Raw genomic sequence first — 57,671 nt, forward strand, 5'->3', positions numbered from 1 at the left:
CCAAGGCGATCGTCGTCACCCCGGAGGTGCGCGAGGCGCTGGGGCTGGATTCCACGGTCACCAAGCTGTCGCCGCCGGAGATGATCCGGGCCATTCTGCTCGCCCCGGTCGATCTGCTGTGGAACGGCGGTATCGGCACCTATATCAAGGCGAGTACCGAGTCCAATGCCGAGGTCGGGGACAAATCCAACGACGCGGTTCGGGTGGATGCGAACCGGTTGCGGGTCAAGGTGGTCGGTGAGGGCGGCAACCTCGGGGTCACCGCGCTCGGCCGGATCGAGTTCTGCCGGGGCGGCGGGCGCATGAACACCGACGCGCTGGACAACTCGGCGGGTGTGGACTGCTCCGACCACGAGGTCAATATCAAGATCCTGCTCGATACGGTTGTCTCCGGCGGAGAGCTCGATATTGCCGACCGCAATCCGCTGTTGGCCGAGATGACCGACGAGGTGGCCGAACTCGTCCTGCGCGACAATATCTCGCAGAACTTCCGGATGGGTCTGTCCCGCGCCGGTGCCACGGCCCAGGCGGGAGTGCACCGCCGGCTGCTCACCGAACTGGAAACTCGACGCGGACTGGACCGTGGGCTCGAGGCCCTGCCCTCGGACGCGGAAATGAAGCGCCGTATCGCGGAGGGTGCCGGGCTCACCTCACCGGAACTGGCGAATCTGCTGGCGCACGTGAAACTGTCGTTGAAGGCCGACCTGCTGGCCGGTGAGCTGCCCGACAGCCCCTCGTTCGCCGCGGTGTTGCCGGAATACTTCCCGAGCCCGCTGCGGGAACGCTTCGCCGCCGCCATCGACAAACACCCGCTGCGGCGCGAAATCGTGGCCACCGTGGTGGTCAACGAGATGGTCGACTACGGCGGTCTCACCTTCGCCTTCCGGCTGGGTGAGGAGATCGGCGCCACCACTGACGATGCCCTGCGCGCCTTCACCGCCGCCGTCGACATCTTCGGACTGCGCCCGATCTGGAAGCGGATCCGCACCGTCGCCATGCCGGCCGCGGCGCGGGACCGGCTGGAGCTGGAGGCCGCACGGACCCTCGAACGGGCCGCGCGCTGGTTGCTGTTGAATCGTCCGCAGCCGATCGCCGTCGGCGCCGATATCGCCCGTTACCGTGACGGTGTCCGCGCGCTCGCCGAGAAGATCACCGAGTGGCTGCCCGAGCACCTGGCCGAAGAGGTGGTCCGGCGCTCGGGTCGCAGTACCGAACTCGGGGCGCCGGCCGAGGTGGCCACCGAGGTATACCGGCTGATCCATCTGTTCCCGTTGCTGGATGTGCTCGATATCGCCGATATCGCCGAGCGCGATGCCGACGAGATCGCCGAACTCTACTTCGCGCTCAACTCGCACTACCGGATCGAGCGCCTGCTCACCGCGGTCGGCGAACTGGAACAGGGACAGCGGTGGCCCAACCTGGCCCGGTTGGCGGTGCGCGACGATCTCTACGAATCGCTGCGGCTGCTGGCCCTGGACGTGGCCGGGGCCAGCGACCCGGAGGACGATATCGCGGAGAAGATCGCCTATTGGGAATCGACCAACCGGTCCCGGCTGGCGCGGGCGAGCGCTTCGCTGGCCGAGATCTTCGCCGGGGGTAGCTATGACCTGGCTACCCTGTCGGTGGCGGCGCGGCAGGTGCGCAGCCTGGTGGGCAGCGCCGATCCCAGCGCCGTCGGTAAGACGGGCAGTGTTTGATTGCGCCGCCGTCGGCGGCGCGGGGTTGCGGCCCTGAGGGGTCTCGCGTTTCAGCGCCCGGACTTGTGCCTTCGGCACATACGCTTCGGGCGCTGAAACGCGAGACGGGCCGCAACCCTTTATGGTTTCGCGGCTCGACAATGAAGGTTGTAGGGCCTGGGTTCGGGGAGAAGTCGGGAACGACCGTCCTGGTTCAGTGTTCGAGCGACCGCTGACCGCAGGAGGCGCAGAACTTCGCCACTGCGAGCAATTCCGTCCCGCAGGCATGACAGTGTTTGGGCCGCGCCGCAAGTGAAGTGCCGCAATGGACGCAGAACCGGGCCCCGGCGGGATTCGAGGTGTGGCAGCTGCCGCAGACCGGCTGCTCGGCACCCGCCGTGAGTGCCGCGGGTTGTGGCGTGGCGGGCACCGTCCGGGCGGGTGTCGGTGTGGGCGGATGTGGGCTCGCTTGTTGGAGGGCGTTGATTCCCAGGGCGGCGCCGAGGAATCCGCCGTCGTGCGTGTGGCCGTGCTGTGCCAGTCCCTGACCGGCGCCCAACGCCATCTCGCCCGCCGCGTATTGGCGGAAATCACCGGCGAGGCGGATATAGGTGACATCCTTGGCGAGCCGTTTGAGCCGCTCGGCGTCCTCGGGTGCGAGGGTGATATCGAAATTGCCCATCCGCGGAATGCGCAGGCCGTACTCGTACAGCGCGGTATTCGTCTGCCGCAGTACCGCCGCCTCGATGGCCGGGATATGCCCGGACAGTCCGAGTAGCGGCCACTCCCGTCCGGAGATGCCCTGGGTGACCGCGACCTTCATGGATTTGAGCAGCAGGTCGGCACACCATGAGCGAATACTTGTCGGATCGCCGATGTCCACGGTGCCGGCCAGCGAGGTGAGTAGTTCGGCCGGGTCCCGCACCGCGAGCGCGAACTCGCCGAAAACGCGCAGCGTGACCACCTGCTCGCTGGCCGGGTCGACGATATCGGCGATCCGGCCGCCGAACTTGAGGCCGGCGAACTCGCGGGTGGACACGAAATACAGTTCGGCCCGGTAGTAGTTGCCGCCGGAGAGCGTGTCCACCAGGGCACCGAGTATCGGCAACTCGTCGGCGTCGATCCGGTGCCGGCCCGGCCCCATGGCCGCGACCACGTGACCCGCCTTGACGAACACCGCGATCTCGTCGGCATTGACGATGGCGCGCGAGTAGCGCCGGATATTGACATCCGGCCACTTGTAGACCAACTGGTTCTTGCCGGTCTCCGGAACGGCTATGAATTCCCGCTCGAACCATGCCATGGGGGCGCTCCATCCGCAGGTGACGTAGTCGAGCGTACCGACACGCAGTGGTGCGATCAATCGATGCCCCGGCCGGAACCCGCCTCCATCAGGCTTCCCAGAGGCTGAAAGTTGGTTACGCTCAGTGAAAATCCAGTGGTGGATACCTATTGAACGTACCGCTATTTGACGGTACATTAACCGCAGATATGGTCGCCGCCACTGGAAAGGCATCACAACTATGACAACAGTTCGACCTCCCGCAGACCAGGGAGCCGTGGGGGCGCAGGAGGCCTCGGCCAACTCCTTGCACGCCGAGGACGCGGGTTACCACAAGTCTCTGCGTCCCCGCCAGCTCCAGATGATCGCCATCGGCGGCGCCATCGGTACCGGTCTCTTCCTCGGTGCCGGTAGCCGCCTGCACGATGCCGGTCCTGGCCTGTTCCTGGTCTATGCCGTCTGCGGCATCTTCGTGTTCTTCATCCTCCGCGCGCTCGGCGAGCTGGTGCTGCATCGCCCCTCCTCGGGCTCGTTCGTCTCCTATGCCCGCGAGTTCTACGGCGAGAAGCTCGCGTTCGGTGTCGGATGGATGTACTTCTTCCACTGGTGCATGACCGGCATCGTGGACATCACCGCGATCGCCACCTACGTGCACTATTGGGGTGCGTTCGAGGTGATACCGCAGTGGGTTATCGCGCTGATCGCGCTGGCCCTGGTCGTATCCATCAATATGGTCTCGGTGAAGTGGTTCGGGGAGCTGGAGTTCTGGGCCGCCCTGGTCAAGGTCGTCGCCCTGGTGACCTTCCTGATCGTCGGTACCGTCTTCCTGGCCGGCCGCTTCGATATCGAGGGTGCGAGCACCGGGCCGAGCCTGATCTCCGGTAACGGCGGCCTGTTCCCGACCGGATTCCTGCCACTGGTCCTCGTCACCACCGGTGTCGTCTTCGCCTACGCCGCCGTGGAACTGGTCGGCACCGCCGCGGGCGAGGCCGAGAACCCCGAGAAGATCATGCCGCGCGCCATCAACTCGGTGATCGCCCGCATCGCGCTGTTCTACGTCGGTTCGCTGGTCCTGCTCGGCCTGCTGCTGCCCTACACCGCCTTCAAGGCCGGGGAGAGCCCGTTCGTGACCTTCTTCTCCAAGATCGGTGTGGACGGCGCCGGGTCGGTCATGAACCTCGTGGTGCTGACCGCGGCGTTCTCCAGCCTGAACGCGGGTCTGTACTCCACCGGCCGCATCCTGCGCTCGATGTCCATGAACGGCAGCGCCCCCACCGTGGCCGGGCGGATGTCCAGCACCGGCGTGCCCTACGTCGGGATTCTCGCCACCGGCACCATCGCGCTGGTGGGCGTCGGCCTCAACGCCGTCGTACCGGAGAAGGCGTTCGAGATCGTCCTGAACGTTTCCGCGCTGGGCACTATCTGCTCGTGGACCGCGATCGTGCTGTGCCAGCTGAAGCTGTATCGCTGGGCACATGAGGGCAAGATGGAGCGTCCCTCGTTCCGGCTGCCCGGCGCCCCGTACACCAGCTACGCCACCCTGGTGTTCCTGGCCGGTGTGGTCCTGCTGATGCTGTTCAGCGACGAGGTGGAACAGCGCGCGGCGGTGATCGCCATGGTGGTGGTCGGGGTTCCCGCGCTGCTGGGTGGATGGTTCCTGGCCCGCAGGCGCGTCAACGAGCTCGCCGCCGCGCGCAGCGGTATCACCGGACAGTTCCCGGTGCTCGCCGAGCGCCCGGGGCTCGAGGCGGAAGAACCGCGGGAAACCGTCCGGGTGTTGGACAAGCCCGACGACGAGTAGTCCTCGACCGTTCCATACCGTGTCGCCCCGGACCCCAGGTCCGGGGCGTTCGCGTTCCCAACGCGGGGAACAGGAACCCGCATGTCCCGATGTGCCTCGGCAGAGAATGGGATTTCGATCTCACAGCGGGTATGAGAGGTACCGATGTCGCAGCAGCCCAATGCATCCGAACCCCCGCAGCCGCCCTGGGCGAACCGGCGTATGCGCGGTGTGGAGGTGCCCGGCCGGCTGTCGCATTCCTGGTCCAGCAGGCGTACCTCGGGCGGCGAGGCGCCCCGCTCGGTCGAGCCACCCGAAACCGTCGATCGGTTGCCCGCCGGCGAGTCCCCGCTCACCCGGGCGGCCGAGGAACTGCTCGCCGAAGCCGAAGCCGGGGTGTCCCTCCCGGCTCTGGTGCCGATCGACGACGCGGCGGGCGGGGATTTCGGGGCCTTCGACCGGGCGATCGCGGCACTGACGGGCGACGACCTCCTCACGGACACCATGGCCGAGGCCGAGCTTCTCGGCAGCGACCGGGAGGCCCGGTCCCGTCCCAGCGTGCGTCGGTTGGGTGCGGGCCTGGTGGCACTGCCGCGGGTGCAATCGGCCGATCCGGTCACCGCGTTGCTGGCGGATCCGGAGGTCCCCGAGCCGAAACGCTTCTGCTGGAAATGCCAGGCGCCGGTGGGCCGAGGCGGACCGAACGGCGCCGGCCTGGTTGTGGGGGAGTGCGAACGCTGCCGGTCGCCGTTCAATTTCCGGCCCGCCCTGGAGCCGGGTGAAGTGGTGGCCGACCAGTACGTGGTGAAGGGCTGTCTGGCCCACGGTGGCCTCGGCTGGATCTATCTGGCGATCGACAGCAATGTCAGCGACCGGTGGGTGGTGCTGAAAGGGCTGCAGAACCCGCAGGACTTCGAGGCGCATGTGGTGGCTCTCGCGGAGCGGCAGTTCCTGTCGGAGGTGACCCATCCCGGCATCGTCAAGATCTACAACTTCGTCAAACACCGGTCGACGCGCGACGTCTCGGACGGCTATATCGTCATGGAGTACGTGGGCGGCCGGTCACTGAAGAAACTCCAGGAGATGGCCGGCACGGACCGGATACCGGTCGCCGAGGTACTCGCCTACATGATGGAGGTCCTGCCGGCGCTGGACTATCTGCATTCGTTCGGGCTGGCCTACAACGACCTCAAACCGGACAACATCATGGTCACCGAGGACGAGGTCAAGCTCATCGATCTCGGCGCGGTCGCCGCCATGGAGTCCTACGGCAGTATCTACGGGACGCCCGGCTATCAGGCGCCGGAGATCATCGAGACCGGGCCGACGGTGGCCTCGGATATCTACACGGCCGGCCGGACTCTGGCCGCGCTGTTCCTCGATCTGCCCAAGGACGACAACGGCAACTATCGGACCGAGGTACCCACACCCGAGAACCATCCGCTGCTGCGGCGCTACCCATTCGTGTACCGGTTGCTGCTGCGTGCCACCCATTCGGATCCGACGCGCCGTTTCCCCTCGACCTATGCCATGTACTGCCAGCTCGCCGGCGTGTTGCGTATGGTGCTGGCCGCCGACACAGGCCGGGAACATCCCCAGGTTTCGGTCGAATTCGGTTCGCTGCGCAGCGATTTCGGCACCGATACGCTGATCGGCCAGACGGACGGGATGGTCGACGGTAGGCACCGCATGCCCTCGGTGGCCGCCGACCAGGTGGTGGCCGCCCTGCCGATCCCGCTGATCGATGCCGACGATCCCAGCGCGGACCTGCTGTCCACCCTGCTGCACGGCGACCCCCGGCACAGTCTGGACGCCCTGCTGCGCGCCCGGGAACGTATAGCCGCCGGCACGATCGATATGCCGGAGACCTTCGAGCTGGAAGGAACACTCGCGGCGGTGCGCGCCCACCTCGACCTGGGCGAGGTGGTGCCGGCCCGCGAGCGGTTGGCGGAACTGCGGCCGCGGTACGAGACGGACTGGCGCCTCGAATGGTATTCCGGGATCGCCGATCTGCTGGATGGACAATACGAGCGTGCCTACCTGCACTTCGACGAGGTGCACACCATGCTCCCCGGGGAGATCGCGCCCGCCCTGGCGTTGGCCGCGACCGCGGAACTGGTGTTGCAGCATCTGGAGTTGCCCGGCGAGGCCAACCGTTGGCATCGTGCGGTCGTCGAGTTCTACCGGCTGGTGTGGCAGACCAACCACGAGGTGGTCAGCGCGGCCTTCGGGCTGGCCCGCAGGCTCGCCGCCGACGGGAAATCACTGGAGGCCGTGGCCGTGCTGGACCAGGTGCCCCCTGCTTCACGGCATTACGGCATCGCCCGGATGACCGGCAGTCTGCTGCTGGTCTCCCGTCCGGTCGGTGAGATCACCGAGGCCGATATCATCGAGGCGGCATCGCGGCTCTCCACGCTACGGCGTGAACCCCGGGCCCTCCAGATGCAGGCGGTGGTGGTCGGCGCCGCGCTGGAATGGCTGCGGGCCCGCCGGCGTCCGGCCGCGCAGGACACCACCATCCTCGGTTTCCCGCTCACCGAATCGGGGCTGCGCGGTGGTCTGGAGACCTGCCTGCGCGCGTTGGCCCGCACCGCGCCCGACCGGTTGCACCGGTACCGGCTGGTCGATCTGGCCAATAGCGTCCGCCCGCATACGCGCTGGTAGGTGCGGTCGTACCCGGTGCTGTCGCGCTTCGGCGGCTACGGGTGGTCGGCGGTGCGCAGGCGTCGGACGATCACCGGGATCAGCGGTGCGCAGGCGAGCACGACGACCAACAGCACCAACCACAGCCAGCCACCGAACACGAGGGCGAGAACGAGGGCCAGCAATGCGGCCAAACCGCCGAGGACGGCGAACGAGAGCGCTGGATTCGCGGGGCGGAGCGGGGCCGACGGGGGTGTGACTCCGGGCAGATCGGCGAATACCTCGGCCAGTTCCGTGGTGGAGGACGCCGCCGCTATCGCGGCGCTGCGCTCGTCGAACTCGGTGACGCTCAGCAGTCCGGCGCTGAGATGCTCCGATAGTTCCAGCAGGGCGCGTTCACGGGCCTGAACGCTCACCCGGGCACCCGGCGTTTCACTCATATTCGCAGCATATGGCGCTGCGGTCCGGTTTCGAGGCGGCCGCATCGCCATGAGTGGGAAGGTGCGCCGCAGGCGTTGTGCCAAGGTGTCGGCGGCTTGTTCCACCAGACGGGTTCAGTCTCTTCCCAAGCCTTGCCAGATATGGGGAGGACCTAGGCTGAGCCGTGAAAACGCACCACGAGGAGTTCTCATCCATGCCCACCGGGATCCAGCGTCACCGCCCGGCCACAGAAGACTGGGATTGGCAGACGCGCGGATCGTGTCGCGGCGTGGAGTCGGCGGTGTTCTTCCATCCAGACGGAGAACGAGGTCGGGCCCGGGCGGACCGGGTGCGGCGGGCCAAGGAGATCTGTGGTACCTGTCCCGTGCTCGCGCAGTGTCGCAGCTATGCGCTGTCGGTGAGTGAGCCCTATGGGGTGTGGGGCGGTATGTCGGAGGACGAGCGGCGTACTTACGGGCGGCGGCACACGTGGCGGCGCTCCGGCGGCTAGCGGTCCGGACCGGTGCTGTGATCTACATGACAGTATTGGCGGCAGATCGCCCAATTCCGATCGAACAGTGCATGTATGCCCCGAATAGCGCGTATGCATCGTGTCCGTGGCGTGTCGGTGCCATTTCGATATGGTTTCCTTGAAGTATGGCTGCTGGTGTGGAGTACACGATCGATGAGCTGGCACGTGCCGCCGGCACGACCGTGCGCAGCCTGCGGGTCTACCATGAGCGGGGCGTTCTGCCTCCGCCGCAGGTGAAGGGGCGGACCGGCTTCTATGGTCAGGATCATCTGAACCGGGTGCGCACCATCAGCAGGCTGCTCGATCGTGGGATAAAACTGAACGGTATCAAAGAGTTGCTCAACGCGTGGGATCGTGGCGACGATCTGGGCGATATCCTCGGCGTGGGCGCGATGGTGCCGGACGAGGTATCAGAGATCGCCGAGGCCGGCGCGGTGTCGGCCGGTACCCCGGAACCCATCGAGACCATCGCCGCCACCGACCTCGAACAGCGGTATGGGTCGGTGCCCAACGGTTTGGCCCGTATCGTGGCCGCGGGGCTCTACGAACCGGTCGACGCCAGTACGTATCGACCGGCCGATCGGCAGTTGATCCGAGCCGCCGAACAACTGGCCGCGGCGGGGGTGCCCGACGACGAGATTCTCACCGAACTGGAACGGCTCCGTGTCGACTGTGACCGTATCGCGCGTCGATTCGTCGATCTCTTCGAGCGCACCGCATGGCAGTCGTATCAGCAGTCGCCGCGCAGTCGGTCCGATCTGGCCGAGCTCACGGCCCGGTTGCATCTGCTCCGCGCGTTGCCGGGGCGTACCAGTGCCGAGTTGGTGAATCGGTTCGTGGACCGGCACATCGAAAGCGAGGGCGATCTGTCCGAGTTGCTGAGCAAGGCCTGAGGCGCGGCCTTCCCGTCCTCGGGAAGTCGGCGGTACTCGATGGATCATCGAACGGCGATACATTGGCCGGCGATATATGTGCGCGGCTCGACAGGTGTTCGAGCCGCGCGCTACTTAGGTGGTTTGTAGTCCCCCTACCGATGCGGTGACCTCCCCGCCACACCAGAATCTGCCTCCTGGTAGTTGAGGCATTGGATTGGTACGGCATGGGACGCGTAACACTGTGGATGCAGATCTCCCTCGATGGTTTCGCCGAAGGGCCGGACGAACAGGTCCACTGGCCAGTGGTGGACGAAGAGCTGTGCGGGGCGCTGCTCGATGAACTGAAGCAGGCCGATCTGCTCCTGTACGGGCGCAGAACCTACGACATCATGTCGGCGTTCTGGCCGACCGCCGATATCGAACCGACCATATCCCCGTTCTACGTCGAGTTCGCCCGGTTCTGGAAGCAGGTGCCCAAATTCGTCTTCTCCCGCACGATGCGGACGGCCGACTGGAACACCACGGTGGTCGGAGACGATCTGGTGTCCCGGATCGCCGGGTTGAAGTGCGATTCCGGATACAACATGGTGATGCTCGGTGGCGCCGAAACCGCGGCGACCTTCCTGGAGCACGGTCTGGTCGACGAGTACCGGCTGTTCGTGCACCCGATGTTGCTGGGTGGCGGGGTACCGCTGTTCCGATCTCCGGTTGATACCGCCGGGCTGCAGCTGGTGGACGTGACGACCTTCGACAGCGCCGTGGTACAGATGCACTACCAGCAAATTTCCCCTGCCTTGTGCTGATCCGTCCTCCCGGTTACGCCGATGATCCGCGCGGGGCCCGGAGTTTACCGCATGGTTGGTCGGTCGTCGGCTGCTCAGGGTGCAATGTCGGTGGTATCCCTTCGCGAGGTGGCGCTGTTCGCGGTGGCCGGTTGGCCCGACAGCGCCATCGCGAAGCGCCGGCGTAGTTCCGTGCGCACGGTGGATGCGCAGGTGGTCGGGATCCGGCAGAAGCCGATGACCTCCTCGCGCCGCGATATCGTCCATCACCTGCCCGACGAGTTGACCGAACAGGTGCGTCGGGAACGCGAGGCCACCGCCCGGCGTCCTCGGACCGGACGGTCGCCTCGCGATACCCCTCGCCCGTAGCGCGTTCGGTAATCGTGCGGGCCGGATTGCACGATCTGTGCGCGGTTCTCAGTGGCAGGCGTGGAAGTACGGCTTGTAGGCGCAGATGTTGTGATTGCTGCCGTGGCTGCTGTAGTTGCCGTCGCGTTCGCCCGGAATGGTGTGCACCTGCCGGCCGCGATTGGTGGGGTTCGCGGGAATGTTGTGGGTGTCGCCGTAGGTGCCGGTACCCGGGTGCCGGTCACCCTGGGTGCTGTGGCCGGGATCCGCGGCCAGCGCGACCTGCGGTACGACAGCGGCCGATCCGATCATCAGCGCCCCGGCCAGGGCGGCGGTCGCGGCGATCTTGCGAACCAATCCGTGGCTGCGCGTGGTGCTCATGATGTCTCCGTTCGTTCAGGGCACTGGAAAACTTATTCATCGGGTCTTTGCTACGTGGCCCGATGCCCTATGTACCGCTATATAACGGCACGATACTCTTCGAAACATGCCTTGGCGAGAGATATTCCCTGTAGCGGGAAGGGTGGCTGGGGTTTCGGACGGTCGGATGTCTCGCCGTGCCCGGTCCCGAAGCGCCCGGGCGGTCTCGGTCGAAGGCGATGCGAGCGCGGTGCGCGCGGGCGAAGTGGTCTAGGGTGCGCCGCATGCAGACATTCGGCAGGACCATCGCCGCCGCCGCCGTGGCGGCCGCCGCTTTCGGCCTCACCGCCTGCGGTTCGAAGGACTCCGAGACCGCCGCGAGTGCCACTACCACCGTCGCGGCGTCGAGCGCGCCCGCGGGCCCCACCGCGACAGAGTCGAAAGGCCGCGAATGCGTGGCCGAGGACATCGGAGTCACCGGTGGCTTCGGGCAGGCACCGACCATCACCATCCCCGACGACTGCGATCCGCCGAGCACGCTGATCACCAAGGACCTGGTGCCCGGTTCCGGGCCCGGTGCCACCGCCGGGAAGCAGCTGACCATGAACTACTCACTGGTGACCTGGTCGGACAAACAGAAGCTGGACAGCTCCTTCGACCGGGGCGAACCCTTCCGGCTGACTCTCGGCGCGGGTATGGTCATTCCGGGCTGGGAGCAGGGGCTCGAGGGCGTCCAACAAGGCGCGCGCCGGCTGCTGATCATCCCGCCCGATCTCGGCTACGGCGCCGGTGGCAACGGCGTGAAGCCGAACGAAACCCTGGTCTTCGTCACCGACGCCGTAGAAGTTCCCCAGGGCTGATCCCGACAGGCAGGCGATCGGGGGACGCGGCCCGCGTATCCGCGAGGTGAGCATCGGCCGGTCGGTAGTCCATTTCGGGTGACCGGCCTACAGTCCGCGCCGCCCGGTCAACTAGGCTGGTCGGGATGCGTATCCCGGGGTGCGCGGGCGGTTCGTGGTCCGGACGCCCCGGCAGGTGCGTCGATGGCGCGCACCGGGTGCCGTCACCCGGCCATCAGTACCCACCCCGAGCACAACCGACAAGAACAAGGAGCACGTCCGTGAAGAGCACCGTCGAGCAGCTGAGCCCGACCCGGGTCCGGATCAATGTCGAGGTGCCCTTCGAGGAGTTGAAGCCGGACTTCGATCGTGCCTACAAGGCCCTGGCGAAGCAGGTGAACATTCCCGGCTTTCGCAAGGGCAAGGCGCCGGCCAAGCTGCTCGAGGCGCGTCTGGGCCGCGGCGCCATTCTGGAGCAGGTCGTCAACGACGCGCTGCCCGGCCGCTACAGCGAGGCCGTCACCACCGCCGATGTGAAGGTCATCGGCCAGCCGGAGATCGAGATCACCAAGATCGAGGACGGCCAGGAACTCGCCTTCTCCGCCGAGGTCGACGTGCGACCGGAGATCGCCCTGCCCGACTACGGCGCCCTCTCGGTGACGGTCGACGCCGTCACTGTCACCGACGACGACATCGATGAGCAGTTGCAGTCGCTGCGTCAGCGCTTCGGCACCCTGACCGGCGTCGACCGGCCGGTACAGAACGGGGATTTCATCTCCATCGATCTGTCGGCGACGGTCGACGGCGAGGAGGTGCCCGAGGCGTCCACCACCGGTCTGTCGCACGAGGTCGGTTCCGGGCAGCTCATCGAGGGGCTGGACGAGGCCGTTGTCGGGCTGTCGGCAGGCGAGTCCAAAGAGTTCACCTCGAAACTGGTCGCCGGTGAGCACGCGGGCAAGGAAGCGGTCGTCACCGTCACCGTCGGTTCGGTCAAGGAACGCGAACTGCCCGAGGCCGACGACGAGTTCGCCCAGCTGGCCAGCGAATTCGACACCCTCGAGGAGCTGAAGGCCGATCTGCGCACCAGGGTGGAGCGCGTCAAGAAGGTACAGCAGGCCGGCGAAATCCGGGACAAGGTGCTGGAGACACTGCTCGAGCAGGTCGAGGTGCCGCTGCCGGAAGCCGTGGTACAGGCCGAGATCGAGGCGGTACAGCACGACGCCGTGCACGGTTTCGACCACGACGAGGACGCGTTCGCCGCGGCACTCGAGGCCCAGGGCTCCAACCGCGAGGAGTTCGACAAGGACACCAAGGAGGCCGCCGAGAAATCGGTGCGGACCCAGCTGCTGCTGGATGCCGTCGCCGAGGCCGAGGGCACCACCGTCGGCCAGGAGGAACTGACCGAGCGCATCCTGTTCCAGGCCCAGCGCTACGGTATGCAGCCGGAGCAGTTCATCCAGCAGGTCCAGCAGGCGGGCCAGCTCGGCGCCGTCTTCGCCGACGTGCGCCGCGGCAAGGCGCTGGCGGGTGTGGTCGGCAAGGTGTCCGTCACCGACTCCGAGGGCAACACCGTCGACACCGCCGAAATGTTCGGCGCCCCCGCGGATTCCGCCGAGGAACAGGCCACCGACACCCAGGACACGGCCGACGAGAAGACCGACGCCGCCTCCGAATGAACCCGGCACCGGGGCAGGCAATACCCACCGCCACGGTTACCGGCCGATCTCGACGGCCGGTAACCGTGGCGTGTTCCGGCCGATCGGAGCGATATCGCGTAGCCGTGTCGTGTAGGACGGAAAGGTCCGGGTCTCGGTGCCCTCACCCCGCCCCGCCGAGTGGTGGCACCGGAAAACAAGGCACGTCCCTATGGCAGGCCGTGTGCCGCCGCGTTCCACGCCGCCCAGGGACTGTGCATCCACACACGGCACCTTCGACGACCACTGCCTACATCGGCGGTCGGTCCACTGTGGGTCTGGACCGACCACCGCGGTGTTACGCCGGCAGCGCCGCGCCGGGAAAGCCCGCTCCGACAGATCACGGCCAACACCTCCGCGGATTCCTCACCCAGGTGGTCGGGGCCCGCCCCGGGTCCGGGCCGACCGGAGTGAATTCGCGCCGGCGGATTCGCGCAGGGAGGGAAGACCCGGGGTCACGAGGGCCCCGACAGCGCCGCTGCCAGGCGGCGCAATCGAACACAGCCCGCACCGAGTCTGGACCGAATGGAGCGAATTCGCGCCGGCGGATTCGCGGAGAGAGGGAAGACCCGGGGCCACCAGGGCCCCGAAGGGTTGCGGCCCGTCTCGCGTTTCAGCACCCGAAGCGCATGTGCCGAAGGCGCGAGTCTCGGGCGCTGAAACACGAGACCCGGCAGGGCCGCAACCCCGCGCCGCCGAAGGCGGCGCAATTGAACACAGCATTGCGCTGTGAGCGAATCATGGCGGTACCGGGAGTTCGATGCCGCCCTCCTTCGTTAATGTTTGTGACAGCAACGAGCAGGCGACAGAAGGCAGGTATCCGTGACAATCAATCAGGCAGGGGTTATGACATCCGCTACCGCTGGTCTCAACCTCAGTGATTCGGTGTACGAGCGCCTGCTGCGTGAGCGCATCATCTTCCTGGGCACCCAGGTGGACGATGACATCGCGAACAAGCTGTGCGCGCAGATTCTGCTGCTCTCGGCGGAAGACCCCACCCGGGACATCTCCCTCTACATCAACTCCCCGGGCGGTTCGGTGAACGCCGGTATGGCGATCTACGACACCATGCAGCTGTCCGAATGCGATATCGCCACCTACGGCATGGGGCTGGCCGCGTCCATGGGACAGTTCCTGCTCACCGCGGGCACCAAGGGCAAGCGCTACGCGCTGCCGCATACGCGGATCATGATGCACCAGCCCTCGGCGGGTATCGGCGGTTCGGCCGCCGATATCGCGATCATGGCCGAGCAGTTCGCGTACACCAAGCGCGAGCTCAACGAGTTGCAGGCGATGCACACCGGTAAATCCGTGGAGCAGATCACCGCCGACGCCGACCGTGACCGCTGGTTCACCCCCGCCCAGGCCCTGGAATACGGCTTCATCGACCGTGTGATCACCCACGCGCGCCAGGCCGGCGGCACCGGTAACTAGTGCCTGTCCCGCGTCGGCGGAGCCCACTCGCGCTCGACGCACCCCGTCCCGCGGACGGCCGGCGTCGGGCCGCGACGCCCGGGGAGAATCTCAACAACACAGACTTGGAGACGAGTATGGCCAACCTGATCGACCCCCGCGCCGGCCTCGGCGGTATCGCGCCGACGAGCCCGCAGTCGCGGTACATCCTGCCGTCGTTCATCGAGCACTCGAGTTTCGGCGTCAAGGAATCCAACCCGTACAACAAGCTGTTCGAGGAACGCATCATCTTCCTCGGCGTACAGGTCGACGACGCCTCGGCCAACGATGTCATGGCCCAGTTGCTGGTACTGGAGTCGCTGGACCCCGACCGCGACATCACCATGTACATCAACTCGCCGGGCGGCTCGTTCACCTCGCTGATGGCCATCTACGACACCATGCAGTACGTGCGCGCCGACGTGGCGACGGTCTGCCTGGGCCAGGCGGCCTCCGCCGCCGCCGTACTGCTGGCCGCGGGTACCCCCGGTAAACGCGCCTGCCTGCCCAACGCGCGGGTGCTGATCCACCAGCCGTCGGTGGAGGGCGGTATCCAAGGCCAGGTGTCGGACCTGGAGATCCAGGCTGCCGAGATCGAGCGCATGCGCCGGCTGATGGAGACCACGCTCGCGCGGCACACCGGGAAGGACCCCGATACCATCCGCAAGGACACCGATCGGGACAAGATCCTCACCGCCGAGGAAGCGGTCGAATACGGCCTCATCGACCAGGTGTTCGACTACCGCAAGCTCAGCGCGCAGCGGAACAAGTGAGGCCTCGCGTGGCCGAGACCCTCGCATGGCGGTGGTCGCGCGAACGGCCCGGTGTTCGGTAAAACGACCGTACACCAGACGGATCCGGTCGCGTCCCGATGACGGGGCACGGCCGGATCGTCGAATATTCGGCGTTGTTCGGGATTCGGATAACGACATGGACACCGACTGCGCCCCTGTCGCGAAACCGGGAAGCTCTCCGCATATCGTGAGACCCGGCACACCAGCGACAACAAACCTGCTCGAGTTGTCGACCTCCGTCGCGCACACCGGGTACGGTCGAACCAGGGACCTTGGCTCCCGGTTGACAGCACCGCGGCGTAGCCGGATTCACAGTTCGGGCGGCGGCCGGCCGGCAGCTGGATGGATGGTTGCACGCGAACAAGGAAGTAGGGACCCACGAGATGGCGCGCATCGGAGATGGCGGCGATCTGCTGAAGTGCTCTTTCTGTGGAAAGAGTCAGAAGCAGGTCAAGAAGCTCATTGCGGGACCGGGGGTGTACATCTGCGACGAGTGCATCGATCTGTGCAACGAGATCATCGAGGAGGAGCTGGCGGAGTCCAGCGAGGTCAAACTCGATGAGCTGCCCAAACCCGCGGAGATCCGGGACTTCCTGGAGAACTATGTGATCGGGCAGGACACGGCCAAGCGCACGCTCGCCGTGGCGGTGTACAACCACTACAAGCGTATCCAGGCGGGTGACAAGGGCCGCGACGGCCGCGGGGAGACCGTCGAGCTGGCCAAGTCCAATATCCTGATGCTCGGCCCCACCGGCTGCGGTAAGACCTACCTGGCGCAGACGCTGGCCAAGATGCTCAACGTCCCGTTCGCGATCGCCGACGCCACGGCCCTCACCGAAGCCGGCTACGTCGGCGAGGACGTGGAAAACATCCTACTCAAACTCATCCAGGCCGCCGACTACGACGTAAAGCGTGCCGAAACCGGCATCATCTACATCGACGAGGTCGACAAGATCGCCCGCAAGAGCGAGAACCCGTCGATCACCCGCGATGTCTCCGGTGAGGGCGTGCAGCAGGCGCTGCTGAAGATCCTGGAGGGTACCCAGGCCAGCGTGCCCCCGCAGGGCGGACGCAAGCACCCGCACCAGGAGTTCATCCAGATCGACACCACCAACGTGCTGTTTATCGTGGCAGGCGCATTCGCCGGTCTGGAGAAGATCATCTCCGACCGCACCGGCCACCGCGGGATCGGTTTCGGTGCCGAGGTGCGGTCGAAGGCCGAAATCGATACCACCGACCACTTCGCCGATGTGATGCCTGAGGACCTGATCAAATATGGCCTCATCCCCGAATTCATCGGTCGGCTTCCGGTGGTGGCATCGGTGACCAATCTGGACAAGGAATCACTCGTCCGAATCCTCTCCGAACCGAAGAACGCGCTGGTCAAACAGTACATTCGGCTGTTCGAGATGGACGGGGTGGATCTCGAGTTCACTCGGGACGCCCTCGAAGCGGTGGCCGATCAGGCGATTCTGCGGGGTACCGGCGCGCGTGGGCTGCGCGCCATCATGGAGGAAGTGCTCCAGCAGGTGATGTTCGATATCCCGAGTCGTGACGATGTCGCCAAAGTGGTCGTGGACGCCGACACCGTCAACGACAATGTGCTGCCCACCATCGTGCCGCGCAAGCGGGAGCGCCCGGAGCGCCGCGAGAAGTCGGCCTGAGCTGTGTCCGATTGCGCCGGCTCCGCCGGCGCGGGGTTGCGGCCCTGGCGGGTCTCGCGTTTCAGCGCCCGAGACTCGTGCCTTCGGCACGTGCGCTTCGGGCGCTGAAACGCGAGACGGGCCGCAACCCTTTGGGGTTTCGTGAGGCCGGGTCTTGCCTTCCCGCGCGAATTCGCTTCGGTCGGTTCAGGCCTGGAGGCGGGCGTCGACCACCTGTGGTGAGGCGTACGCGTACGAGTGGGTGTCGGGCCGGGAAGGGTAGGTAGCGGAGGGGTTGCTCGGAGTGGGCATCGGCTTTTGCAATCGTTCCGATGCCTGACAGGGGCCTGTTCGTGGGGCTTCGACTGTATCGTCTGTTATCGCCCAGCTATCGGGGACGAGGAGCGGGTATGGCGACACGGTGGTCGAGCGGGACGGTTCATCGCCTGTGGGGGCGTGGGCTTCGTACGCATCCGACGGGGCGTGTCCCGGTCGGATGCCGGGGGCCGATGGGGGTATTCACGGTGGCGGTCGTGGCGTTGGTTGTCGCCATGGTGTTCGGGGCGCCGAGTGCGAATGCGGTGGTGACCCGGGTCGGCGTTATGCCGGATACGAACTTCGGCTTCGATACCAACTACGGCACCGGATGCGCCTATACGGTCGAGGCGCTGCTCACCGAGGCGGTGACCCCGGTGACCTTCTACGACAACGGGGTCCCATTCGCGACGGTCCCGCCCGCGGGCGGTGGGGTCGCACTGGTGGCCTGGGTGCCCGGCTATACCGGCCCGCATACCCTGCAGGCGGTGCAGCCGGGCGGGGGCGGTGACCCCTCTGTGCGGGTGCTGGTCGGTGCAGGGGTGCCCGTGGGGTATTCGTGCCTGGTCAGGATTCGCTGAGCGGTTCCGATCGGGCCCACGGCACTCGGCAGGAGTCGGTGCCGAACCCCTGTGCCGTGATCCCGAGCGCGTGGTTGTACCGGGCCCGGGAGTTCTCCAGGGCTATGTGATAGGTCAGCTCGACCAACCCGGCCCGGCCGAAGCGCCGCTCCAGGTCGGCGATCTGCTCGTCGGTGACCGTGGTGGGGGTGGCGGTCATGGCGTCGGCGTAGGCGATGGCGGCACGTTCGTCGTCGCTGTAGTGCGGTGAGGTCGCGTACTCGGCGATATGTTCCAGTCGCTCGAGATCGAGACCTTCGAGGCGCTGCAGCATGGTGCCGAAGTCGACGCACCAGGAACAGCCGATGGTCCACGCGGTCCGGTATACCGCGATCTCCCGGACATTCGCGGGCAGGCGGGTGGACACCTTCTCGACCATCAGTTCGTGCACGCCGTTGGCGACGGTGAGCCCGGTGTGGTGCGCGGATACCGCGATCGGTTCGGGCACCTCGCCGAGCTTGCGGCGGGCGAACCGGTACATCAGGCGGGTCAGCGGTCCGGCCTGGTCGGGGGCGAGGGCGGGAATCCGGGCGGTGCTCATGGTGAGCCTCCTTCGTGCGAGCTACTGGTTCTACTGCTCGGACGAGATACCGGTCCGCGACGTGACGGGGTGCGGGGTGTGCCGCCGGTCACGTGCGGTGGTTGCCGGTGTGGCGCCGGATCGACGGAACGGATCGAGCGGATCAGGCGGGTTCGATCCGCATATCATCCTGTCCCCAGTAGGCCCGCATACCGGTGATCCTGCCCTCTTCGTCGAACTCCATGACATCGATCGGGTTCAGCGTCATCCGCTGTCCGCCCGCGGTGGTGATGAGGGTGAACATGAACGCGGCATGATTGCCGACGATCCGCACGCTCTCGGGGACCAGGCCGGTCTCGCGGTCCAGGTTCGCCAGGATGTCGTAGAACTCGCGAATGGCGTCGTGGCCCTGTCTCGGCGGGGTGCCGATGGGGTCCTCGATTCGGGCGTCCGGCGCGTACAGTTCGACGATTTCCTCGGTCGGACCGGTGCCGACCAGTTTCACGTACCGCTCGACCACATCACGGATCTGTCGGGCCATCGCAACTCCTGCCGAATTGAAACGTGTTCTACTTCGGTAGCCTAGCATTGTCGCCGGCGTGTACGGTCGATTCGGCGTCCGCCGTCGGGTCTGCGATCACTGTTCGGTTGGCAGACGCTGTACCGCACGGGAGCGGAAATGCCTGGTCCTGGCATTGGGACGAGACATGATCCGGGAATCGCCGTTGACCCCTCCGGTTCGCCGTTGAACCTTCGTCACGCGTGATGTGCGTCTGCTGGTGTGTCGCGCGGGGCGGCTCTGGTGTTACGTGTTCATCCACCGGCCGTGGTGCATTCCGGGGCCCTGCGCACGGTAGCGAGCGAGCCCCACGCCGACCGGGGACTTGGTATACGCCGTCGATGGTGATGAACTGGGTAGGCGAGAGTTGTATGGGTGGTCCCTCGCGATCCGGTCCGTCCGTTCTCCGTGGTGCGGGTGTTCACCGGTTTGAACGGGCCGCCCGACCGGAATTTTCATCGGTGCATCCGCCGGTCCGGCCGGTGTGTCGACCGGGCGCTGTCGGTGTGGTGCTGTTGAATCGGTCCGGTCAATCCCAGAAAGTTCGAGCGACGAGTGAAAGCGGAGGAAATATGGCACTGCCAACCATGACCGCAGAACAGCGCAGCGAGGCCCTGGCGAAGGCCGCGGCGGTCCGCAAGGCTCGCTCCGAACTGATCGGCAAGGTGAAATCGGGCAAGGTCTCGGTCGCCGAACTGCTGAACAAGTCCGAGAACGACGAGCTGGTGAAGAAAACCAAGGTCGCTGCCGTGATCAAGGCACTGCCCGGGGTCGGCCCGGTGAAAGCGGCCAAGCTCATGGACCAGGCGGAGATCCCCGAGGACCGCCGGATCGGCGGACTCGGCGCCCGTCAACGGGCTGCGCTGCTGGAAGCTCTCTCCAACTGAGCCCGGCCCGGGGCATCCGGGCCCTGGATGCTTCCGGCCGACTGTCAGGCGAGGACGGACGGCCCTCGGTCGTCCGTCTCGGGACGGGTCGGGAAGCGCCGGCGGAGGCCGTACGGCTTCATGTCCCCGAGGGAGTGCGCGGCCGGCGCCGCATCGCCGACCCGGCCGCTGATATCGATGGCGAGAATCCGGTCGTCGGACGGGCAGGCGTCGCCGCGACCGTCGTATTTCGAGGGAGTGACCCACCGCCGCCCGTCGGGGGAGGACGACGGTGCGTAGACGGCGGGGTGGTCGCCGACGTGAAACCTATCCGGATTCGATCCGCTCGGGGTGGGTGTAGACGTTCATCGTGTCGCCGCGGACGAAACCGGCCAGGGTGAGACCGGAATCGGCGGCGAGATCGACGGCCAGGGAACTGGGCGCGGACACGGCGGCCAAGAGGGGTATTCCGGCGAGGACCGCCTTCTGGACGAGCTCGAAGGAGGCCCGACCGCTGACCATGAGCACCAGATCGCCGGCGGGGACACGGTCGGCCTGCAGCGCCCAGCCGATCACCTTGTCGACCGCGTTGTGGCGGCCGATGTCCTCCCGGACCACCAGCGGGTCGCCGTGGGCGGTGAACAGACCGGCGGCGTGAAGCCCGCCGGTGGTGTGGAAGGCCGACTGCCGATCGCGCAAGGTATCGGGCAGCGCGAGCAGGGTGTCCACGTCGATCAGCGGTGTCGGCGGCGGTAGCGGGAAGCGGGTGCGCCGCCGGACCTCGTCCAGCGCGGTTTTCCCGCAGAGACCGCAGGCGCCGGTGGTGAGGAACGGCCGGGTCGGCAGCGGGACGGGGGTGGCGAAGGTGACGTCCAGGACGTTGTAGGTGTTGCGGCCCTGGTCGTCGGTGCCGGCGCAATAGCGGGCCGCGAGGATATCGGCGGTCGCGGTGATCACCGTTTCGCCGAACAGAAAACCGTGGACCAGATCGATATCGTTGCCCGGAGTGCGCATGGTGACGGTCAGCGATCGGCCGTTCGCCCGGATTTCCAAAGGTTCTTCGACCGCGAGAGTATCGGGACGGTGGATCTCACCGGACGCGGTGATACGCCGCATCTTGCGGCGGGTGGTCACTCGGCTCATAGCGCGTCGTGGTCCACCCGGCCGGTATCGGTGTCCGGCGCGGTCGAGCGGTGCTCCGCCCGCGCCGGGGGGTGCGCGGCCGGATGGGAAGTGCTGCGTTCCAGCCGAATGGGAATCGCCTTCGAAACCGGGGTATTGGATCGGGCCGCGACATGGTCGAGCGGTACCAGCGGGTTGGTCTCGGGATAGTAGGCGGCGGCGTTGCCGCGCGGAGTCGGGTAGGCGACCAGGCGGAAGCCGTCGACACGCCGGGTTACGCCGTCGGTCCATTCGGCGACCAGGTCGACGAGATCGCCGTCGGCGAAACCGAATTCGGTGATATCGGTGGCGTTCACCAGCACGACCCTGCGGCCGTTGTGGATTCCGCGGTAGCGGTCGTCGAGGCCGTAGATGGTGGTGTTGTACTGGTCGTGGCTGCGCATGGTCTGCAGGATCAGGCCACCGCGCGGGACCGGGACCCAGGTGAGGTCGTTCACCGCGAAATTGGCTCTGCCCGTGGTCGTATGGAATTCGCGGGCGTCGCGGGGCGGGTGGGGGAGCACGAAGCCGTTGCGTTGACGGACCCGGGTGTTGTAGTCGGCGCAGCCGGGCACGACCCGGACTATGGCGTCGCGGATCAGGTCGTAATCGGCGCGGAACCTCTCCCACGGCACCGGGTGGTCCGGGCCCAACAGTTCGCGGGCGAGTTCGCAGACGATGGCGACCTCACTGCGCAGGTGCGGGCTCACCGGTTTCAGCCGGCCGGTGGACAGGTGCACCATCGACATCGAATCCTCCACCGAGACCTGCTGCCGCACCCCGTTCTGCAAGTCCAGATCGGTGCGGCCGAGGGTGGGCAGGATGAGGGCCGTTTCGCCGTGCACGATATGGCTGCGGTTGAGTTTCGTCGACACCTGCGCGGTGAGCGCGCAGCCGCGCAGCGCGGCCTCGGTGACCGCGGTATCGGGGGTGGCGGAGACGAAATTGCCGCCCATCCCGAAGAAGATACGGGCTCGTCCGTCGCGCATGGCGCGGATCGCGGCAACGGTGTCGAAACCGTGTTCGCGGGGAGCGCTGATACCGAATTCGCGGTCGAGTGCGGCGAGGAAGGGTTCGGGCATCTTCTCCCAGATGCCCATGGTGCGGTCGCCCTGGACGTTCGAATGGCCGCGCACCGGGCACACCCCGGCGCCCGGTTTGCCGATCATGCCGCGGGCCAGCAGCAGGTTCGTGATCTCTTCGATGGTGGCGACGCCGTGGGTGTGCTGGGTCAGACCCATGGCCCAGCAGACGATGGTGCGCTTCGAGGCCGCGACGAGGCGTGCGGTGCGGCGCAGTTGGTCGAGCGTCAGGCCGGTGGCCTCGACGACGGTGTCGAGGTCGACCGCGCGGATATGCCGCTCGTAGTCGGCGAAACCGGCGGTGTGGGCGTTGATGAAGCCCCGGTCGAGCACCGTGCCCGGTTTCTCGTCCTCGGCCTCGAACAGCAGCTTCGCCAGGCCCTGGAACAGGGCCATATCGCCGCCGATCCGGATTTGCAGGAAATCGTCGGCGATGGGCACACCGGTGACGAGGCCCTTGACCGTCTGCGGATCGCGGAAGCCGATGAGTCCGGTTTCCGGGAGCGGGTTCACCGCGATGACGTGGGCGCCGGCACCCTTGGCGTCGGCGAGGGCGCTGAGCATCCGCGGATGATTGGTGCCCGGATTCTGTCCGGCGACGATGATCAGGTCGGCGGCGGCGAAATCGTCGATGGTCACCGAGCCCTTGCCGATACCGATGGAGCCGGTGAGTGCGGTGCCGGACGACTCGTGGCACATATTGCTGCAGTCGGGGAGATTGTTGGTCCCGAAACTGCGCACCAGCAGCTGATACAGGAAGGCGGTCTCGTTGGCGGTGCGGCCGGAGGTGTAGAACACCGCTTCGTCGGGGGAGCCCAGGGCGCGCAGGTGGTCCGCGATCAGGCGATAGGCGTCGTCCCAGGAGATGGGGCGGTAGTGGGTGTCGCCGGGCCACAGCACCATGGGCTCGGTGAGCCGGCCCTGCCTGCCCAGCCAGTACCCGGATTTCTCGACCAGCTCGGCCACCGAATGGGCCGCGAAGAACTCTGGTCCGACCGTGCGCAGTGTCGCCTCCTCGCCGACCGCCTTGGCCCCGTTCTCGCAGAACTCGGCCGGTCGCCGATGCCCGGTGGGTTCCGGCCACGCGCAGCCGGGACAGTCGAAACCGTGTACCTGGTTGACCCGCGCCAAGGTGCGGGCAGTGCGTACGACGCCCATATCGGAGACGGCGCGGGCCATCGCCACACCGACCGCTTTCATCCCTGCCGCCTGCTGGTGGGGTGGGGTGACGGTCAGCTCTGACTCGTCGATATCGTCGATCGGCCCGTTACGATGCATACGGTCATTGTCCCCCGCGCGTCCCGAGCCCGCCGGTTACCGTTCCGCCGGAGGTTGGTTACCACGCGGGGCCGAATCGGCCGTCTGCGCCGGCGGATCGGTGTGGGCCTCTCGGTTTCGCTCGGGTGTGCTCGCCTTGCTCGGTGATTCGGACGGTGGTGTGGTGTCCGGCGCGAATACCTGCGTGTCCGTACCTCGAGCGCTGCCGGCCTTGGACCACGGTGTGTCGGCGGGCTGTTCTCGGTTACCGGTCTGCCCCGCGGAAACCGCGGTCGCCTTCTGCGAAGAGCGCTTCGCGGCGGCTGCGATCCGGGCCGCCGCGCGACCGGCACGCGACCACGGGGTCTGGGCCGCCTGGCGACGGGATGATTGCCGGGGATTCGATATCGGTGGACGAGCCGGCGACCGGTCGGTACTGCCCTGTGCTTGGCGGGTGGGGCCGGCGGGATGCTGTTCGTTCGAAGCGGTGGCCAACGGTGTCTGCTCGTGTACCCGCGGGGTCGTTTCGACGGGCCTGGACGAGGCCGTGTCCGCGGTTGCGGCGGGCCCCGTGTCCGCGGTTGCGGCGGGCCTGTCGAGCAGGGGTGTGGACTCGGCGTGGCGCGGGCTCTGCGCTGCCCCCTCGGTAGTGGTGGACCCGCTGTCCGCCGAATTCCTACCCGGCTCGTCGAGCGCGGTGCGGCCCGCCGGGTTGTCCGGCGCGGAAAGGGCCCGGCCCGGTTCGGCGGACGTGCCGGACACCGGCGGGGCGGTGGTCGGCGCGGCCGTCCCGGGCGGGTCGATACCGCGGTCCCCACGTTGCCCCTCGGTGGTGGCGGTATTGCTCCCCGGGGCGTTCTCGGGGGGCGTCGCGGTGAGCGGTCGCTGCGTTTCCGACGGTGGGCTCGAGAGCGCCTCCGGCGGTGGGGACGGCTGTGCGAATCTGTCGATCGGTTCGATACCGGTCGGCGGCGACACGGTGGATGAGGCGGGTGCCGGGACCGGTTCGCCGTCCACCGGAAGTTCGAGTCCGGGAGTGGTGAAGTCGAGCCCGGCCACCTTTTCGGCGAATGCTTCGGCATGGGACAGCATCGCGTCGGCGTGATCGTCCAACACCTTGGCGTAGCGCATCACTTCGTCGGGTTCGATGTGCAATACCGGCGCGCCTCCCGGCGGCACCCCGAGCGCATCGCTCGCCGCGCTGTACAGGGTACCGTTGACCATCTGTTCGATCTTGTCCTCGAGCGGTTCGATAGCCTTGCCCAGTACTTCGGCGGCTATGTACCACACCAGCGTCTCCTGCAGGGACGAAAGGAGACGGCGTGCCGCGGCGGCTATGAGCGGACGCAGGACCAGACCGGCCGGGGTGAGCATCATCGCCGCATAGGTCACCGCAAGCGCGGCGAGTTCGGCCAGCACCGCGACCTGCACCACTTCGATGACATCGGCCGCGATATCGAGCGCCTTCGCCACCACACCGCACGCGGCATCCAACTGCGCCATATTTCCGGCGCTCATCCGGCCCCATGCCGCGAGCAATGCCTGATAGGACTCTCCGGAATAGACCGACCCCATGTCCTTGACCACACCGGTCGCCGACTCGTGGGTTTCCCGAACGTCGGTGGCGAAATCACTGACGTGCCGGGAGAGTTCACGTACTTGGTCGGCGTCGACATCCGGATATGGGAGGCCGAGAGCGTTGAGGATGAATACGACCTCGCTCGGTATCTGAATACTCAAGCCTCGAACCTTCTCACGTCGCAAACCCCCGGTGGCGAGAACCACCGAACCGTGCCCATTCTCATGATGGAACGCCGAATCGCCTGTGGATCCGGCCTGGTATCGGTCGGTGACCGCTCGGATCGAATCCGGTCGTGCGGCCACCTCGACGCGGACCACCACCTAAGCAACCTATTGTGCCCTGCCATGGTCTGGAGGTGAACCCCTATGGGGGGAGGTCATGGCCGGTGTCACATCGACCGCTTCCGTTCGCTCGGTCGCGGCATCGGGCGGCCCCGAATCGTGTCGTGCCGATATCACGGACGGAGGCGGCCGATTACGAGATTCTCGGATTGTCGTCCAGGGGTGACATGACACATCCGAACCGGTGGCTCGCTACTCGCCGGGGGAAATGATGGCCGCGGGCGGATACGAGCCGCGGTGACGGACGGCGGTACGCAGGTCGTCGAGCACTGCCCCGTCGGGTGCTGCCCTGTCGCTGTGCGGCCGTATCGGTCCGGGACCGATCTCACGGTGTCGCGGACCATGCGGCCAGCGCCGCCGGGGCGGCGGCCGCGCGGTCGTGGGGAACCAGGCCGATGCGGGTTCGGCGGTCGAGCAGGTCGGCCGGGTCCAAGGCGCCTTCATGAGTCACGGACCAGGCGAATTCGGCGGCGATGACGTCCATACCAGGGGCCACGGGAGCGGCGAGGGCCGGATCGGTCTCGGCGAGAGCGGCGATGGCGGGTGCTTCGCTGCCGTAACGGTCGATCAGGATCGGGGGCGCGCAGATCCGGTCGCGGGCCGGGCCGGCGACCGCACCGACCAGGGGGAGATCCTCGGTGCGGCAGGGTCCGGCCGAGAATCCGGCGTGCCGGACGGCGGCGTCCACCGCGTCCTCGGCCATGGTGCGGTAGGTGGTGAGCTTGCCGCCGACCACGGTGATGACGCCGACGGGTGAGGTCAGGACCGCGTGTTCGCGGGATATATCGGCGGTGCTGTCGACTCCGGTGCGCAGCAGTGGGCGCAGGCCGGCGAAGCCACCCCGGATATCGGCGTGGGTCAGGGGCGCGCGCAGGACGGCGTTGACGGTGTCGAGCAGGAAATCGATCTCCGTGTCGGTGGGGTGGGGTTCGTCGGGGACGGGACCGGGGGCGTCCTCATCGGTGAGGCCCAGGTAGACGCGGCCGTGGGCGGCCGGGAGGGCGAAGACGAAACGGCTGATACTGCCGGGGACCGGGACGGTGAGCGCGGCGGTGAGCCCGCCGAAGGATTCGGCGTCGAACACCAGGTGGGTGCCGCGGCTGGGACGTAGTTCGATACTCGGATCGACCTGGTCGGCCCAGACACCGGTGGCGTTGATCACCGCTCCGGCACGCACGGCGAGGGTTTCTCCGGTGCGGGTATCACGCAGGGACGCCGATTCCCCGGTGACCGCGCCGGCCGCCACCCGGGTGAGCACGGACGCGCCGTAGGAGGCGGCCGTACGGGCCAATGCGACCACCAGACGGGCATCGTCCACCAGTTGACCGTCCCAGGCCTGGATACCGCCGCGCAGCCCGGCGCGGCGGACCGTCGGGGCCAGCCGCAGCACTTCGGCCGTCGACACCCGCCGGGATCGGGGCAACTGCGCGGCCGATGTGCCGGCGGCCCGGCGCAGCAGATCGCCCGCCGCGAAACCCACCCTGGTGAGGGTGCGCTGGGTCCGGGTGATGCCGGGTAGCAGCGGCACCAGCTGCGGAAGCGGGCGCACCAGGTGTGGTGCGGTGCGGGTGAGCAGGATCCCGCGCTCCATCGCGCTCTCGTGGGCGAGCCCGATATGGCCGCCCGCCAGATAGCGCAGCCCTCCGTGTACCAGCTTGGAGCTCCACCGGCTGGTGCCGAAGGCCAGATCCTGCCGTTCCACCAGGACGGTGCGCAGCCCGCGCGCCGCGGCGTCGAGGGCGACACCGGTCCCGGTTACCCCGCCGCCGATAACCAACAGGTCGACGCGGGGCTCGTCGCCCAGCGCGGTCAGTTCGCGCTGCCGCCTGGCCGCGTTCAGGGCGGAATCGGTATGCGGTAGCGACATCGTCTCACCCTTTCTCGGGCCGTCGGCCCGTATTCCCGTATAGGAGCCCCCCGTCGATCTCCATCGCGAGGATGGAAGCTGCCGCGGCCATGTCTTCGAGTCTGCCTCGTCGATATCCGGTGGCGCCGGATCCGGGATGCCGGGTGATGTTCGTCGCACCTTACAGGCACAGCCATGCCCGAAATGTCGTTTTCCCTCGAGGAGCGAACAGACAGCACATCCGTGCCGGAGATCCGGTGGTCCGTCGTACCCGCGCTGGTGGAAGGGGTGGATGCGGTTCGACCGGGCCGGATCGGGGACCTCGGGCGGCATCCGGCCGCCCATAACGTCCACCAGGTGCGAGACTTGGGCTCGTGAACGAGACGTGGCAACCTATCGGCACCGACTCCGCCGCAAACCCCGGCGCGGGTCGTACCGCACCCGATATGGTGTGGGATGCCTGGGGCGTCCCCGAAGGACATGCCCCGCTGCCGGAACGGATCCGCGGCCTGCTGACGCAGGTCTTCGGAATCCCCGGCGAGCCGGCGGCACGTCGCGATGAGGGCGATGTGCCGCTGCGCTCGACGGAGCTGTCCATGGCGCACCGTGCCGGTCTGAGCGCGGTGGTCGGCGCCGACCGGGTATCCACCGAACACCGCGACCGACTACATCACGCGGGCGGTAAGAGCACCCTCGATCTGCTTCGCCGCCGCGCCGACGGCCCGCAGGATGCCCCCGACGCCGTTGTCTTCCCCACCGACCACGACCAGGTCGCGGCGGTGCTCGCCTATTGCGCCGAGCAGGAGATCGCGGTGGTTCCGTTCGGCGGTGGAACCAGCGTGGTGGGCGGCCTCGAGCCGGTACGGGGGCGTTTCGAGACGGTGATCGCCCTGGATCTGCGCGGGCTGGACGGCCTGCTCGCGGTCGACCCGGTGAGCGGGACCGCGACCTTCGGCGCGGGCGTCACCGGACCGCGCGCCGAGGAACTGCTGGCCGCGCACGAGCTGTCATTGGGACATTTCCCGCAGAGTTTCGAATTCGCCAGTATCGGTGGATTCGCCGCCACGCGGTCATCGGGACAGGCCTCGTCCGGATACGGGCGGTTCGACGATATGGTGCAGCGCCTGCGTATCGCGACCCCCACCGGGACGGTGACGGTGGGCCGCGCGCCCGCCTCGGCGGCGGGGCCGGATCTGCGCGAACTGTTCCTCGGTTCCGAGGGCACACTCGGGGTTATCACGGAGGTGACAGCGCGGGTTCATCCGATCCCGGAGGACACCCGGTACGAGGCGTGGACGTTTCCGGATTTCGACACTGGGGCCGCGGCGCTGCGCGCGTTGGTGCGGTCCGGTGCCGCGCCGACCGTGCTGCGCCTGTCCGACGAGGCCGAAACCGCGCTCAACCTGGCCCGCGCCGGCGATATCGGTGGCACGGCGGTCGACGGCTGCCTGGCCGTGACGACCTTCGAAGGCACGCGCGCGCATATCGTGGCCCGGAGCGCAGAGGCCGCGGAGATCCTGCGCGCCGCCGGTGGGACCCCGCTGGGGCCGGAACCCGCCCGGCAGTGGGAACACGGTCGGTTCGCCGCCCCCTACCTGCGCGACGCCCTCCTGGACGTCGGGGTGCTGTGCGAAACCCTGGAGACCGCCGCCTGCTGGAGCGCGCTGCCCGAACTGAAGGCGAAGGTCACCGCCGCGCTGGTGGACCGGCTCACCGTCGGAGGGGCACCCGCGCTGGTGATGTGCCATATCTCACACACCTACCCGACCGGGGCCTCGCTGTACTTCACCGTCGTCGCCGCGATGCGCGACGATCCGATCGCTCGGTGGCAGGTGGCCAAACGAGCCGCGGGCGACGCCATCATGGCCGCCGGGGGAACCATCACCCACCATCACGCCGTCGGCGCCGACCACCGGGACTGGCTGCCCGAGGAAATCGGTGACCTGGGCGTCCGGGTGCTACGCGCGGTGAAACGCGAAATCGACCCTGCGGGCATCCTCAATCCGGGCACACTGTTGCCATGACCGACCCACAGCGGGGTGCGGTGCGCGCCGCCACCATGGTGACGAATCCGGCGTCCGGGCACGGTAGGGGACGCGATACCGCGGCGGCCGTCGCGGCGCGGCTGACCGAACGCGGTATCGAGGTCGGCGAGATCCACGGTTCATCGGCGGCCGAGACCCTGACGCGGCTGCGCGAGAACCTCGCCGGCTCCCGCCCGGACGCCGTGATCTGCGTCGGCGGCGACGGTATGGTCTCGGCCGTCCTGGACGGGCTCGCCCACGGCGGGATTCCGTTGGCGCTGGTGCCCTGCGGTACCGGCAATGATCTGGCACGCGAATTCGATATCCCCGACGACGACCCGGTCGCCGCCGCCGACCTGGTGCTCGACGGTCGGGTGCGCGATATCGATCTGGGACTGATCGAATCCGAGCCCCTCGGCGTGGGGACGGGCGCCGACCGCCCCCACACGGTGAACACCGTGTCCATGTGGTTCGCGACCATCGCCGCGACCGGTTTCGACGCCCGGGTCACCCTGCGCGCCAACCGGATGCGCCATCCGCGCGGCCCGCTGCGGTACAGCATCGCCGCGCTCGCCGAACTCGTCCACGGCACCGCGGTGCCGTATCACATCGAGCTCTCGCACCGCGGTGAAACGCGGGCGACGGTCGCGGACATCGAGGCGGTGATGGTGGCGGTGGGCAATACCACCACCTATGGCGGTGGAATGCTGATCTGCCCCGACGCCGTCGTCGACGATGGGCAGCTGGAGGTCACCGTGGTCGGCGCGGTCTCGCGCCTGGAAATGCTGCGTCTGCTGCCCGCCCTGGCCTCGGGCCGGCGGGTAGACCATCCGGCCGTCACCCAGTATCGCGCCGAGTGGTTGCGGCTCGATTCCCCGGGCGCCCCGGCCACCGCGGACGGTGAACCCGCGGGCACGCTGCCGGTGACGATGCGCAGTGTGCCAGGGGCATTGCCGCTGTTGGTCCCCGCATGAGCGTATGTCCAGAAGGAGCTCGTGTTCTCCGGGTCGGTGTCGGTCGGGTCTTCGCGTTCGCTCCGGCGGTGCGCGGTACGGCAGCGGGCGGTGCTCGGCCGTGCCCGTCGGGCGGTGAAGCGTATGCGCCGCACCCGGTCCATGCCGGAGCGGTCGATCACCACCACCGACGCCGGCTCGGGGCACAGTCCTTGCCTCCGGGCAACAGCGGACAGCAATCGGCTCCATCGAGAACAGTGCCATTGGTTTCGGCAAGGCCGGTCCGGCAAGCTGAGAATTACTTATGGATTCGGGCTATCGGCCGTGCTGGGTTGTAGGCTTGGCTCATGGGCGGAGTTCTCCGATGTCCCTCATCCACCGGAGAACTCCGCCCTCGCCGTATGGAGGGCCGGACCGGTGGTTACAGGTCGGACAACAACCCTGCGGAAACCACCTCGCGCCTACAACTAGAATCGCGGCGTGACCAGCGCAGCCCCTGACAATACGCGAAATCGCGCCGATGCCCTCCCCAAGAGCTGGAACCCCGGCGAGGTGGAGGCCGACCTGTACGAGCGCTGGGTAGCCGCCGGTTACTTCGCCGCCGATCCGTCGAGCGGCAAGCCCGCGTATTCGATCGTGCTGCCGCCGCCGAACGTCACCGGCTCCCTGCACATGGGCCATGCCCTCGACCACACTCTCATGGACACCCTCGCCCGCCGCAAGCGGATGCAGGGCTACGAGGTGCTGTGGCTGCCCGGTATGGACCATGCCGGTATCGCCACCCAGACCGTGGTGGAGAAACAGTTGGCCGTCGACGGCAAGACCAAAGAAGATCTCGGCCGCGAGCTGTTCGTGCAGAAGGTGTGGGACTGGAAGCGCGAATCCGGCGGCGCCATCCAGTGGCAGATGCGCGCCCTCGGTGACAGCGTGGACTGGTCACGGGACCGGTTCACCATGGACGGGGGCCTGTCCCGGGCGGTGCAGACCATCTTCAAGCGTCTCTTCGACGCAGGCCTGATCTACCGTGCCGAACGCCTGGTGAACTGGTCGCCGGAACTGCGCACCGCCATCTCCGATATCGAAGTCAAATACGAGGATGTCGAGGGTGAGCTGGTCTCGCTGCGGTACGGCTCGCTCGACGACACCGAACCGCACGTGGTGGTCGCCACCACCCGGGTGGAGACCATGCTCGGTGATACCGCGGTGGCGGTGCATCCGGACGATCCGCGCTACCGCGATCTGATCGGCACCACCCTCGAACATCCGATCACCGGCCGGCAGATCCCGATCATCGCCGACGACTATGTCGATCCGGAGTTCGGTTCCGGCGCGGTCAAGATCACCCCGGCGCACGACCCCAACGACTTCGAGATGGGCCTGCGGCACAACCTGCCGATGCCGACCATCCTGGACGAGCGCGGCCGGATCACCGGTACGGGCACCGAATTCGACGGAATGGACCGGTTCGAGGCGCGGGTGAAGGTGCGCGAAAGACTGGCCGCCGAGGGACGCGTGGTCGCCGAGAAGCGACCCTACCTGCACAGCGTCGGCCATTCGGAGCGCAGCGGCGAGTCGATCGAACCGCGGCTGTCCATGCAGTGGTGGGTGAAGGTCGAGTCCCTGGCCAGGGCCGCCGGTGACGCGGTGCGCAACGGTGACACCGTCATCCACCCGGAGAGCCAGAAACCGCGCTGGTTCGACTGGGTCGACGATATGCACGACTGGTGCATCTCCCGCCAGCTGTGGTGGGGCCACCGCATCCCGATCTGGTATGGCCCCGAGGGCGAGGTGGCGTGTGTCGGCCCGGACGAGACGCCGCCGGAGGGCTGGGTGCAGGACCCCGACGTCCTGGACACCTGGTTCTCGTCGGGTCTGTGGCCGTTCTCGACCATGGGCTGGCCGGACGCCACACCGGAATTGGGGAAGTTCTATCCGACCAGCGTGCTGGTCACCGGTTACGACATCCTCTTCTTCTGGGTGGCCCGGATGATGATGTTCGGCACTTTCGTCGCCGAGGACACCGCGATCACCGCCGGGAAGGGCGGCGCCCGTCAGGTGCCGTTCAAGGACGTGTTCCTGCACGGTCTGATCCGCGACCAGTACGGCAAGAAGATGTCGAAGTCGCGGGGCAACGGTATCGACCCCTTGGACTGGATCTCCGACTACGGCGCCGACGCCCTGCGGTTCACCCTGGCGCGCGGTGCGCAGCCCGGCGGCGACCTGTCCGTCGGCGAACCGCACGCCCTGGCCTCGCGCAGCTTCATCACCAAACTGTTCAACGCGAGCAAGTTCGCGCTGATGAACGGCGCCCATGCGGGTGACCTGCCCGCCCGCGACACCCTCACCGACGCCGACCGTTGGATTCTGGATCGGTTCGACGAGGTGCGCGCCGAGGTCGACGCCGCTTTCGACGCCTACGAGTTCGGCAAGGCGTGCGAGGCGCTGTACCACTTCGCGTGGGACGAACTGTGCGACTGGTACCTGGAACTGTCCAAGGTGCAGTTCGCGGCGGACGGTGAACGCGCGGAGGCCACCCGGGTGGTCCTGGGCAACGTCCTCGACGCCGTGCTGCGGCTGCTGCATCCGGTGGTTCCGTTCGTCACCGAGGTGCTGCGGCAGGCGCTGACCGGCGGGGAATCCGTCGTTGTCGCCGCATGGCCGCAGGGCAGCGGTGTGCCCGCCGATACCGGCTCCGCCCGGCGGATCGCCGATGTCCAGCGTCTCGTCACCGAGATCCGCCGTTTCCGCAGCGATCAGGGACTGGCCGACAAACAGAAGGTCGCGGCCCGGGTGATCGGCCTGGCCGAGGCCGGGATCGAGCATATGTACGACTCGGTGGCCAACCTCGCCCGACTCACCGAGCCGGGTGACGGGTTCTCCGCCACCGCGTCCGTGGAGGTGCGGTTGAGCGGTGCCACTGTCACCGTCGGGGTGGATACCTCGGGTTCGGTCGACCTGGAGGCCGAACGTCGCCGGTTGGAGAAGGACCTGGCCGCCGCCCGGAAGGAACTGGACACCACCACCGCCAAACTCGCCAATGAGTCGTTCCTGGCCAAGGCGCCCGAACAGGTGGTGGACAAGATCCGTAAGCGTCGCGATGTGGCCGCCGACGAGGTGGACCGGATCGGCGCCCGGCTCGCCGAGCTGAGCGGCAAGTGAACGATCCGCGAGGCAACCGCGAACCGGAGCCACAGCACGGGACGGACGCTCGCCTCGGCAGCGGGCCGTCGCCGGTGGATCTGGCGGAGATGGCGCTGGTCGAGGCCGAACTCGACCGGCGCTGGCCGGAAACCAAGATCGAGCCGTCGCTCACCCGGATCGCCACCCTGATGGATGTGCTGGGCCATCCCCAACACGGCTACCCGGCCATCCATATCGCCGGGACCAACGGCAAGACGTCGGTCTCGCGGATGATCGACGCCCTGCTCACCGCCCTGCACCGCCGGACCGGACGGTTCACCAGCCCGCATCTGCAGCTGGCCACCGAACGGATCAGTATCGATAACGCGCCCATCTCCCCGGCCCGCTATGTGGAGCTCTACCGGGAACTGCAGCCGTATATCGAGATGATCGACCAGCGGTCGACCGCGGCGGGTGGCCCGGCGCTGAGCAAATTCGAGGTGCTCACCGCCATGGCCTACGCCGAGTTCGCGGAGGCTCCGGTGGATGTCGCGGTGGTGGAGACGGGGATGGGCGGCACCTGGGACGCCACCAATGTCATCGACGGGCAGGTCGCGGTGATCACCCAGATCGGCCTGGACCACACCGAGTACCTGGGTCCGGACCTGGCCTCCATCGCCACGGAGAAGGCCGGGATCATCAAGCCCCCCGCCGACCGACTGGTGCCCGTCGACACCGTCGCGGTGATCGGCGAACAGGACCCCGAGGCCATGGACGTGCTATTGCGGCGCGCGGTCGAGGTCGACGCCTCGGTGGCTCGGGCGGGCTCGGAGTTCCGGGTCGTGAGCCGCCGGATCGCGGTCGGTGGTCAGCAGCTGGAACTGCAAGGCCTCGGTGGGGTGTACGACGAGATCTTCCTGCCGCTGCACGGCGAGCACCAGGCCCACAACGCGGCGCTCGCCCTGGCCGCGGTGGAGGCGTTCTTCGGCGCGGGCGTCGACCGGCAGTTGGACGTGGACGCGGTCCGCGCCGGTTTCGCCGCCGCCACCAGTCCGGGTCGGATGGAACGGATGCGCAGCGCCCCCACGATCTTCATCGATGCCGCGCACAACCCGGCCGGGGCGCGGGCGCTGGCCAAGACACTGACCGCCGAATTCGACTTCCGCAAGCTGGTGGGGGTGGTCTCGGTACTGTCCGACAAGGACGTGGTGGGAATACTGACCCCGTGGGAATCGGTGTTCGACGAGATCGTCGTCACCGACAACGGCTCTCCGCGCGCCATGGACGTGGAACAGCTGGCCGATCTGGCCGTCCAGCGTTTCGGCGACGAGCGGGTGGTGACCGCGCCCACTCTGCCCGACGCGTTGGAAACCGCCATCGCGCTGGCCGAAGAGGTCGGGGAATCGGGCGATATGGTCTCCGGCGCGGGAATCGTGGTGACCGGTTCGGTGGTAACCGCGGGAGCCGCGCGCGCCCTGTTCGGCAAGGATCCGGCATGAGGCCGTGAGAGGATACAGCGTGAGTAGATCTCAGGACGCGGCTCGGCCGGCCCTGCCCGATCCCTGGAAAGGGCTGCGCGGTGTCATGGCGGGCGCGCTGGTGCTCGAGGCCATCACGGTGCTGCTGGCGTTGCCGGTGGTCGCCGACCTCGGCGGTGGACTGAGTTGGCTATCCGCCGGCTATCTGGTGTTGGTGGCGTTGGTGATGATGGCGGGTGCCGGTTTGCAGCGCCGCTCGTGGGCCATTCCGTTCAACCTCGGTGTGCAGGTGCCGGTGCTGCTCGGCGGGTTCTTCCACCTGTCCATCGTGGTGATCGGTGTGGTGTTCATCGGGGTATGGGCCTTCATCCTGCTGCTGCGGGCGGATGTGCGGCGGCGCATGGACCAGGGGATACTGCCCGCCCAGCGGATGCGGGACCGCTCGTAGACACGTGGTGCGCCACCGCGCCGCGGCCTCCGGGCGCCTTGCGCGGGGCGCACTCCGCCACGGCCGGGGCCCGCCCGGGTCTGGACCGCCCGGAGCGAATTCGCGTCAGCGGATTCGCGTTGGAAGGGAAGACCCGGGGTCACGAGGGCTCCGACAGCGCCACTTTGGTGGCGCAATCCAACACAGCCTCCGGGCGCCGACCGCTCATGCCGCGCCCGATAAGCTTGCGGCGTGACAGAGCAGACATTGATGCTGATCAAACCCGACGGTGTCGAGCGTGGCCTGGTCGGCGAGGTGCTGAGCCGGGTCGAGCGCAAGGGCCTGAGGATCACCGCCCTGGAGTTGAAGCAGGTCACCGCGGAGCTGGCGGGTGAGCACTACGCCGAGCATGTCGACAAGCCGTTCTACGGTTCGCTGATCGAATTCATCACATCCGGCCCGGTGGTGGCCGCCGTTCTGGAGGGTCCGCGCGCCATCGCCGCGTTCCGGCAGCTGGCCGGTGGCACCGATCCGGTGGAGAAGGCGGTACCGGGCAGTATTCGCGGCGACTTGGCCTTGGAGACCCAGTCGAACCTGGTGCACGGCTCGGACTCCCCGGATTCGGCCAAACGGGAGATCGCGCTCTGGTTCCCCGAGTTTCCGCTCTGACCCGGCCGTATCCGTCGGCGCACGGGTGGGCGCCCCGCGTGGTTTCACGTGCCACCGCCTCCGGGCGCCGATCGCCCGTGCTGTGTCTTTCGACGCACGGTGGGCGCCCCGCGTGGTTACGCCGCGCTACCGCCTCCGGGTGACGACCGCCCATATGGTGTGGGGTTGCGGCTTTCGGTTCGCGCGGCCACGCGCTGGTGGACGGCCCTCGGACGGGTGCTCCACAGCGCCGATGGCGAACATCGGGCGCACTGTGTGGGATACTGGCACATGATTGCGATCGGTAACGGTCGCGATCGGATGACACCCCGTGGGGCGATGCCGCCATCGCTGCCGCGGACCGACAGCCGGATCGCTGGGCCGTCGTCCGCCTCGGCGCGCTGGATGAGCGCGCGTCTCGTGGAGTTCAGCCATATGCCAGGCGCCGCGTGCCCAGTTGGCCCGACCGAGGATCGACAGAGATAACCGGGCACGCGGGGCGAGACCATTGTTCTCGCGCAACCGCGCGAGGCGGACGGAACAGCGCCCCCGCGACGGCCGCGTCACTCACCGAGGGACGCGCCCGGGGGCCCGAGGAGACTTCGTGGCCGATCAAGAGCCGCTGGACACAACATCACAGGATGCCGATCAATTGCCGGAGCGAATCCGAGTTCATGCACTGGCCAAACGGCTGGGGGTGACGAGCAAACGGATCCTCGCCAAACTCAGCGAGTTGGGGGCCGAAGCCCGCAGTCCTCAGTCGAATGTGGACCGGTCGGTCGCCGAGACCGTCCGCGATTCGCTACGAACTCCGAATTTGATATCCCCGCCACCCGAGGCCGGCGAGTCGCCGGCGGCCACCGCGACGCCCGCGGGGGCGGAACCGGATGAGCGGTCCCGGGCCGCGGCGCCGGAACCCGGCGGAGGATCCGGGCGGGTACCGGAGAGCGCGACCGACGCGGAGACCCGCGGCTCGGCCGCGGATGGCGAGGTCGCGCCCGCCGAAGACGAATCCGCCGGTGCCTCCACGGAGGTTCGGGTCGGAGTCGGGTACGAGCCCCGGCCCGGTGGCGAGTCGACATCCGCCGCGGCCTCCGAAACCGGGGCCGCCGAGGCGGCATCGCGGGCCATGGCGCACAGCACGCCCACCTTCACCGCTCTGTTCACCGCTCCGGCCGGTTTGTTCGCCGGCCCGGTGCCGGACGAGCCGACGGTCACCGAGCCGATCGTCTTCGAAACGGCCGTCGCCGCCCCGCTGTTCCTGCCCCCCGATGCCGCGGTCGCCGAAGAACTGCGCCGCCGCCGGCGCGCCGAGCGGGCCGTGGACCGGCCCGACGAGTCGGCCACCGACACGGACACCGAAGATGAAACCGACTCCGAGGGCGGGGGCGACGAGCAGACCGGTGGCGAGGAGCAGCCGCGCCGCCGCCGCCGGGGCCGGCGCGGGCGGGGGCGGGGTCGTGGCGAACAGCACGCCGACGCCGAGACCGGTATCGATCAGGAGGACGTGGTCACCGAGTCGGGTGAACGCGATGCGGACACCGACACCTCCGGTGAGCAGCCGGCCGAAACCACCGATACCGAATCCGCGGAACAGGACGAGTCCGGCGATACCGAGTTCGGTGCGGATGCCGAGCAGAGCGAAGGCACCCCGAGCCGCCGGCGTCGCCGCCGCCGGCGCCGCAAGGCGGGCGAATCCGGTGAGACCGAACCCGCCGACGACGATCCGCCCAATACCGTCGTGCACGAGCGCGAACCGCGGAACAAGAGCCGCGGCCGCGTGGTCGTCGACGAAGTCCAGGGCATCTCGGGTTCCACCCGGTTGGAGGCCAAGCGTCAGCGTCGCCGCGACGGGCGCGAGGCGGGCCGGCGGCGGCCGCCGATCCTCACCGAATCGGAGTTCCTGGCCCGGCGCGAGTCGGTGGACCGCGTGATGGTGGTTCGGGAGAAAGCGTTCCCCGGGCATCCCACCGCTACCCAGGTCGCCGTGCTCGAGGACAACATCCTGGTGGAGCACTTCGTCACCAGCACCGGGTCGGCCTCGATGGTGGGCAATGTCTACCTCGGTAAGGTGCAGAACGTACTGCCCAGTATGGAGGCGGCGTTCGTCGATATCGGCCGTGGTCGCAACGGCGTGCTCTACGCCGGTGAGGTCGACTGGGAAGCCGCCGGGCTCGGCGGTAAGGAACGCAAGATCGAACAGGCGCTCAAACCCGGTGACCAGGTGCTGGTCCAGGTGAGCAAGGACCCGGTCGGACACAAGGGCGCCCGGCTCACCACCCAGATCAGCCTGGCCGGCCGCTTCCTGGTGTACGTACCGGGTGGCACCTCCACCGGTATCAGCCGCAAACTGCCCGATACCGAGCGCAAACGACTCAAGGAGATCCTGCGCGAGATCGTGCCCGACGACGCCGGGGTGATCATCCGCACCGCGGCCGAGGGGGTCAGCGAAACCGAGCTGATCCGCGATGTCGAGCGGTTGCAGACCACTTGGCGCAAGATCAAGGAGGCCTCCGAGAAGGATTCCGGCGCGCCGAAGACCCTCTACGAAGAGCCCGACCTGCTGGTCAAGGTCGTCCGCGACCTGTTCAACGAGGACTTCTCCGAACTCGTCATCGAGGGCGAACGCTCCTGGAGCACGGTGCAGAGCTATATCGGCACCGTCGCCCCGGATCTGTTGGATCGGGTGAGCCGGCACGAGAACAACGGCGTCGACGTCTTCGAGGCCTACCGGATCGACGAGCAGTTGACCAAGGCACTCGACCGCAAGGTGTGGCTGCCGTCGGGCGGCACCCTGGTCATCGACCGCACCGAGGCGATGACGGTGATCGACGTCAACACCGGCAAGTTCACCGGTTCCGGCGGCGGCAACCTGGAGGAGACCGTCACCCGCAACAACCTGGAGGCCGCCGAGGAGATCGTGCGGCAGATGCGCCTGCGCGATATCGGCGGCATGATCGTCGTCGACTTCATCGACATGGTGCTCGAATCCAACCGTGACCTGGTGCTGCGGCGGCTCACCGAAGCTCTGGGCCGCGACCGCACCCGCCACCAGGTATCCGAGGTGACCTCCCTCGGCCTGGTCCAGATGACCCGCAAGAAGCTGGGCACCGGCCTGGTGGAGGCGTTCTCCACCACCTGCGAGCACTGCCACGGCCGGGGCATCCTGGTGCACAGCTATCCGGTGGAGCCCTCGTCCGCCGAGGACGGCGCCGGTCGGAGCCGGGAACCCGGTTCGCGTCGGCGCCGGGGTCGGGACAAGGCCCCGGCCATCGCGGCGCCCGCCGTGGTCGCCGCCGAATCCGCCGATGAGGACGCCGCCGTCAAGCGGGCGCATCCCGTCGCGCTGGCCATGGCCGCCCACCAGGCGGAGGAAACCACCGAGCCGGTGGGGGCCGCGGAAGCGGTGGAGTCGGAGGCGGTCGTATCGGAAGCGATCGAGGCCGTGCGGGCCGGTGACACGGTGGCCGGGTCCGCACCGGAGAGCACCGCGGGCCGGTCCGTCTACGAACGCGTGGCCGAGGAGGCCATCGCCGCACCGGTGGGCGGCGGGGCGTCCGGCACCGCCGCGTCCAACGGTGTGTCCACCGAGAACGGTCGGCCTGCGCAGGATCGTCCCGAGGGTGAGGAACCGCCGCCACGGCCCCGGCGTCGTCGCCGAGTGGTACGTTCGGCCGCCGCGCCGGGTTCCACCGGAGGCCGTACGGCTGTTGTGGGAGCGGAGCCGGTGGCCGGGGGCGAATCAGGTGACGACTCGGCCGCCGCTGTCCCCGGGTCCGCTCCGCCCGCGACCGGTTCGGCCGCCGCTGTCACCGGTCCGGGTTCGACCACGGCCGGGTTCGCGCCGGTCGGCGACGACGCGGTTCCCGCCGCCGTCGAGGAGATTGCGCCCGCGGCCGAGCCGACCGGTACGGATCCGGCTTCGGCGGTACCGGGGTCGGCTCCACTGGCGACCGGTTCGGCTCCGACCGCGGCCGGTGCGGTGTCCGGCGAAGCCGATGCGACCGTGAGCGGTGTCGACGAGGCTCCGGCCGAGAGCGCTGCGACAACGGGCGAGAGCGGCGAGGAAGCGGCGGAAGCAGCCGCTGTATCGGGCGAGGCCGTCCGGGCGGCGGCGGAGGACACCGTGTCGGCGGAGACCGTTCAGGAATCGGCCGAGGGCGCGGCGGCTTCGGCGGTACCGGGGTCGGCTCCGCTCGCGACCGGTTCGGCTCCGACCGAGACCGGCGTGGTTCCGCCCGAAACCGGTGCGCCGGCCGGCGGCGAGGCGACTTCGCCCGAGGCCGACTCGAGTGGTATCGGCGCAGCGGCCGGGTCCGGGGCCGGGGAACCCGCGATCCGTTCGGCGCGGCGCCGGGCGGCTCGTCCGGCGGCCGCACCGGACGCCGGCGGCGGCACCCCGGTGGTCATGAGCGCGGAGCCTGTCGGCCATGGCACGCCGGTATCGGCCGGTGAGCCGATCTCCGCCGCGGCCGAGCCGGCTTCCGCCGGTGGATCCTCGGGTGATACCGCCGCGGAAGCCGTAACCGCCGTCGAGCCCACCGATGGTCCCGCGGAAGCGGTGGCGCCTTCCGACGTGGCGGCCGCAGGGACGGAACCGGCGGGCTCGGACACCGTGGTTTCGGATGTAGAGGACATGACCGTTCGACCGTCGCGGCGCCGCCGGGTGGCCCGTTCGACCGCCGCGCCGACTCCGGACAGCAGCGGTGCGGTGTTCGTTCTGTCCGCGGGCGAGCATTCGACCGCTCCGACCGTCGACTTCACGGCCGATCCGGAACAGGTCGAACCGTCCGCGCACCGGACGCGCAGAAGGGGCGCCGGCCGGCCCGCGGGCCCACCGGCGGACGAGCAGAGCTGATTCGCTCGGAATCCTGTGTTGAGAAACGAGACCCTCGTCACTCGAGGGTCTCGTTTCTTCATCGGAGTCGCTTCTCGGCGCGTGTCCGTATTCCGGGACCGGGGGGACCGGTTTGGAGGCGTACACCCGCGTCCTGTAATCTTGGTCAGTCGCTGCCCGGCGACAGCGGTGTGCTGTTCCGTGGCCGGTTCCCGATACCGAGAGCCACCAGGCGCTGAGGCGGCGGTGATTACCAGACCAGTCGTACGGCGGTTTCCGGCGCAGCCGGGCTTCCGCCGTGAGCGAGTGCCGAGCAATAGAGGAAGAAGGGCAGCCGACCGATGGCAACGTACGCGATCGTCAAGACCGGCGGAAAGCAGTACAAGGTCGCGGTCGGTGACCTGGTGAAGGTCGAGAAGATCGAGGGTGAGCCGGGCACTTCCGTCGCCCTGGCGCCGGTGCTGGTCGTCGACGGCGCCGAGCTGACCACCGATGCGGACAAGCTGGCGAAGGTATCGGTGTCGGCCGAGGTGGTCGAGCAGACCAAGGGCCCGAAGATCCGGATCCACAAGTTCAAGAACAAGACCGGCTACCACAAGCGCCAGGGTCACCGTCAGCCGCTGACGGTCCTGAAGGTCACCGGCATCAAGTAACGACCCGCAGGGCTTCGCAGCCCGCGCTGAAGGAGTATCAGCAATGGCACATAAGAAGGGTGCGTCCAGCTCCCGGAACGGCCGCGATTCCAATTCCAAGCGGCTCGGCGTGAAGCGCTTCGGCGGGCAGACCGTCAAGGCGGGCGAGATCCTGGTGCGGCAGCGCGGCACCCACTTCCACCCCGGCGTGAACGTCGGCCGCGGCGGCGATGACACGCTGTTCGCGCTGGCCGCGGGCGCTGTCGAATTCGGCAGCAAGCGTGGCCGCAAGACCGTCAACATCGTGGTTCCGGAGCCGGTCGAAGCCTGACCGGCCGACGACTTCACCACAGCCAGCGGGTCAGGGTGCACTACCCTGGCCCGCTTTTCGCGTTCGCGCCCCGATGGATCGGGAGTCTCTCGCCCACAGCGGCGGTCTGCCCGACCCCACACCCAGAGGAGGATGATTCGGCGTATGGCCAAGTTCATCGACCGTGTCGTGCTTCATGTGCGTGCCGGGAAGGGCGGGCACGGGTGCTCCTCGGTGCACCGGGAGAAGTTCAAACCGCTCGGTGGGCCCGACGGCGGCAACGGTGGCCGTGGCGGCGATGTGGTGTTGGAGGTGGACGCCAATGTGCACACCCTGCTCGACTTCCACTTCCATCCGCACGCCAAGGCAGGTAACGGCCGCCCGGGCGAAGGCGGGAACCGGGACGGTAAACAGGGCAACGATCTGCTGCTGAAGGTGCCCGACGGCACCGTCGTTCTCGACTCCGACGGGGCGGTCCTGATGGACCTGGTGGGGGTCGGCAACCGTTTCGTGGTGGCCCATGGCGGTCGCGGCGGGCTCGGCAATGCCGCGCTGGTGTCCAAGGCGCGCAAGGCGCCCGGTTTCGCACTGCTCGGCGAGGAGGGCGAGGAACGCGATGTGGTCCTCGAGCTGAAGTCCGTGGCCGATGTCGGCCTGGTCGGTTTCCCCTCGGCGGGCAAGTCCTCGCTGGTGTCGGTGCTGTCGGCGGCCAAGCCGAAGATCGCCGACTATCCGTTCACCACGCTCGTGCCGCACCTCGGCGTGGTGGTCGCCGGGGACACCACTTTCACCGTCGCCGACGTTCCCGGTCTGATCCCCGGTGCGAGCGAAGGCCGCGGCCTCGGCCTGGACTTCCTGCGGCATCTGGAGCGCTGCGCGGTTCTCGCTCATGTCGTCGACTGCGCGACCCTGGAACCCGGCCGGGACCCCGTCTCCGACGTGGACGCCCTCGAGGCCGAGCTCGCCGCCTACAAACCGGCCCTGAGTGCCGACTCCGAACTGGGTGAGCTCGCAGACCGTCCCCGCGTGGTGATCCTCAACAAAACCGACGTGCCCGACGCCGCGGAATTCGCCGAGCTGGTGCGGCCCGAATTCGCCGCACGCGGCTGGCCGGTTTTCGAGATATCGGCGGTGAGCCGCGCCGGTCTGCGCCCACTGACCTTCGCGCTGGCCGAGATGGTCCGAACCTACCGCGACGAACATCCCAAGGCCGCACCGATTCGGCCGGTCATCCGCCCGGTCGCGGTGGGCGACAGCGGTTTCAGCGTGCTCCCCGACCCCGACGAGCCGGGTGGTTTCATCGTCCGCGGTGCCCGCCCCGAACGGTGGGTGCGGCAGACCCAGTTCGACAACGACGAGGCCGTCGGATACCTGGCCGACCGTCTGGCCCGCCTCGGCGTCGAGGACGAACTGGTGCGTCTGGGCGCCGAACCGGGCGCGTCGGTGACCATCGGGGACGTCACCTTCGACTGGGAACCGCAGATCGCGGCGGGCGTCGATATCGTGCCCACCGGCCGCGGCACCGATATCCGGTTGGAGCAGACCGACCGAGTGAGCGCCGCGGAACGCAAACACGCCTCGAGGGTGCGGCGTGGTCTGATAACCGATGAGGAAGACGGAGAGTAGGCAGGTGAAACGCACCCGCGAAGCAGGGGACCGGCCGTGACCGGGACCCAGGAGCTCAGTGTCGCCCGGCAGGCCGTCGCCGGGGCGCGTCGAGTAGTGGTGAAGATCGGTTCGTCCGCGCTCACCAGCCTGAAAGGCGGCCTGGATCATGCCCGCCTGGACTGGCTCGTCGACGCGGTGGAGGCCCGGATGCGGGCGGGCTCGGATGTGGTGGTGGTGTCCTCCGGTGCGATCGGCGCGGGCCTGGCCCCCCTCGGTCTCAGCCGCCGCCCCCGCGATCTGGCCACCAAACAGGCCGCGGCCAGCGTCGGGCAGCTGGCGCTCGCGCACGCCTGGGGCACCTCGTTCGCCCGCTACGGTCGTACGGTCGGGCAGGTCCTGCTCAGCGCCGACGATTTCGCCCGGCGGGAACACCATCGCAACGCCCAACGCACCCTCGACCGGCTCCGTTCGCTCGGCGCCGTCGCCGTGGTGAACGAGAACGACACCGTCGCCACCGAGGAGATCCGTTTCGGCGACAACGACCGGTTGGCGGCGCTCGTCGCCCACCTCGTCGGCGCCGATGCGCTGATCCTGCTCTCCGATGTGGAGGGCCTCTACGACGGAGACCCCCGTAAGGGTGACGCGAACTTCATCCCCGAGGTCCGTTCCAGCGCCGATCTCGACGGGGTGATCGCCGGCAGCGGCGGTGTCCTCGGTACCGGCGGTATGGCATCCAAGCTGTCCGCCGCGCGGCTGGCCGCCGACGCCGGCGTCCCGGTGCTGCTCGCCGCGGCCTCCGCCGCCGCCACCGCCTTGAGCAGTGGCACCGTGGGTACGGCGTTCGCGGCCCGTTCGGTTCGATTGTCCGCGCGTAAGTTCTGGGTTCGGCACGCGGCCGACAGCCGGGGGGCCGTTCAGATCGATGACGGTGCCGTCGCCGCCGTCGCCAACTGCCGCCGATCCCTGCTCGCGGCGGGTATCACCGGTGTTCGTGGCCGTTTCCACGGTGGGGATGTCGTCGATCTCATCGCCCCGGACGGTCGCCTTGTCGCCCGGGGAGTGGTCGAATACGACGCGGACGAGCTGTCGACCATGCTCGGGCGGTCCACCGCCGAACTCCCGGATACCTTGCAGCGTCCGGTGATCCACGCCGACGACCTGGTCAAGGTGTAGTACCGGCCGATCGGTGAGAGTGGCCCGGATTCGGGTGTGGAGCCGTGCGTCCGGCACATCGAAGGGTCGTGGTGGGAGCGCCGCCGTATGCGCCTTGCGACCGGACGGTGTCGACTGTGTGTCAGCCGGCCGGGGTGATTTCGAGCGCTTCGACGGCGGCGCGGGCGGCGGCGGCAACCAGAGCGTTGTCCGGTTCGGCATCCTGCTCGGATTTGGTGGTGAGCACGGTGATGACGACCGGGGCTCGTCCCGGGGGCCAGGCGATGGCGACGTCGAGCGCGGAACCGTAGGCGGGACTCCCGGTCTTGTTGCCGACGGTCCAGTCGGCGGGCAGGCCGGCACGAATGCGGTTGCCGCCGGTTGTACTGGCAACGAGCCATGAGGTCAGTTGCGCGCGCTCGGGTTCGGCGAGACTGTCGCCGACGACGAGCGTGCGATAGTCGGCGGCCAGCGCCGCGGGTGTGGTGGTGTCGCGCTCGTCGCCGGGAATCGCGGTGTTCAGTTCGGTTTCCCAGCGGTCCAGTCGCGAGATGTTGTCGCCGAGGGTGCGGAGGAACGCGGTGAAGCCCGCGGGACCGCCGAGAAGTTTCAGAATCTGGTTGCCGGCGGTGTTATCGGACACCGTGATGGCGGCATCGCACAGGGCGGCGACCGTCATACCGGTATCGGCGTGCTTCTCGGTCACCGGAGAGTTCTCGACGAGGTCGGTACGCGGATAGTGGATCGTCCGGTCGAAGAACCCCGACGACAGGGGGTGCTCGTGCAGCAGGGCGCCGCAGGCGAGGCCCTTGAATGTGGAGGCCATCGGGAACCGTTCACCGTCACGATAGGCAACGCTGTGGCCGTCGGCGGTGTCGATCGCGAATAGGCCCAGCCGTGCGCCGTGTTCTGCCTCCAGATCGGTGAACGTCCGGTTCGCAACGACCTGAGCGGTAGCATCCGCCGAGTCCGTCGCGACCGTGGTGCCGGTGTGGGAACCGCACGCCGTAGCAGCCGAGAGCGTGGATACCGCCAGTGCGGCGGCGGCGAATCGACGGCGGTCGAAGGGGATGAGCCGAGCGAGTGCGGAGAAATTCACCGCTACAGCACATCATCACCTCGGCGGGCGAGGCCAATACCCAATCTCCCCGCGAACGAGTCGGGATTAGTATCGCCGCAGGTCACGCTAGGCAAATGCACCTGACGGGCACGGCTCGGTCCGGTAAGGCGCAGGGCATGGCGTTCATGACGAGGCGGAGGCCGCGGCCGGTCGGCTCAGGGTTCGGGTGTGAACCGGCTTGGCGCGGGCGGTCCACCGACCCCGGTCGTGGCCGACCTCGACGGGGTGGGCGAAGGCGGTGGTGACATGGTCGGTGGTGATGGTGTCACGGGCCGGACCGGCGGCCACGGTGCGGCCGTCGGCGATGAGCAGCGCGTGGGTCGTGGTGCTCGGCAGCTCCTCCAAATGATGGGTGACCAGGATGGAGGCGACGTCCGGGTGGGTTTCGTCGAGGGTGTCGACGGTTTCCAGAAGCTGTTCGCGCGCGGCGACGTCCAGGCCGGTTGTCGGCTCGTCGAACAGCAGTAGTCGCGGTTCGGAGATGAGCGCCTGTGCGATCAGGCTGCGACCGCGCTCACCCTGGGAGAGGGTGGGCCAGAGGGCATCGGCCTTACCGGACAGGCCGACCGTCGCGATCATGTCGTCGGCGCGGCGGAGTTCGTCCGGAGAGGGGGTCCAGCGCATCGGGGTGTCGATTGTCGCGGTAATGCCGGTGAGCACCACCTCGCGCACGCTCAGCGGTGTCCGCAGCGGGTGGCGCGGATTGACATGGCCGATATCGCGGCGCAGCCGTTGCAGCTCGACGCGGCCCAGCTGTTGGCCGAGCACGCGAACCGTACCGGAGGTGGGGAACGTGACGGCGCCGCAGAAGCCGAGCAGAGTGCTCTTTCCCGCCCCGTTCGGACCGAGCAGCGCCCAGTGTTCCCCGGCGCGCACGGTGAGGGAGATGCCGTGGACGATCTGTTTGCCCTCGCGGCGAAACGTCACATCGGTCAGTTCCAGCACCGGTTCGTTGCTCACGGATATATCTCCTTCGGGGTGTCCGGTGTCCCGAACGCGCGGGGGCGCTCGATACGAGGTCGGATGGGGTCGGGCGCGCCGCTCAGACGAACGCCTCTTTCAGGGCGGACAGGTGGCCGCGGCTGAATTCGGCGGCAGCTGCGGGGTTGCGGCGGGCGATCGCGTCGGCGAGGTCCTTGTGTGCGGCGTGGTCGGCCGCTTCGGAGGGGACGGGACGAATCTCGAGCATGTCGATCATGGCCGGCCGCAGGCGGGGGAGGAACGTATCGAAGAGCTGGGTGAGCACGTCGTTGTGGGCGGCGACGATGACCGCCCGGTGGAAGGCCATATCGGCGTCCACGTGTTCGGCGATCGAGAGACCCGTGACGGCCCGGCCCGCCAGGGCGCGGCGGATGGCACGCAGGTCCGCCGGGGTGCGTCGAACGGCGGCGAGGGCGGCGGCCTCGGCTTCGATGGCGATACGGGCCTCGATCACCGAGACGATGCCGGCGCGGCGCAGCAGCGTGTCCCAGTCGTCGGGGACGTCCAGTGCGGTGACGAACACCCCCGCCCCCTGACGGCTGTCGAGAACGCCTCGGCCGGCCAGTTCCCTGACGGCCTCCCGGAGGGTGGAGCGACCCACACCCAGCTGCGCGGCGAGGGTGGTCTCACCCGGTAGGCGGTGGCCGAGCGGCCATTCGCCGGCGCGGATCCGCGCCAGCAGCAGTTCGGCGGCCTGCGCGGCGAGCGGATGGCGGCGTACCTGTGCCGGGGGCGCGGGGTCGGGGCGGATACCGCGGGAGACCATGTCCGCCTCTCTACTTGTCTGAGGAGTTGGGATTGGTTAGATTCTAGCCACCATGACGCGCACCATGCTTCTCCTCGGCTGCCACGGCGGGGTCTGACCGACCGGCCCCCTGCCGTGGGGCTCTGTCGCGGCCGGTCACCGATCCTGTCACCGACCGAGGGCAGAACATGAGCACACGTACCTTCCCGACCATCGACACCCCCGCCGGCGCCGTTGCGCCGGACGCTCCCACCTGGAACCGGCAGCGGTACTCGCAGATGCCGTCGCATCGCTACCGGAACGTCTACGAGCGAGTGGACGTGCCGGCGCTCGACCGTGAATGGCCCCGAGCGCGGATCACCCGCGCGCCGCTGTGGGTGCCCGTCGACCTGCGCGACGGTAATCAGGCGCTGGCCGAACCCATGGACCCCGAGCGCAAACAGCGCTTCTTCGAACTGCTGGTGGCCATGGGCTACAAGGAGGTCGAGGTCGGGTATCCCTCTGCTTCGCAGACCGATTTCGATTTCGTCCGGTTGCTCGCCGAGACCGATCTCGCTCCCGACGATGTCACGATCGTGGTGTTCACCCCCGCCCGCCGCGACCTGATCGAACGCACCGTCGACGCGGTGCGCGGGATGGGCAACGAGGTCGTGATCCACCTGTACACCGCCACGGCACCCACCTGGCGGGAGGTGGTGCTGGACATGGACCGCGCCCGGCTGCGCGAACTGATCCTGGCCGGCGGTCGCGACGTGCTCGAGTTCGCCGGCGACCTGCCGAATGTGCGGTTCGAGTTCTCACCGGAGGTGTTCAACCTCACCGAACCCGACTATGTCCTGGACATCTGCGACCGGATGACCGAACTGTGGGAGGCCACCCCGCGGCGGCCGGTGATCCTGAACCTGCCCGCCACCGTGGAGGTCGCGACCCCGAACGTGTACGCCGACCAAATCGAATACATGCACCGCAATCTGCGCCGCCGCGACAGCGTGATCCTGTCGGTACACCCGCACAACGACCGCGGTACCGGTATCGCCTGCGCTGAGCTCGCGCTCCTGGCCGGCGCCGAACGGGTCGAGGGCTGCGTGTTCGGCAACGGGGAGCGCACCGGCAATGTCGATATCGCCACGCTCGCGTTGAACCTGCACACGCAGGGGGTGGACCCGATGATCGACTTCTCCGATATCGACGAGATCCGCCGCGTCGTCGAATACTGCACCCGCCTGCCGATCCACGAGCGTCACCCGTATGTCGGTGATCTCGTGCACACGGCGTTCTCCGGTACCCATCAGGACGCGATCAAGAAAGGTATGGCCGAGCACCGCGCCCGCGCCGCGACCACCGGTGTGCCGGAACGCGAACTCGACTGGCGGGTACCGTATCTGCCGATCGACCCGGCCGATATCGGCCGCGGTTACGCGGCCGTCATCCGGGTGAACTCCCAGTCCGGTAAGGGCGGTATCGCCTACCTGCTGCACACCGAGTACGGGTTGGACCTGCCGCGCCGCCTGCAGATCGATTTCGCCGGCAAGGTCCAATCCCATGCCGACGGCACGGGTCTGGAGATCACCGCGGCCGAATTGCGCGAGCTGTTCGACTCGACCTATCTCGATACCCCCGACCACGCACCGGTGGCGCTGAAGGACTGGTACACCACCGGCGATGACACCGAGCTCACCCTCGTCGTCGACGGGGTCACCCGGACCGGCACACACCGGGGCACCGATCCGGTCGCCGCCCTCATCGCGGCATTGGCCGCCGCCGGTTATCCGGTCGAGATCCTGGAATCGACCCAGGAGTCGGTCGATACGGTGGCCGCACGGTACGCCATCGCCTACCTCGAATACCGGCGCGAGGGTGCCGTCGAATGGGCCTGCGGCCAAGGTGGTTCCGCGGTCGCGGCGGCTCTGGACGCGGTGATCCGGGCGGCCAACCGGTCGGCGGCCGCACTCGGCTGAGATGTCGTTTCGGGACGGCCTCCGCTGGGCCGCTGTCCGTGCCGGACGTGGGCGAACCGCGCCACGGCTTCATCGACGGGCATCCACACCGGCTGTACCGGCGCCGGCTTCGACAGACCTGTCGCACCGCCGGTACCTCCCGGAATTGTCCTGTGCTCGACAAGCACTTCGCGGATGGATCGGAGCCTTGTAGTCGGAGTGACACCATCGATACCGCGCCTTCACGCCGTATCCCTGGTACAGCCGATGGCCGTACCGTTGAACGGTGTCACGGTGAACCGGGCCGTCCACGTCTACGAGAACCGGCGTGAGGACGGGGTGTCGTTCCCAACCAGCCCGAGTGCTGGGCGCGGGAGGTGGTGACCGCGGACGGGAAGGCCGCTCCCACAACCTATGTGGCCGCGCTCGATGAGCTGGACCGCCTGACCGACGAGATTTCGACCGTATGCTCGACGCTCTCCCGGCAGACCACCGAGGAGTTGATGGCCGAATCGGATGACGAGGTCCGGCCGGAAGCGTTGATGCGACCGGTCCGCGACCTGCCGTGAGGCGCTGTGTCCTCGCTGTTCATGTTGCCAGGAATGTTTGGATGGCTTCGTCGCTGGTGAGATGGTTGGTGCCGAGGGTGACCTCGATCGTCGGATAGTTTCTGCGCACGGCGTCGGCGATGTCGGAGAGCCGATCGGCGACTACTGTGGGGTCGCGCAGCGACTGTTGCCCCAACCCCTCGAAGCCGGGGAACCCGTCGGTTACCAGGGTTATGTCGGGGTTGTTGATGATGTTGTCGTAGGTTTGGAATTCCACGCTGACGATCTTGGATGTGTCCACGCGGCCCGGGGTGGTGAATACGCGGTCGCTGACCCCTTCGACGAAATTGGCTGCCGAGTGCCCGTCCGCGGCCATCGGATGCACACGGATACGGTTGGCGTCGATACCCAATACCATGCCCGCGGGATGGAACCGCATCGTGCCGTCACGAACATCGGTCCAGCTCGTGATCGTTCCGTACACGCCGGCGATGTCGTTGCCGTCGGTCAGATATACGACGTCTCCGGCGGTACTGTGCGACGCTGTGCGTATATAGCCCTCGCCCGCGGCTGCGGTTCCCTTTCCGCGGAAAGCCTTGGGAAATACTTGTTCGACTTGCCACAGGCGTGCTCCGTTGTAGAAACGATCCGGTGGTGCGGATCCGGATTCCGACAGCGGAGGCGGGGATGGCGGGTCGCCGGCATCGAAATCATGGCAGAACCCTTTGTTGGCGTTGGTTAGCTTTTGGGCTGCATCCTCGGATCGGCGAGCGAAGGGCCTGACGCCGTGTTCGGCATCGGCCCTTGCCATCCGCGTGATTCTGCTGCTCAAATCTTGGGCAGTTTGTAGAGTTGCCCGCACAATCTCATCGGTTCGGGTCAGCACAACAACGCTCTCGGCCTGCCGGTAGCGGCCGGCTCGTCTGATCTCGGCGCCGTCACCGGCGTCCGTGTGGTCGTGCGTTCCGCGATGGTTGGCCTTGCCTGCGATTACGGCCGAGCCGAGCCCTCATTGCCATCAGGGGTGCGGTATCTGTCGGTGCGGAGATTACTGTTGGTGGCGGTATCACTTTTGCTGTGTGGCCTGCCCATGTCGGATGGTGCGGTACGCGGTGGTCGGGAGACGCCGAACAGTTCGGCGAGGTCGGCGACGGTGTACTCGCCGGTGGCGTGCATGCGCCACAGTTCGTTGCGCTGCTCGGCCGAAAAGGCGGCCTTCGGCGCGGGCGAGGGCCATGCCCTCGCGGGTGCGCATCCGTAGCAGGCCGATTTCGAACTCGGCGAAGGTGGCCAGGATGTTCAATAACATCTTGCCCATCAGATCGTGCGGATCATCGACCTGCCCGCCGAACGACAGCTTGATACCTGGGGCGGCCAGGTCGTCATCGATCGCTCGTGCGTCCGGGACCGAGCGGTCGAACCGGTCGAGTTCGGGACGGCGGGGTGTCCCCGGCGCAGACCTCCGCAAGAGCCTGGTCCGGCCCGGAGCGCCGACGGTTGGTGCCGGTCGGGCCGTGGTCGAGATAGATGCGTTGCTCGGCGACACCGAGCTCACGCGACCGGTCACGTTGGGCGGTGAGGTCTTGGGTGTCGGTGGAGCAGCGGACATGGCCGATCAACGCGCCGAGCATGACCGAAAGCGTAACGCGGACAGCATCATTCATCGAAAACCTATCCGTACGGCCTATGCGAGACAGCAACAGCCCTTGTGACGGCCTTGCTGCCACAGTCCCGGCGAAGTGTCCGTCGAGGTTTCGGCTGTTGGACGATGTGATCACGGTTTGACCAGGTCACCGACCATGTAGACATGCCGTGAAGTAGGAGGGTCGGTCGGTATCAAGTCGGGTGGGCGGGGAACAGTGCGCGTAGCTCGAGATCCGGGCGCGTGTCCGGGACGGTTTCGGGTGGGGTGAGGTCGAGGACCCAGCCGTCACGGATCCGGGCGTGCTGGAGACCCTGGCCCGAGTGCAGCAGTCACAACCGTAGCGCCGGGAACTGTTCCGGTTCCGGCCGGCTTCGAAAGGACTGTCGGGACGGCGGTAACTCGCGGAACTATCCTGTGCCACGGAAGAACCACGGTGTGGGCGGATCGGAGTGTTGGTGAGCGAGTACCGGTATTACGAGTTCGTGGCTGTCGACCGGCCACTGGACGATCGGCAGCGGGCGGAGGTGCGGGCGCTGTCATCACGGGCGCGTCTCACCGACACCGCCTTCGTCGACGAGTACGAGGAGGGTGATTTCCCGGGCGACCCCGTACGGATGGTGGAGCGGTATTACGACGCTCATGTGTACCTGACGAATGAGGGGACGCGTCGGTTCGTGCTGCGGTTGCCGAAGCACGTTCTCGCGGTCGACACCGTCGAGGAGTACTGCCTCGACGGACATATGGCGGCCTGGACATCGGGCGGGAACCTCGTTCTCGAGCTGACCAGTGAGGACGAGGAGGACGAGGAGGACCGGGAGCCGCAGGGTTGGCTCCCGGCGATCCTGGGCATCCGGGCCGAGCTCGCCGCCGGTGATCTGCGCCCGCTGTATCTGGCATGGTTGGCGGGCTACGGAACGTGGGAGCGGGACGAATGGGCGTTCGACCGTGCGCACGACGACGAACCCGAACCGTCGGTGCCGCCGGGGTTGAACGAACTCACCACCCCGCAACGGGAATTGGCCGATTTCCTGCGCCTCGACGAGGATCTGTTGCACGTGGCGGCGTCGGCGAGCCCGCCGTTGGCGTCGGCCGCCGATGATCCGCACGCGCTTGTTTCCTGGATCGCCGGCCTGCCGGTCGAGGAGAAGGACCGATTGTTGGTGCGGGTGGCCGGGGACGAGGCGGCGGTGGTGCGGATGGAGCTGTTGCATCGGTTCCGGGGCGGGTCGGTGGACCGGCCCATCGAGGCGAAGGTCCGGACGGTCGCCGATCTGCTCGATGGGGCGGGGCGGTACCGGACGGAGCGGGAACATCGAGAGGTGGGCGACCGCACCGCCGAACCGGAGAAGGTGTGACGGTGGGCCGCGGCCGGGGCGGATACGGCGGCCGAACGGTTGGCCGGTCTACCGGAATGGGAGACCGCCCCGCAGTCGATGCGGGGGGCGGCCGGCGATGAAACGGGAAACACTCGCCCGTGCGGGTAGGGATCTCCACCTCTCAGTACGGAGAGAGGTCAAGGGATGACTCCGGGCTGGTCCGGGGGCCGGGATTCTTCCTCGCCCGGGACCGGGCCGGTGACGCCGGGTTGTCCGGAGGGGTCCGCGATAGGGGGGAGGTCCGGCGGGGCCGGTGGGGGCGGAACAGGCGGTGCCGCCGGTGGCGCGGGCGGGGCCGGTTGGGGCACCGGGGGTGTTTCGGACAGTGGTGGTTGGGCCGGAGGCGCCGTGGGCGGTTCCCCGTCCGCGTCCGGCCGCGATGGAGCCTCGGATGGGCCGGGCTCCTGGAACGGCGGATCGCTCGGAGCCTCACCGGTGTCGGGGCGCGGTTCGTTCTCGGATGCCCGTGGCGGGGGAGTCGTCTCCGCGCGGGGGGAGGTGGTGTCGGGTTCGGTGGACGGCGGAGTCGAGGGCGTGTCGGGGACGGGCCCCGTGCCCGACACGCTCGGATCGGTCGAGCCGTTCGGACCGCCGGCATCGGAAGAGCGCAGCCGGGGTGAGACCGCCGGGTGCGGGCGCGGGGACTCGAGGGGTGCGGGGGCTTCCGGGACGGGTGGTGGTGCGGGAAGCGCCGGGACGCCGGTACCGGCCGCGGTGTAGGCGGGTTTGTACACCATGTTCATGGTGAGCACGGCCTCTTGGCGCAGCGCCTCCTGCGCCATCTGCGCGTCGATGACGTTCGCGGCCTCGAGCAGGCGGGCGATGGTCCCGACCGGGCCGGACGAGCCCGGCGGCACGACGGCCAGTTTGACCGCCTCGGCGGCGGCCGCCACCGCGCCCAGCCGGGCACCGACCTGGGCGAGGACATCGGCGAGTTCGTTCACCGAATCGGCGAAACTGCGGGTGCTCGCGTAGGCTGCGTCGGCGGCCTCGCCCTCCCAGCCCGTGGCGTTCATGACCCGGTCGGCGCTGTCGCGGGTGAGCGGGAACGAGGTGCGCAGGCCGGCGGCGGCCGAGAGCCACGCACCGGAGGCGCGCAGGATCTCCACGGCGTCGATCTGCTGGGTGGCGGTGTAGATATCCGCGTGGCGCATGGATTCGAAATGCTCCATGGCGCTGATGTAGTTCGGGTCGGTGCCGGTCATCGTGGCAGCCTCGCTTCCAGGGCGCGGACGGCCGCGGTATTGGCGGCGTCGGCCTCCTCGTACAGGCCGCCGCTGACCAGGAAGGCTTCCTTCATGCGGTAGGCGGCCTCGATGTAATGGTCGAGCAGGGCGACCGCGTCGCGGGCCTTGTGGCCGAAACCGGCCTGCAGCTGTTGGGCGGAGACCAGCCCGCCGAAGCCGCGGGGTTCGGCGGCCGATTCCAGGTTCTGCCGCAGGAAGATCAGGCGTTCGGCCTGTTGTTCGTAGAAGTCGGCGCAGCGGCGGGCCGCGTCCGGGTCGAATTCGACCGTCCCCGTATGCGCGGCCTGCCGGAACCGGGCGATATCGGCTCGGCTGTTCTCGATGCTCATGACACACACCCCTCCGTCGATCGCCTCAGGGTAACCGGAACCGGGTCTGCCGGGCATGGGTGCGAATGGTCAGGAAAGGATGCGTTTCTGAAGCAGGCCGGCGATCTGTTCGGCGGATGCGGGCGTCATATGCACGTTCTCGTCGGTTCGGAGCAGGTAGCGGCCGTCGTTCTGCACATCCAGCCAGGTGTAGTGCAGCGGCGGGGGCGGCGCGGGGCGGTCGAGCCGGGGCTCGATGCGGATATGCCCCTCGGCGGTGTGCCGGGCGCGGAGCAGCTTGCGGATGCGGAGGGCGGCGGGTTCGGTGGGGACGACGGTTTCCTCGTCGCGGACCGCTGCCGTCGACGCCGTGTGGGCCGGCCGGCGTCCCGGCGGGGTGCCGGGGAGCAGAGTGGCGATCCGGGTGCCGAGTCGGGCGCTGTGGCCGATGGACACACGGATCGACCCGCCGAAATCGGGGGTGCTGCCGGGCGCCTGGACGACGAGCACCGCGCGGTCGTAGACGGCGCAGGCCAGGGCGCGGATCTCGCCGCCCGGCCGGTCGGTGTCGCCGACGACGGCCATCCGGGTGTGCGGCGCGGCGAGAATGCGCAGGCAGGCGGACAGGTCGGGGTCGGCACCGAGGGGCAGGCGGTGGTCGAGTTCGGCGCGCAGGATTTCGGCATCGCGCTCGGTGCGCGGGGATTCCAGGACGCGCAGCGGGTACGGAATGCGGTCCAGGCCGGTTTCGCGCCACATATGGGCGAATTCGTCGGGTGTGAAGGTCCAACTCATACCGCGCATCCCTCTGTCGACTCCGCCACCACCGAGCCACCCACAGCCTAACGGGCCCCGGGGACAGGTCGCGCACGACGGAGGTTCGCCGATCGAGCCCAGTGGGAGGTGAGCCGCCCTCGGCGAGAATATGTCGGTGTGGCCGTGCGGGGGTGTCATTTGCGGTACGGTCGCGCCAGGGGATCTCCTTGCGGCACAGTGCCGATTCCCGAGACTTCGGTGGCTGACACATGGCCCGAATGTCCGATATCCACGTGGCTTCTCGGGTTTACTCGAAGGGAGAGTCCTCGGCGGTACGGCGATCGGAATGGAGGCCGGCGTGCAGGTGCTCGGACCATGGAGCGACGCGGCTTCGGTGGCGACCCTGGGCGGGGGGAAGAGCGGGGGACTATACGCGTTACAGACGGCGGGGCTCCGGGTACCGGAGTGGGCCGTGCTCGGGACCGATGTATTCACCGCGTTCGCCGCCGGCGTGCGGCCCGCCGTGCCCGACGGCGAACCGGGACGGGGCGACGATCGGGATACCTCCGTGGCGGGTGAGGCCGCCGAATGGGCCGCGGCGTATGCCCGGGCGGCGGATGTGGAGACGGCGCTGGCCACCGCCTCCCGGATACGGGCCGCCATTGCCGACACCGAGCTGCCGGAGCCGGTTCGGGCGGTGGTGATCGAGGCGTACGAGCGGGCCGGCGGCGGAGCGATCGCGGTGCGTTCGTCGGTGGTGGGGGAGGACGGCGCCGAAGATTCGTATGCCGGGCTGTTCGACACGTTTCTCGATGTCAACGGGCCGGACGCCGTGTTACGGCGGGTGCGGGACTGCTGGGCCTCGGTGTTCTCCGAGCGGTCCGTGCGGTATGCGTTCACCCGCGGTCGGCGACCGGCCACGAAGATCGCGGTGGTGCTGCAACGGTTGGTGCCGGCGCGCGCGAGCGGGGTCGTTTTCACCGCGAATCCGGTGACCGGGGCCGCGGACGAGTTGGTGATCAGCGCGGTGTACGGGCTGGGGGAGGGCCTGGTGTCGGGGGCGGTGGATGCCGATTCGGTGGTGGTGGACGCGGCCGGGGCCGTGGTGCGGACGGTGGTGGGGGACAAGGATGTCGCGTACCGCCCCGCGGGCGTTCAAGGTGCGGTGGCCGAGGAGGTCCCCGCCGAGCGGCGCGGGAAACCGGTGCTGACCGATGTCGAGATCAGCGAATTGGCCGAGCACGGGCGGACATTGGCCGCCGGGCTCGGGGGTCCGCAGGATATCGAATGGGCGCTCGACGACGACGGCTTCTGGTTTCTGCAGACCCGGCCGATCACCACGACCGCTCCCAGGGGACAGGAGAAATCCGCTCCGGCCGCGGATGTTTCGCCCGCACCCGGCGAACGAACCGGTGCCGCGGGAATCGGTTTCACCGGTCCGGTGGACGCCGTCGTCGACCCCGAAACAGCGAAGCGGGCAAGGATTGTCGGCGCCGGCGAAGACGTACCCGCCGGTGAGCCGCGGATCTGGGACAACTCCAATATCATCGAGAGCTTCAACGGCATCACTTCGCCGCTCACCTTCACCACCGCCGCCGATATCTACGGCCGGGTGTACCGCGAGTACGCGGCCTCGCTGCGAGTGCCCGACGAACAACTCCGCCAGACCGACGACTGGGCCCCCTACCTGCTCGGATACTTCCACGGTCGGGTCTACTACAACCTATTGCACTGGTATCGCATGGTGGGTATCGCGCCCGGCTATCCGCTCAACCGCAGGGTGCTCGAGGTCGCGCTCGGGGTATCCGAGCCGCTGCCCGCCGAAATGGTGAAATCCCTGCGTCCCTTCACTTTCCGCGGCCCGCTCGAGCGGCTGCGGGCACGGATGCTCATCACCGCGACCTATATCCGGAGATTCTTCGAAATCGACGTTCTGATGCAGCGGTTCCTCACCGACTTCTACCGGGTCTACGACCGCTACGACGCCTTCGAATACCGCGACGCCGCCCAGGCCTACGCGGTCTACCGCCGGGTGGACCGCGATCTGGTACGCCGCTGGGGCCCGCTCATGGTGCTCGACGCCATCTTGCTGACCTGTACCGGCCTGATGTACCTGCTGACCCGACTGTTCCTGCCGAATGCCCCGGACTGGCTGTTGCTCGCGCTGGTGGGTCCGGGCTCCGATATCGAATCGGCCGAACCCGCCCGTGCCATGACCGCCCTGGCGCGGACCGCCCGCGCCGATCCCGCACTGGTCGAACTGCTGAACTCCACCGATCCCCGGGACAGCTACCGGGCGTTGCGCGAGGCGGGCCGTGCGGACTTCCTCACGGAGATCGACACCTATCTGGACTGTTACGGCTACCGCAGCCTGGACGAACTGAAACTGGAGACACCGGATCTGCGGGAGGACCCGTCGGCGCTGTTCGTCATGCTGCGCAGTGCGCTGGGACGGGTCGGGGAAGCCGAACGTGACCTGGATGCCGCCGACCGGCGCGCCGACGCGGAGGCCTACCTGGACACCCACCTGCACGGTGTACGCCGCCGGCT

46 protein-coding genes and 1 pseudogene (1 of these 47 running past the window's edge) are annotated in these 57,671 nt (G+C 68.1%); 29 read left to right on the forward strand and 18 right to left on the reverse strand.

Annotated features, from left to right (window positions below; genetic code table 11):
• Positions 1-1,697, forward strand: a 1,697-nt coding sequence (locus ON20_RS06795) for an NAD-glutamate dehydrogenase domain-containing protein (protein WP_040834105.1), incomplete at its 5' end; no start/stop codon positions are given.
• Between the two features lie 193 nt (positions 1,698-1,890).
• Here the strand turns inward: ON20_RS06795 and ON20_RS06800 are convergent.
• Positions 1,891-2,979 (reverse strand): SPFH domain-containing protein, encoded by a 1,089-nt coding sequence (locus tag ON20_RS06800; protein ID WP_040834157.1) that lies wholly within the window; start codon positions 2,977-2,979, stop codon positions 1,891-1,893.
• Between the two features lie 220 nt (positions 2,980-3,199).
• Between ON20_RS06800 and ON20_RS06805 the strand changes: the two genes are divergently transcribed.
• Both ON20_RS06805 and ON20_RS06810 read left to right on the forward strand, forming a co-directional pair.
• Positions 3,200-4,759 (forward strand): amino acid permease, encoded by a 1,560-nt coding sequence (locus ON20_RS06805; protein WP_040834106.1) that lies wholly within the window; start codon positions 3,200-3,202, stop codon positions 4,757-4,759.
• Positions 4,760-4,903: 144 nt separating this feature from the next.
• Positions 4,904-7,402: a serine/threonine-protein kinase gene (locus ON20_RS06810; RefSeq protein WP_040834107.1), complete on the forward strand. Its 2,499-nt coding sequence runs from the start codon at positions 4,904-4,906 to the stop codon at positions 7,400-7,402.
• 35 nt (positions 7,403-7,437) lie between these two features.
• Here ON20_RS06810 and ON20_RS32890 read toward each other — a convergent pair whose 3' ends face one another.
• Positions 7,438-7,821: a DUF1707 SHOCT-like domain-containing protein gene (locus ON20_RS32890; protein WP_051161819.1), complete on the reverse strand. Its 384-nt coding sequence runs from the start codon at positions 7,819-7,821 to the stop codon at positions 7,438-7,440.
• 194 nt (positions 7,822-8,015) lie between these two features.
• Here ON20_RS32890 and ON20_RS34100 point away from each other — a divergent pair, with 194 nt between their 5' ends.
• The 4 genes from ON20_RS34100 (at position 8,016) to ON20_RS06835 (ending at position 10,359) form a co-directional block, all read left to right on the forward strand.
• Positions 8,016-8,312 (forward strand): WhiB family transcriptional regulator, encoded by a 297-nt coding sequence (locus tag ON20_RS34100; protein ID WP_083864711.1) that lies wholly within the window; start codon positions 8,016-8,018, stop codon positions 8,310-8,312.
• A 146-nt stretch (positions 8,313-8,458) separates the two neighbouring features.
• Positions 8,459-9,226, forward strand: coding sequence for a MerR family transcriptional regulator (locus ON20_RS06825; protein ID WP_040834108.1), 768 nt, complete (start codon positions 8,459-8,461; stop codon positions 9,224-9,226).
• Between the two features lie 206 nt (positions 9,227-9,432).
• On the forward strand, positions 9,433-10,011 hold the full coding sequence (locus ON20_RS06830; protein ID WP_040834109.1) for a dihydrofolate reductase family protein: 579 nt from the start codon (positions 9,433-9,435) through the stop codon (positions 10,009-10,011).
• 90 nt (positions 10,012-10,101) lie between these two features.
• Positions 10,102-10,359 (forward strand): helix-turn-helix domain-containing protein, encoded by a 258-nt coding sequence (locus ON20_RS06835; RefSeq protein WP_157228733.1) that lies wholly within the window; start codon positions 10,102-10,104, stop codon positions 10,357-10,359.
• Positions 10,360-10,407: 48 nt separating this feature from the next.
• On the opposite strand, the gene ON20_RS06840 is transcribed toward ON20_RS06835, so the two are convergent.
• Positions 10,408-10,719, reverse strand: coding sequence for a hypothetical protein (locus ON20_RS06840; RefSeq protein WP_040834111.1), 312 nt, complete (start codon positions 10,717-10,719; stop codon positions 10,408-10,410).
• A 263-nt stretch (positions 10,720-10,982) separates the two neighbouring features.
• Here ON20_RS06840 and ON20_RS06845 point away from each other — a divergent pair, with 263 nt between their 5' ends.
• The 6 genes from ON20_RS06845 (at position 10,983) to ON20_RS32895 (ending at position 18,016) form a co-directional block, all read left to right on the forward strand.
• Complete coding sequence (locus tag ON20_RS06845) at positions 10,983-11,558, forward strand: FKBP-type peptidyl-prolyl cis-trans isomerase (protein WP_040834112.1); 576 nt, start codon at positions 10,983-10,985, stop codon at positions 11,556-11,558.
• 260 nt (positions 11,559-11,818) lie between these two features.
• A complete protein-coding gene (tig, locus tag ON20_RS06850; RefSeq protein WP_040834113.1) occupies positions 11,819-13,213 on the forward strand; it encodes a trigger factor in 1,395 nt (464 codons plus the stop codon).
• Between the two features lie 864 nt (positions 13,214-14,077).
• On the forward strand, positions 14,078-14,665 hold the full coding sequence (locus tag ON20_RS06855; protein WP_040834114.1) for an ATP-dependent Clp protease proteolytic subunit: 588 nt from the start codon (positions 14,078-14,080) through the stop codon (positions 14,663-14,665).
• A gap of 116 nt (positions 14,666-14,781) precedes the next feature.
• Entirely contained in the window at positions 14,782-15,456 is a 675-nt protein-coding gene (locus ON20_RS06860) for an ATP-dependent Clp protease proteolytic subunit (RefSeq protein WP_040834115.1), read from the forward strand.
• Positions 15,457-15,860: 404 nt separating this feature from the next.
• Entirely contained in the window at positions 15,861-17,141 is a 1,281-nt protein-coding gene (gene clpX / locus ON20_RS06865; protein WP_040834116.1) for an ATP-dependent Clp protease ATP-binding subunit ClpX, read from the forward strand.
• Between the two features lie 488 nt (positions 17,142-17,629).
• Positions 17,630-18,016 (forward strand): hypothetical protein, encoded by a 387-nt coding sequence (locus tag ON20_RS32895; protein ID WP_051161823.1) that lies wholly within the window; start codon positions 17,630-17,632, stop codon positions 18,014-18,016.
• On the opposite strand, the gene ON20_RS06870 is transcribed toward ON20_RS32895, so the two are convergent.
• Entirely contained in the window at positions 18,003-18,596 is a 594-nt protein-coding gene (locus tag ON20_RS06870; RefSeq protein ID WP_040834117.1) for a carboxymuconolactone decarboxylase family protein, read from the reverse strand. The two genes, ON20_RS32895 and ON20_RS06870, sit on opposite strands and share 14 nt — an antisense overlap.
• A gap of 142 nt (positions 18,597-18,738) precedes the next feature.
• Positions 18,739-19,116, reverse strand: coding sequence for a nuclear transport factor 2 family protein (locus ON20_RS06875; protein ID WP_040834118.1), 378 nt, complete (start codon positions 19,114-19,116; stop codon positions 18,739-18,741).
• Positions 19,117-19,706: 590 nt separating this feature from the next.
• Here ON20_RS06875 and mihF point away from each other — a divergent pair.
• Positions 19,707-20,021 (forward strand): integration host factor, actinobacterial type, encoded by a 315-nt coding sequence (gene mihF / locus ON20_RS06880; protein WP_040834119.1) that lies wholly within the window; start codon positions 19,707-19,709, stop codon positions 20,019-20,021.
• A 306-nt stretch (positions 20,022-20,327) separates the two neighbouring features.
• Here mihF and fdhD read toward each other — a convergent pair whose 3' ends face one another.
• The 4 genes from fdhD to ON20_RS06900 all read right to left on the reverse strand — a co-directional run bounded on the left by fdhD (position 20,328) and on the right by ON20_RS06900 (position 27,290).
• Positions 20,328-21,143 carry a formate dehydrogenase accessory sulfurtransferase FdhD gene (fdhD, locus tag ON20_RS06885; RefSeq protein WP_040834120.1) on the reverse strand — a complete coding sequence of 272 codons (816 nt, stop codon included), beginning with the start codon at positions 21,141-21,143 and terminating at the stop codon, positions 20,328-20,330.
• Positions 21,140-23,521, reverse strand: a complete 2,382-nt coding sequence (locus tag ON20_RS06890) for an FdhF/YdeP family oxidoreductase (RefSeq protein WP_083864712.1) — start codon at positions 23,519-23,521, stop codon at positions 21,140-21,142. The genes fdhD and ON20_RS06890 overlap by 4 nt, the downstream gene beginning before the upstream one ends.
• Before the next feature lie 36 nt (positions 23,522-23,557).
• Positions 23,558-25,240 carry a WXG100 family type VII secretion target gene (locus tag ON20_RS32900; RefSeq protein WP_157228734.1) on the reverse strand — a complete coding sequence of 561 codons (1,683 nt, stop codon included), beginning with the start codon at positions 25,238-25,240 and terminating at the stop codon, positions 23,558-23,560.
• A gap of 508 nt (positions 25,241-25,748) precedes the next feature.
• Positions 25,749-27,290: a glycerol-3-phosphate dehydrogenase/oxidase gene (locus tag ON20_RS06900; RefSeq protein WP_040834121.1), complete on the reverse strand. Its 1,542-nt coding sequence runs from the start codon at positions 27,288-27,290 to the stop codon at positions 25,749-25,751.
• A 425-nt stretch (positions 27,291-27,715) separates the two neighbouring features.
• Here ON20_RS06900 and ON20_RS06910 point away from each other — a divergent pair, with 425 nt between their 5' ends.
• The 11 genes and pseudogenes from ON20_RS06910 (at position 27,716) to proB (ending at position 44,479) form a co-directional block, all read left to right on the forward strand.
• The gene (locus ON20_RS06910) at positions 27,716-29,293 is read left to right on the forward strand and encodes an FAD-binding oxidoreductase (protein ID WP_040834162.1); all 1,578 of its coding nucleotides are present in this window, start codon (positions 27,716-27,718) and stop codon (positions 29,291-29,293) included.
• Positions 29,290-30,267, forward strand: coding sequence for a YegS/Rv2252/BmrU family lipid kinase (locus ON20_RS06915; protein ID WP_040834123.1), 978 nt, complete (start codon positions 29,290-29,292; stop codon positions 30,265-30,267). Before ON20_RS06910 ends, ON20_RS06915 begins: the two co-directional genes overlap by 4 nt.
• A 459-nt stretch (positions 30,268-30,726) precedes the next feature.
• Positions 30,727-33,405, forward strand: coding sequence for a valine--tRNA ligase (locus ON20_RS06920; RefSeq protein ID WP_040834124.1), 2,679 nt, complete (start codon positions 30,727-30,729; stop codon positions 33,403-33,405).
• On the forward strand, positions 33,402-34,865 hold the full coding sequence (gene folC, locus ON20_RS06925; protein WP_438803384.1) for a bifunctional tetrahydrofolate synthase/dihydrofolate synthase: 1,464 nt from the start codon (positions 33,402-33,404) through the stop codon (positions 34,863-34,865). The genes ON20_RS06920 and folC overlap by 4 nt, the downstream gene beginning before the upstream one ends.
• 85 nt (positions 34,866-34,950) lie before the next feature.
• The gene (locus ON20_RS06930; protein ID WP_083864713.1) at positions 34,951-35,292 is read left to right on the forward strand and encodes a DUF4233 domain-containing protein; all 342 of its coding nucleotides are present in this window, start codon (positions 34,951-34,953) and stop codon (positions 35,290-35,292) included.
• A 231-nt stretch (positions 35,293-35,523) separates the two neighbouring features.
• The gene (gene ndk, locus ON20_RS06935; protein WP_040834126.1) at positions 35,524-35,940 is read left to right on the forward strand and encodes a nucleoside-diphosphate kinase; all 417 of its coding nucleotides are present in this window, start codon (positions 35,524-35,526) and stop codon (positions 35,938-35,940) included.
• A 643-nt stretch (positions 35,941-36,583) separates the two neighbouring features.
• Positions 36,584-39,754: pseudogene (locus ON20_RS06940) on the forward strand (translation initiation factor IF-2 N-terminal domain-containing protein); the annotation flags it as partial.
• A gap of 1,343 nt (positions 39,755-41,097) precedes the next feature.
• Positions 41,098-41,409: a 50S ribosomal protein L21 gene (gene rplU / locus ON20_RS06945; RefSeq protein WP_040834127.1), complete on the forward strand. Its 312-nt coding sequence runs from the start codon at positions 41,098-41,100 to the stop codon at positions 41,407-41,409.
• 43 nt (positions 41,410-41,452) lie between these two features.
• Entirely contained in the window at positions 41,453-41,719 is a 267-nt protein-coding gene (rpmA, locus tag ON20_RS06950) for a 50S ribosomal protein L27 (protein ID WP_040834128.1), read from the forward strand.
• 144 nt (positions 41,720-41,863) lie between these two features.
• The gene (gene obgE / locus ON20_RS06955; protein WP_040834129.1) at positions 41,864-43,324 is read left to right on the forward strand and encodes a GTPase ObgE; all 1,461 of its coding nucleotides are present in this window, start codon (positions 41,864-41,866) and stop codon (positions 43,322-43,324) included.
• A 36-nt stretch (positions 43,325-43,360) separates the two neighbouring features.
• Positions 43,361-44,479: a glutamate 5-kinase gene (gene proB, locus ON20_RS06960; protein WP_040834130.1), complete on the forward strand. Its 1,119-nt coding sequence runs from the start codon at positions 43,361-43,363 to the stop codon at positions 44,477-44,479.
• Positions 44,480-44,600: 121 nt separating this feature from the next.
• On the opposite strand, the gene bla is transcribed toward proB, so the two are convergent.
• The 3 genes from bla to ON20_RS06975 form a co-directional block, all read right to left on the reverse strand.
• The gene (gene bla / locus ON20_RS06965; RefSeq protein ID WP_051161838.1) at positions 44,601-45,530 is read right to left on the reverse strand and encodes a class A beta-lactamase; all 930 of its coding nucleotides are present in this window, start codon (positions 45,528-45,530) and stop codon (positions 44,601-44,603) included.
• A 171-nt stretch (positions 45,531-45,701) separates the two neighbouring features.
• Positions 45,702-46,538 (reverse strand): ABC transporter ATP-binding protein, encoded by an 837-nt coding sequence (locus ON20_RS06970; RefSeq protein ID WP_040834132.1) that lies wholly within the window; start codon positions 46,536-46,538, stop codon positions 45,702-45,704.
• Positions 46,539-46,620: 82 nt separating this feature from the next.
• On the reverse strand, positions 46,621-47,325 hold the full coding sequence (locus ON20_RS06975) for a FadR/GntR family transcriptional regulator (protein ID WP_051161829.1): 705 nt from the start codon (positions 47,323-47,325) through the stop codon (positions 46,621-46,623).
• A 257-nt stretch (positions 47,326-47,582) separates the two neighbouring features.
• Here ON20_RS06975 and ON20_RS06980 point away from each other — a divergent pair, with 257 nt between their 5' ends.
• Together ON20_RS06980 and ON20_RS06985 are read left to right on the forward strand one after the other, a co-directional pair.
• The gene (locus ON20_RS06980; protein ID WP_218002463.1) at positions 47,583-49,262 is read left to right on the forward strand and encodes a 2-isopropylmalate synthase; all 1,680 of its coding nucleotides are present in this window, start codon (positions 47,583-47,585) and stop codon (positions 49,260-49,262) included.
• Between the two features lie 359 nt (positions 49,263-49,621).
• Positions 49,622-49,810: a hypothetical protein gene (locus tag ON20_RS06985; protein ID WP_218002460.1), complete on the forward strand. Its 189-nt coding sequence runs from the start codon at positions 49,622-49,624 to the stop codon at positions 49,808-49,810.
• A gap of 19 nt (positions 49,811-49,829) precedes the next feature.
• Here the strand turns inward: ON20_RS06985 and ON20_RS06990 are convergent, their stop codons facing one another.
• From ON20_RS06990 to ON20_RS39810, 3 genes are all read right to left on the reverse strand, one after another.
• Complete coding sequence (locus tag ON20_RS06990; RefSeq protein ID WP_040834135.1) at positions 49,830-50,600, reverse strand: hypothetical protein; 771 nt, start codon at positions 50,598-50,600, stop codon at positions 49,830-49,832.
• Positions 50,601-50,855: 255 nt separating this feature from the next.
• Entirely contained in the window at positions 50,856-51,257 is a 402-nt protein-coding gene (locus ON20_RS06995; RefSeq protein WP_281032847.1) for a recombinase family protein, read from the reverse strand.
• A complete protein-coding gene (locus ON20_RS39810) occupies positions 51,172-51,453 on the reverse strand; it encodes a recombinase family protein (protein WP_306306822.1) in 282 nt (93 codons plus the stop codon). The genes ON20_RS06995 and ON20_RS39810 overlap by 86 nt, the downstream gene beginning before the upstream one ends.
• 436 nt (positions 51,454-51,889) lie before the next feature.
• Here ON20_RS39810 and ON20_RS07000 point away from each other — a divergent pair, with 436 nt between their 5' ends.
• Positions 51,890-52,789, forward strand: a complete 900-nt coding sequence (locus tag ON20_RS07000) for a hypothetical protein (RefSeq protein ID WP_051161840.1) — start codon at positions 51,890-51,892, stop codon at positions 52,787-52,789.
• Positions 52,790-52,947: 158 nt separating this feature from the next.
• Here the strand turns inward: ON20_RS07000 and ON20_RS07005 are convergent, their stop codons facing one another.
• From ON20_RS07005 to ON20_RS07015, 3 genes are all read right to left on the reverse strand, one after another.
• Entirely contained in the window at positions 52,948-54,015 is a 1,068-nt protein-coding gene (locus ON20_RS07005; protein ID WP_040834136.1) for a hypothetical protein, read from the reverse strand.
• Positions 54,012-54,386, reverse strand: coding sequence for a hypothetical protein (locus tag ON20_RS07010; protein WP_040834137.1), 375 nt, complete (start codon positions 54,384-54,386; stop codon positions 54,012-54,014). The genes ON20_RS07005 and ON20_RS07010 overlap by 4 nt, the downstream gene beginning before the upstream one ends.
• A gap of 69 nt (positions 54,387-54,455) precedes the next feature.
• On the reverse strand, positions 54,456-55,160 hold the full coding sequence (locus ON20_RS07015) for an ESX secretion-associated protein EspG (protein WP_040834167.1): 705 nt from the start codon (positions 55,158-55,160) through the stop codon (positions 54,456-54,458).
• 307 nt (positions 55,161-55,467) lie between these two features.
• Between ON20_RS07015 and ON20_RS07020 the strand changes: the two genes are divergently transcribed.
• Positions 55,468-57,671, forward strand: partial view of a PEP/pyruvate-binding domain-containing protein gene (locus ON20_RS07020; RefSeq protein ID WP_051161831.1) — the 5' portion only. Its footprint extends 706 nt past the window's final position; 2,204 of the gene's 2,910 nt are visible here — the first part of the coding sequence; the start codon lies at positions 55,468-55,470; its stop codon lies off the right edge, out of view.

Origin of the sequence: Nocardia brevicatena NBRC 12119, from assembly GCF_000308495.1 — a bacterium.
GTDB classification, from domain to species: Bacteria; Actinomycetota; Actinomycetes; order Mycobacteriales; family Mycobacteriaceae; genus Nocardia; species Nocardia brevicatena.

What these genes read in the sequence shown, in the direction of transcription:
- ON20_RS06825 (WP_040834108.1), top strand. Translation starts at nt 8,459, where the DNA reads ATGGCTGCTGGTGTGGAGTACACGATCGATGAGCTGGCACGTGCCGCC.
- ON20_RS06805 (WP_040834106.1), top strand. Translation starts at nt 3,200, where the DNA reads ATGACAACAGTTCGACCTCCCGCAGACCAGGGAGCCGTGGGGGCGCAG.
- ON20_RS32895 (WP_051161823.1), top strand. Translation starts at nt 17,630, where the DNA reads ATGGGGGTATTCACGGTGGCGGTCGTGGCGTTGGTTGTCGCCATGGTG.
- ON20_RS06915 (WP_040834123.1), top strand. Translation starts at nt 29,290, where the DNA reads ATGACCGACCCACAGCGGGGTGCGGTGCGCGCCGCCACCATGGTGACG.
- ON20_RS06860 (WP_040834115.1), top strand. Translation starts at nt 14,782, where the DNA reads ATGGCCAACCTGATCGACCCCCGCGCCGGCCTCGGCGGTATCGCGCCG.
- ON20_RS06830 (WP_040834109.1), top strand. Translation starts at nt 9,433, where the DNA reads ATGGGACGCGTAACACTGTGGATGCAGATCTCCCTCGATGGTTTCGCC.
- ON20_RS07005 (WP_040834136.1), bottom strand. Translation starts at nt 54,015, where the DNA reads ATGACCGGCACCGACCCGAACTACATCAGCGCCATGGAGCATTTCGAA.
- ON20_RS06875 (WP_040834118.1), bottom strand. Translation starts at nt 19,116, where the DNA reads ATGGCCCGACAGATCCGTGATGTGGTCGAGCGGTACGTGAAACTGGTC.
- obgE (WP_040834129.1), top strand. Translation starts at nt 41,864, where the DNA reads ATGGCCAAGTTCATCGACCGTGTCGTGCTTCATGTGCGTGCCGGGAAG.
- ON20_RS06845 (WP_040834112.1), top strand. Translation starts at nt 10,983, where the DNA reads ATGCAGACATTCGGCAGGACCATCGCCGCCGCCGCCGTGGCGGCCGCC.
- clpX (WP_040834116.1), top strand. Translation starts at nt 15,861, where the DNA reads ATGGCGCGCATCGGAGATGGCGGCGATCTGCTGAAGTGCTCTTTCTGT.
- ON20_RS06870 (WP_040834117.1), bottom strand. Translation starts at nt 18,596, where the DNA reads ATGAGCACCGCCCGGATTCCCGCCCTCGCCCCCGACCAGGCCGGACCG.
- ON20_RS06890 (WP_083864712.1), bottom strand. Translation starts at nt 23,521, where the DNA reads ATGCATCGTAACGGGCCGATCGACGATATCGACGAGTCAGAGCTGACC.
- fdhD (WP_040834120.1), bottom strand. Translation starts at nt 21,143, where the DNA reads ATGAGCCGAGTGACCACCCGCCGCAAGATGCGGCGTATCACCGCGTCC.
- rpmA (WP_040834128.1), top strand. Translation starts at nt 41,453, where the DNA reads ATGGCACATAAGAAGGGTGCGTCCAGCTCCCGGAACGGCCGCGATTCC.
- ON20_RS07010 (WP_040834137.1), bottom strand. Translation starts at nt 54,386, where the DNA reads ATGAGCATCGAGAACAGCCGAGCCGATATCGCCCGGTTCCGGCAGGCC.
- ON20_RS39810 (WP_306306822.1), bottom strand. Translation starts at nt 51,453, where the DNA reads ATGAATGATGCTGTCCGCGTTACGCTTTCGGTCATGCTCGGCGCGTTG.
- ON20_RS34100 (WP_083864711.1), top strand. Translation starts at nt 8,016, where the DNA reads ATGCCCACCGGGATCCAGCGTCACCGCCCGGCCACAGAAGACTGGGAT.
- ON20_RS06900 (WP_040834121.1), bottom strand. Translation starts at nt 27,290, where the DNA reads ATGTCGCTACCGCATACCGATTCCGCCCTGAACGCGGCCAGGCGGCAG.
- mihF (WP_040834119.1), top strand. Translation starts at nt 19,707, where the DNA reads ATGGCACTGCCAACCATGACCGCAGAACAGCGCAGCGAGGCCCTGGCG.
- ON20_RS07015 (WP_040834167.1), bottom strand. Translation starts at nt 55,160, where the DNA reads ATGAGTTGGACCTTCACACCCGACGAATTCGCCCATATGTGGCGCGAA.
- ON20_RS32890 (WP_051161819.1), bottom strand. Translation starts at nt 7,821, where the DNA reads ATGAGTGAAACGCCGGGTGCCCGGGTGAGCGTTCAGGCCCGTGAACGC.
- ON20_RS06855 (WP_040834114.1), top strand. Translation starts at nt 14,078, where the DNA reads ATGACATCCGCTACCGCTGGTCTCAACCTCAGTGATTCGGTGTACGAG.
- ON20_RS06800 (WP_040834157.1), bottom strand. Translation starts at nt 2,979, where the DNA reads ATGGCATGGTTCGAGCGGGAATTCATAGCCGTTCCGGAGACCGGCAAG.
- ON20_RS06840 (WP_040834111.1), bottom strand. Translation starts at nt 10,719, where the DNA reads ATGAGCACCACGCGCAGCCACGGATTGGTTCGCAAGATCGCCGCGACC.
- ON20_RS06810 (WP_040834107.1), top strand. Translation starts at nt 4,904, where the DNA reads ATGTCGCAGCAGCCCAATGCATCCGAACCCCCGCAGCCGCCCTGGGCG.
- ON20_RS06980 (WP_218002463.1), top strand. Translation starts at nt 47,583, where the DNA reads ATGCCGTCGCATCGCTACCGGAACGTCTACGAGCGAGTGGACGTGCCG.
- ON20_RS06930 (WP_083864713.1), top strand. Translation starts at nt 34,951, where the DNA reads ATGGCGGGCGCGCTGGTGCTCGAGGCCATCACGGTGCTGCTGGCGTTG.
- ON20_RS06990 (WP_040834135.1), bottom strand. Translation starts at nt 50,600, where the DNA reads ATGGCAAGGGCCGATGCCGAACACGGCGTCAGGCCCTTCGCTCGCCGA.
- ON20_RS06910 (WP_040834162.1), top strand. Translation starts at nt 27,716, where the DNA reads ATGGTGTGGGATGCCTGGGGCGTCCCCGAAGGACATGCCCCGCTGCCG.
- rplU (WP_040834127.1), top strand. Translation starts at nt 41,098, where the DNA reads ATGGCAACGTACGCGATCGTCAAGACCGGCGGAAAGCAGTACAAGGTC.
- ON20_RS06975 (WP_051161829.1), bottom strand. Translation starts at nt 47,325, where the DNA reads ATGGTCTCCCGCGGTATCCGCCCCGACCCCGCGCCCCCGGCACAGGTA.